Raw genomic sequence first — 55,030 nt, 5'->3', positions numbered from 1 at the left:
TCCAGCTTCAGACTCGGCCTCTGGTGATTGCGCAACCGACGCGTCGATCACGACCGTCTCACCTCCGCTGGCGCTGCGCCAGGGTGGCGCGCTGCGCACCGCCGCCCAGACCGGGCTCTCGATGGTCAGGCACATCTGCCGCGCCAGCTCGAGCATACCGTCGTAGCCGGCGTAGCCGAATTCGCGTTCTTGATTGATATCCAGGAACGGGATGCGCGCCTTCAGAGCCGTGTACTGATTGCGGCCGCCGGCGACCAACAGGTCAGCATCTTGCTGCCGGTAGAGATCGAGCAGGTTGCGTGGATTGCCGTCCTCGATCATCACCGCCTCGTCGCCCATCAGTTCTCGGATGCGGGCCTTGTCGTCCTCGGTCGACTTGCGGGTGCCGGTGGCGACTACGCTCATGCCGAGATCCTGCAGCGCCGAGACCACTGACCAGGATTTGACGCCGCCGGTGTAGAGCAGCACGCGCTTGCCGCGCAGACGCTCACGCCAGGGCTCAAGCTCGGCATCGATGCGCGCCTCCTCGCGGGCGATCAGCGTCTCGGTGCGCGCACTGAGGTCGGGGTCGCCGATCAAGCGCGCAAAGTCACGCAGCGCCTGCGAGACGTCTGCGACCCCATAGAAGCTCCCCTCGAACCAAGGCGTGCCGAAGGCCTGCTCGAGCTTGCGGGCGACGTTGATCATGGCCTTGGAGCAGACCATCATGTTGACCTCGGCGCGTTGCATGGTCTGCACCTCGTGGAAGCGCGCATCGCCGGAGAGGGTGCAGAGCACACGGATGCCAAGCTCATCGAACAGCGGCATCACGCGCCACATCTCACCGGCGATGTTGTACTCGCCGACCAGCGCGACATCGTGCACCTTGAAGCCAGGCCGCTCGATGCCTTCTGGGATCGGGTCTGGCTCGCGGCCACCGCAGACCTGCTTGACCATGGTCTCGCCGGCGATGCGGTTGCCGAGGTTTTTGGTGCCATAGAAGCCGGCTGCGTCGACCGAGATCACCGGCTTGCCGAAGCGCTCGGACGCGGCCTTGCAGACCGCATCGACATCGTCGCCGATCAACGCCGGCACGCAGGTGTTGTAGACAAAGACCGCCGCCGGGTCGTAGCTCTCGATCGCCTGCTTGATCGAATGGAACAGCCGCTTCTCGCCGCGGCCCATGATCACATCCTGCTCGGTCAGATCGGTGGTCATGCCGAGTTTGTACAGGGTTGGGCCGGTCGAGCGGCTGCCACGGTTATCCCAAGCACTGCCGGCGCAGGCGATGGAGCCATGCACGATATGCGCGACGTCGCCGATCGGCAGCAGCGCGATCTGGGCGCCATCGAAGGCACAGCCGCCGGCTGTCGCGCCGGGCTTGGGCTTGGCGCAGCCGGACTTGGCCTTGTTGTTGTGCTCACAGGCGGGCTCGTCCAAGAGCGCGGCGATGTCTTTTTGCTTCATGCCTCAGGGTCTCGGTGGCTGAGCGTTTGCGAGGGCGTGCTGGCGGATGCACACTCATGGACGCACGCTGATGGACGACCTTTAAGCAGAGACCGTGCCAGCGAGCGTAAAGACAGGTGTGAGAGCTACTGATGATCGATTGATCAGTCACTTAGCAAATCGGTTGCCGAGCATGCTCAGGCTGCCGCGATTGTCGCAAAGCGAACAAGGCGATCGCGTTGCAGCCTTTGCAACAGCTTCTAGAACGCGGTTTGGAACCTGGAGCAGGGTTTCAGGCGCCAGGCCCTGAAGGCTGAACTCAACATGGCAGAGTAAATGATCCTTGGGGGCGGCTCAGAGAGCGACCTATTCTGAGTACGCGGCGCCTCATGTCGTATCAGATCAGGCGCGCATCGGGCCATCTCGCTGCGATCGGCCTTGAACAAGCCGGGCAGCATGCGGTCACTTTCGCAAGCGGTGCCTGGTGTGCGCTGCTTGGCGCTTCCGCCTGGTGTCGAGCTGCCTATTCTGGCTCATTGGCATTCGCTTTGCTTGCTCGCTAGGGATTGCTCCCTATCCTCCAAGGAAACTCATGTCCATCGAACTTTCAGATCTTGCCAGTGCCATGCGCCGCGGCGATCTCATCCCTTATCTCGGTCCCGGTGTGTTAGCGCCGGTGGTCGAGCGCGAGACTGGGGCGCCGATGCCAGCCGATAGCGACAGCCTGATCCTGGCGATGAACAAGGGTCGACCGATGTCGAAGCGGCTGATGTGGGAATTCCCGCGCGCGGCCATGGATGTGGAGCTGAAGCGCGGGCGCAGCGCGGTCAACCGGTTCTTGGATCACACCTATGGTAAGCGCCAGTGGACGCGTGCCCCGCTGCACGACTGGCTTGCCGAGCTGGCGCCTCACTATGTGATCGACATCAACCGCGATACCCAGCTGCAGGACTCCTATGCGGATCGGCCGCATACGCTGATTCGCGGGATCTCGCGCATCGCGGGCACCGACTATCGTTTCCGCATCCATGCCTTTGACGGCAGCCGCTATCAGGAGATCGAGCAGGATCAGGTCGACCCGGCAGTGCCGATCCTGTTCAAGCCGCTTGGCAGTCCGCAGCCGGATGCGACCTACATCGCCTCGGATGCCGATTTCGTCGACTATCTGACCGAGCTGATGGGTGGCTTCGGGCTACCGCGTTTCCTCAAGGAATACCGGGTCGGGCGCCAGTACCTATTCCTCGGACTGCGCCTGACACGCGACACCGAGCGCATGGTGCTCTCGGACGTGATCTATGCCGCAGGCGAGCCCGCCGGCTGGGCGCTGATCCCGGAGCCGACCGATAAGGAGCGCCGTTACTGCGAGAGAAAGAACATCCAGCTCGTCGAGGCCGACATCGACGACCTGCTTGCTGCCGACGGTTTCACTGCCAACGACAGCGCGACCGCCGATGCGGTTGCAGATGCGACCGGGGTGGGGTGCTGAGGTGCTGGAAGGTCCCGACCGCTACATCAGCTTCCGCGATATCGACTGCGATGGAAACGCCGAGCGCTTCGTCACCGCCTTACGCACGGCGATGCGCGCCGACGAGCGCGATGATCCGTTCTGGAGCTACTTCGAGGCCAAGCTCGAGGGGCGCAATGGCCCGAAGCACGATGCGCTCTATCACATCCACTGCCATCTGAACCACCTACGCGAACTGCTTGAGCGCTGGGATGAGCCCGAGCTGGAGACGATGCTCGAGGCGCTTGAGGTCGAGTGCTGCTGAGCACAGCTTGCACAACTGTATCCGAGCGGATACAGTTGTCAGCGTGAATACAATTCTGCGTACCGCTGAATTCGATCATTGGCTCGCCAAGCTCAAGGATGCGCGGGCCAAGGCGAGAATCATCGAGCGCGTACGTTCGGCAGAGCGCGGGAACTTTGGAGATTACGAGGCCGTAGGAGCCAGTGTCTCCGAGATGCGGATTCATACCGGCCCAGGATATCGTCTCTACTTCACGCGGACGGGGCGAGTTGTCTACGTCTTGTTGTGTGCTGGAACCAAGCGCACGCAAAGCCGCGACATCGCGAGGGCGCAGGCCATGGCCGCAACCATTGAAGAGGGTAACCGGTGAACACGAGTGACGACTTGCAATTGGCACCGTTCGACGCGTCGGATTATCTCGATGATGAGGAAACCATCGCGGAGTATCTGCGAGTTTCCTTGCAAAATCCTGACCCTGATGCGTTCTTGACTGCAGTTCGTGATGTTGCGAAGGCACGTGGCATCTCCCGAGTCGCGGTCGATGCGGGCCTCGGTCGAGAAAGTTTATATAAGGCACTCAGGCCAGGCGCCCAGCCGCGTTTCGACACGGTGAGGAAAATGCTAGGCGCCTTGGGCGTTGATCTCGATGTTCGCTCCGCTCAGAGCCGTTTGTGAGGCGCAGGCTTACGCACAGCGATGCGCGCCGGCGAGCGCGATGATCCGTTCTGGAGCTATTTCGAGGCCAAGCTCGAGGGCCGCAAAGGCGCGAAGCACGATGCGCTCTATCACATCCATTGCCATCTGAACCATCAACCCCTCCGGAAATACCGATAACGCCGACGGCAACCGGCGCAAGGCAAGGTGATGATGCTCAGCGGCGAGGAGCTGCTGCTGCGTCGGTTCCTGCTGCATGTGTTGCCCAAGGGCTTCATGCGGGTGTGAGCGCGCACCTTGCGCCAGTGCAACCTGATCCGGGGTAATCCGCAGCACGAAGGGCGCTGGGAAATGTCGACGTTGCCGACTTCGACAGGCCACCGCTGGTCTGCGGCTGCGCGCGCGCCGCGCTCGGAAAACCGCCTATACTGCGACGGAAGGCCCCGAAACATCATGCTCATCACACGATGCATGCTCGATTTTCGCCCCACAGACGCTCAGCCCAAACGTCGATTTCCGCCTCCGCATGCCGTCGGCCCCAGCCGCAGGGATACAACCCCGTATTGTCGCCGAGGGCCGTGCAGCACTTAGGCACCGTGAAGGGATCGGATGAGCCCAAAAAAACATGAGTCCTACCGTATTCCGAGACAATGGATATAGATTTTTCTTCTTTTCACGGGAGGAAGAACGGATGCATGTTCATATCGTGTCCGGCGACGGTGAGGCAAAGTTTTGGCTGGAGCCAGAAATCGAATTGGTGAAGAACCATCGTTATTCTAGAAAACAACAAAAACACATCGAGTCACTGATTGAGGTTCGTTACAATGAACTCGTTAGCGCATGGCGCCAGCACTTCGGAAGTTGAAGTAACCAATATTTCTGCACATGGTCTTTGGATACTTGCTCATAACAAAGAGCTATTTATGTCTTACGAAGATTTTCCATGGTTTAAGGACCAGACTGTAAAATCAATCGTAAATGTCTTAGAGCAATCTCCAGGCCATTTCTACTGGCCTGATCTTGATGTTGATTTAACGGATCAAATCATTGAGCACCCTGAACGCTTTCCACTTAAGGCAAAGAGCACATAATTGGGTAAGTGTTTGGTCCCCTCACGCAGGGCTTGGCGGATCGTCGGCAAGTTCGAGCGTGCGAACTCGGGAAAGTCCTCGATGCACATCCCATCGATCCCGTGCGCACCCGTGGACCTAATGCCGTCAACTTTAGCTTTAAGCCTCTGAAAACGCTAAACTAACGGGATCTATTTTGATCTCGGAGAACATGCTCGAGGCGCTTAAGGTCGAGTGCTGCTAGCGCGAGAAGGACCCCTTTCTGCTTCGCAAAGTTTGCGATAACGCAATTGCCTATCCAGCGTAAAGGGATTTGCGCTTCATTTGCCGAGATTGGCTAGACAGCCTCTCAGCCGAGGCTATCGAGCGGGCTCCTCACCCCCTGCCCACCACGATTCAGCACATGGGTATAGATCATCGTCGTCGACACATCCGCATGCCCTAGCAATTCTTGCACGGTGCGGATGTCATAGCCAGATTCCAGCAGATGGGTCGCAAAGGAATGCCGCAGACAGTGGCAATTGACCTTCTTGTTGATCCCTGCACGCTGGGCTGCCGCTTTGATCCCCTTCTGCAAGCCATTTTCATGAACATGATACCGTCGCGTTTTACCACTGCGAGGGTCGACTGACAGCCGGCCACTCGGAAATACATACTGCCAGATCCACTCTTTGGGCGCATTTGGCCACTTGCGTGCCAAGGCATCGGGAAGGAACACCTCACCCTGGCCTTGGCTTAGATCCTGTCGAGAAGCAGGCGAGTCTTGGCCAACTGCTCCTGTAGAGCCCTTAGAGCGCACTGCAAAGGGGCGCCAGCTTGATCAACTGCTGGGCTTGCGACAGGCAGTGCTGACGGGTCTGCGGGTCAAGGGTACGGACCCAGCGCGCAGGTAGGGCGGCGGGGCCGTAGAGGGCGCCGGCGACCATGCCGAGGATGGCACCAGTGGTGTCGGCATCGCCGCCGCGGTTGACCACGTCGATCAGCGCAGTCTCGAGATCGTCAGTGGCAAACAGCGCTTGGAACACGGTGCGCAGGGTGTCGACAATGTAGCCGCTGGGGTTCTCGATGCGCTTGCGGTCGTAGGCGTAGATGGGATCTTCGGCGACCAAGCCGTCCGCCAAGAGCTTGAGGTCTTTGCGTGTGCCGCCGAGCAGTGCGGCCTGCACCATGCGGATCACGCAGAGGGTGCCGGCATCGGAGGTTGGGTTGTTGTGGGTGACATGCGCTTGGCGCCGATTCGCCTCGGCAATGTCGTCGATGTCGGCACCGATGGTGGCCAAGGCCACGGGCAAGCAGCGCATGCAGGCGCCATTGCCGGCATCGAACCCGCTCTCTGGGGATTCCGGCTCGCCGGTGCGCCGGTAATGCGAGATGCCGCGGCGCACGGTGTTGCCGATGTCGATCGGCTTGCGGCGCATCCACTGGCTGAAGGCCTCGGCCGCAGCATGCGCATCGACGCCACCAGTGTCGAGGATGCTCTGGCCGAGCGCGAGCGTCATCTCGGTGTCGTCGGTGACGTGTCCCTTGCGCAGCCGCAGCCAGCCGCCGCCTTTGATGTCGCGATGTTCGCGATACTGATCGCGGATCTCGCGCGGGGTCATGAACTCGACGGTGGCGCCAAGCGCATCGCCGACGGCCAAGCCCAGATAGGCGCCGATGGCGCGACGTTTGATCTGATCGCCGCTGCCGTTCTCGGCGAGCAGGAGGAATTCAGTTCTCAAGCCCGAAACAGGCATGGTAGTCGACGCAGACCTCGCAGGACGGTGAACGGCAGGTGTAGATGCCCTCGGCCTCGCACAGCTGTTTGTACAAGAAGCGCTTCCACTTCATGTCGCGGTCGTTCTTATGGGCGAGGGCCGGGAAGTTCTGTTCCATCAGTTGGCTTAGCTCCGCTCGCTCCCAGAGACCGAGGTCTTGCCAAAGATGATCGCTGCCCATGCAGCCAGCGGCGATGATCTCGGCCATCCAGCGCTGCAGTAGACTCGGCTGTGTGTGGGCGCTTAGGTTGGAGCATTCGGGGGCCTCATCGGATCTGTCATCCGATGGTTTAAGCAAAAGCCGAACCAGTTCGTCCCGCTCGTCGGCCCGCTCTGGATCGAGTTGGCGCTGCGGCTGCGGAAGCGAGGTCTGTTGCAGTGCCGGAAAGTGATAGGCGATTAGCTCCTCGAACGCTTCAGGCGCGAGGCCGAGCCAGTTTGGCATAGCGCCGAGGCCAACGCACTGACTGGCGAGCATCGAAGCCAGAATCTCGTCATTGCGGCGGCCAGCGGCATGGGAAAGGAGCCAGTACCGCCAGCGTTCCGCCGCCTCGGCCAGAGCCGAATTGGTGCAGGCGTTGGCGGCGGGCACCAGGTTGGTGCTCGCGTCGGAGCATGGCGTTGGAGAAGCCGGTGCCGACGCGGGCATGGGTCAGTACTCGACGCGGACGTCTTCGTCGCGCACGATCATCTGGCAGGCCAGACGCCATTCGCTCGGCATATCGTCCACATGCAGCCGGTCGATCTGATCCTGGGTCAGCTTGCCGAGTTCCTTGAGCACCGTCTGCTCTTTATCGGTCAGGAAATAACCCATGCGCTCCTTGTCATCGACGCTGGTCACGCGCACCAGGCAATGGCCGCATTCACCGTCCTGACAGTCGAACTGAACCGGGATCTTGTGCTCTTTGGCGATCTTGAGCACAGTCTCAGTGTGGCTGCCAGCGACCGCGTAGACGGTCTTGTCCTTGTAATCGGGGTTAGAAAAGGTCACGAGTGCCATCGATTTTGGTTCCGCGTTTGATGTTGGATGAGCTGATGAGGGAGGGTGGTCAGGATCGGCGTTCTAGGCCGGCTTGACGGTGCAATCGCCGATGATCTGGGCCTGGCAGGCGAGGCGGTCGTGGCGACTGGCCATGTTCTCGCGCAGAACCTTCTCTTCGAGCACCGAGGGCTCGGTGAGATTGTTCCAGCCATCGACGACGTGCATCATGCAGGTGCCGCAATCGCCTTCTCGACAGCCATAGATGATGCCGGCACCGATCTTCTCGGAGACATCGATGACGCGGATGCCGGCGGGGACATTGACGGTTTGCTCGATGTCCTGAAAGGTCACTTTTGCCTTGGCCATGCGGTTTGTTCCTCTTGGTTTCAGTTGGAATGGGTTGGGGGTGTGGGTGTGGGATCATCAGGGCGCCGTCACGCGGCGCTTCTGTTGCTGATCCGCTCAAGGGCTCAGTTCGGCGAAATCGATGACGCGCTCCGCGCTGACCGGTCCGTTCGACGTGGCGGTCATGGCCTCGGCGATCTGGCGGCCGAAGGCGCGACAGGCATCGAGTTCAGCGTCGGTGGGTGTCAGCTTTAGACGCAGACCAGACACCGGCACACGCATCTTTAAGCCGCGCAGCCGATCCTCGATCATCGGGACTGCCTCGCCGCTCCAGCCGTAGGAGCCGAAGGCGGCGCCGATCTTCCCGCGTAGGCTGATTCCGGTCAGCGACGAGAGGAGATCCCAGATCGGTTTGACCGCATCGCCGTTGACGGTCGGGGAGCCGAACGCGAGTGCGTCGGCCTCCTCGATTAGGTCGATGAAGGGTGCGATCTCTCCGCCTTCGAGGTCGTATAAGGACACGCGCAGGCCTGGGACCGATTCGGCGCCGGCTTGCACGGCCTCCGCCATACGTGTGGTGCTGCCGTAGGCGCTCAGATAGAAGATGATGAGCGAGGCGGGCTGCTCGTTCGCTTCAAAGGGCTGATCAAAGGATTCACCGCTGCTCGAGAGTTCCCGGTAGCGCGTCACATAGCGGCGCGGGCGCTCGCGGAGGACTGGGCCATGTGCCGGCGCGATCAGCGTCAGCGGCAGCGGTTCGATCAGCCTGAGGGCATCGCGCACATGCGACTTAAAGGGGCGCATGATGTGCGCGTAGTAATAGTCGAAGGAAAAACGAAAGTCACCGACGCGGTCGTTGAACAGGCGCGGGTCGCAGTGGTGACAGCCGAAGACATCGCCCGAGAACAGGATCTGCTGCTCCACCAGGTAGGTGCACTGGGTATCGGGCCAATGCAGGTAGGGCGTGTTTAAGAAGCGCAGCCGGCGGTCGCCGAGGCGGACCTCGTCGCCGGTGTCGACGACCTCGTAATCGAGCTGATCTTCGGTCGGCTTCAGCAGCGCCTTGAGCATGGCCGGCGCTCGCTTGGAGATGATCAAGCGCGCCTGTGGGGCGCGTCGCAGCAGCTCCGGAAGTGCCCCGGTGTGGTCGGGCTCGAGGTGGTTGAGGACGATGACGCGGATCTCATCGAGACGGGCCACTTGCTCGAGACGCGCGAAGAAGTCGTCAGCGAACTCGGCCTTGACCGTATCGATGATGGCGACGCCGTCACTACCACGCACCGCGTAGGCGTTGTAGGTGGTGCCGTTGGCGGTGCGCAGGATCATGTCGAAGCTGCGCAGCCCAGGGTCGAGCGCGCCGATCCAGTGCACGCCAGGTGCAATCTCGACCGCGTCGCAGTCGCGCTCGGACATCGTCGCGAGGGCATGCTTGGGGGCGGGACTACTCACGCTCGCGTCGCTCCTAACCCGAACGTCGCCTCGGATGCGGATGTTGACGGCGTTGGTTCACAATCGGGCTGGCCTTCGGCGCGCGAGCAGGACTGCAGATCTTCGTTAGGCCTAAGCTGGATGCCGAGGTCGTCGAGCACTGGCCCCGCCTCGAAGCCAGCACAGCGTCCGATGGGCGTCTCTATCAGCGGGCGTCGGATCAGCAGCGGTTCGGCGATCATCAGCGCCAGCGCCTCGTCCTCGCTGAGGTCCGCAGGCACCACCTGGCCGTTTTTGACGCGCGGGGCGGTCGGGTTGAACCAAGCGCTGACGGGTTTTTCACCGAAGAACGGGCGCAGGCGCTCCGCGCTCCAGCGCTCACTGAGGATGTCACGCACCACCAACAAGTGATTGTGCTGCGCCAGCAGCCGCTTCTGCTTCGCATTGCCAATGCAGCCTGGCTTCTCGTAGAAGATGACGTCGGTCATCGTCGAGCCTCGATCTCCAGATTGGCTTGGAGACAGATCAGCGCCGATTGTCGGCGCCAAGCCCGCGCGGAGATCTGTGTGGAGCCAAGCGTAGGACGCTGGCTGTGGTGCCAGGCAAGTAATTGCCGCGCGGACGATAGGCCACCACCTATAGCCGCACTCACGAAGCGGACTGCGGGGTGGTTCGCGCGTGCGCTGTGAGCAGGGCGGGTACTCGCTCTGTCGTCGGTGAGAACAGGCTCGGCAACAAACATCGATTAGCTACCTCGTACTGCGCTAGCAAGTGCGCATGTTCTGGCGGTGGATCGTCAACGGCTCAACGGGCTCGAATCTCGGCCATGGCCGCATTCCAGCGCTCGGGCGGGATGCCGGTCAGCGAGCCAAGCGGATTTGCTGGAGTGCCGCTGGCATCGAGAATGGCGCACTCAACAGGGCAGATGCTCGCGCATTGCGGCTCGGCGAAATCGCCAACGCACTCACTGCACTGGCTCGGGTCGATGATGAAATGCGGCTTGGCGGCCTGAATCGCTTGGCTCGGGCACAGCGGCTCGCAGGCCCAGCAGTTCACGCAGCCATCGGTAATTTGATAAGCCATGGTGCTGTCTTCAGTGTCGGTGCTGGCGGGGTGTTAGGCGTCGGAGCAAGTACGAGCGCTTTTTGGCTAGTGGCTAGCGGCTAAGCGCGACGCATGACCTCCGCGACGGCTTAAGCGCTCAGCGCAGTTTGGGTTTCGGGGTCGGCAAGGCGGCCTGCGGCGGCCAGTTCGGCATAGACAGCGGCCACGGCATCCTCGATCGGCTCCATCGCATGCTCACCATTCGGCGCAATGCCAGCGGCTTCGAGCGCGTCCCAGGGCTCGATGCCGATCTTGGAGCAGAGCACCGCAGCGCAGCCGTTGAGTGCGCGCAGGGTGCCGGCGAGCGCCGATTCGCCGTCGCCGCAGGTCTCATCGCCGCTGCAATAGGCTGCCACCCGGCGCGTACCGATAAAGCGCACCGCTTGTCCATCGGCCTCATACACCAAGAACTCGCGGGCATGCCCGAAGTGCTGATTGATGACGCCGCTGCCACTGCTCGCGACGGCCATGCGCAGTGGGCGACCTGCACTGCGAGTGCTCGCCGGCTCTGTGGTGGGCGGTGGAGCTTTTGGGCGCCGACGCGTGAGCGAGTCGAGGGCGACGAAGACCTCGCCGCGCTGATGCTGCTGCGTCTGTTGGCGCGACTCGCCCTGAGCTTGGCGTTGGGCTTGGCGTTTGGCCTCGATCTCGGCATGCACCTCGGCGCGGCGTTGCATCGCGGCGGCGTAATCGATCTCCATCCGCTCGATCTTCTCGACCGAGAACTCGGCACCGCGATCCTCGCCGAGCATGCCGACTGCATCGGCGCGGCATTGCCGACAATGGCGCATCATCGCCATGTCGCCGCTGCAGGCGTCTTGCAAGGCTTGTAACTCGTCTTGAGTGGGGCCACGCTGGCCCATCAGGCCGTAGAAGGTGCCGTGCTCAGGCTCGGCGATCAGCGGCATGACGTTGTGCAGGAAGGCGCCCTTGGCCTTGACCACGCGGCTGACCTCCTTCAAGTGCTCATCATTGACACCGGGGATCAGCACCGAGTTGACCTTTACCAGCACGCCGCGCTCGGTGAGCATCTCCAGGCCTTTCTGCTGTTGCTCGATCAAGATTTGAGCGGCCTTAACTCCTTTGACGCGGCGGTTGTTCCAGAAGATCCAGGGATAGATCTTGGCGCCGATCTCGGGGTCGATGCAGTTGATGGTGATGGTGACGTGATCGATGTTGTGCTCACAGATCTCGTCGACTAGCTCCGGCAGCGCGAGGCCGTTGGTCGAGAGACAGAGCTTGATGTCGGGGGCCTTCTCGGACAGCGCGCGGAAGGTGGCGAGGGTGCGCTCCGGGTTGGCAAGCGGATCACCAGGGCCGGCGATGCCGAGCACGCTCATCTGCGGGATCGCGGCGGCGACGGCGAGGGTTTTCTTGATGGCCTGCTCGGGCGTCAGCAGCTCCGAGACCACGCCAGGGCGCGACTCATTGGAACAGTCGTACTTACGGTTACAGTAGTGGCACTGGATGTTGCAGGCCGGCGCCACCGCCACATGCATGCGCGCATAGTGATGGTGGGCGTCTTCGGAGAAGCAGGGGTGGTCATTGACCTTGGCGCGAATCGCCGCCGGCAGATGCGCCAGCTTATCGGTACTGCTACCGCAGCCGCTTGACGCGCAGCCACTGTCCGACGCGCTCTCCGTCGTTCGCCGCTCTGCCTCCAGAGTGGTTACCGCTTGTAGCATGTCTCGATCCCCATAACGTCTGACGGCGCCGCATGGGCGACGCGCTAGGTTCAATGGGTTTATCTAAAGCAAACTGCGTGCCTATTTCTGCCTGGATGCTAAGCGGTTGATTTGTCGCGGATGCGGCGCAGGGGGTGTGGAGACGGCTGTGAGGAGGCTGACACAGCGTAGACCGCCGTTGTCGGGTCTGCGACCTGAAGACGCACCTTAGGCGCGTTCCCTTTATGCTACGGAGGTAGTCATTGCTACCTTGAGCGGACCATCGCCGCTCGCTAGCAGCGGCGCTTGAACCAGCCGGTGAGGCTGAAGCGCTCGCGCGTTGCGGGCTCTACCTCATGCAGAAAACGGGCGCTGAAGAAGGTGACCAGGCGACCGCCTTCGGGGAGGATCAGCTCGCTCGCCTCAGGATGGTTCGGATCGGTGTAGAGACGCAGCGCGCCGCCGTCCCGGGCCTGCCAAGCCTCGTTTAGATAGAGGATGCAGCTCAGCGTGCGCTCGCCGATGCCGCGAAATTGGTCCAGGTGCTTGCGGTAATAGGTGCCAGGCGGATAGACCGCCAGGTGCGCCTCGAGTTCGTAGAGGCCGAGGAGCAGGCTGCGGTTGATCGCCAACCGCAGCTGTTCGAGCTGGCTCCAATAGAGCCGCTGGGCGGCGCTGAGATCGCTGGGCTCAAGCCAGGCGACGCAGTCGGTTCTGACCTCGTCGCGGACTTCCAAATTCTCGCCACGGCCAATACCGGCACGCCGGAAGTGTCCCGCCTGCCATTGCTGTTGCGCCTCATGGCGGAGCTGGCTGATGTGCAATGGCGCGAGGAAGTTGTCGGTCATGCACCAGCCTTGATCGGCGAGAGTGGCGGCGATCTGCTCGGCGAGTGCTGGCGGTCGTTCGGGCGGGCCGGTGCGCAGCATGGTGTGCAGGATTCGCATGGTGATCTTGGGCCTCGGTTGCTAGTAGATCGAGTCGATGGTGGAGGAGGGCTGTGTGGTCGGGGGCTCTTCGGTAGACGAGGCGGCTTCGCCCACCGTCGGGCAATGCCGCTGCCGGAAGGCTAAAGCTGGGGATGATAACGGCGTCTTTGAACTCACAGAGGAGCTCGGATGAGCACTGGAAAATTGTTTGTGACGGTCTTCGTTGCGGTGCTGCTCGCCAATGCACTGACGGTGTTGCTGTTGTTCGGCGCGCGCGGCCTGCTGCCCGATGTCGGATTGCCAGTACTGAGCGAGAGGCAGCAGCGCGGCGCTACCGAGTCGGGCGCTCCGAACGAGGAGATCGCCAGCCAGTGGGTGCCGGCGATCCAAGAGCGCATCCGCCAGTTCTGGGTGCATCCGGCTGGCACCTGGGAAGGCAACGCACCGGTCGTCAATGTGCGGCTCGAGCCCGGCGGCAGCGTCATCAGCAATCAGGTCAAGATCGTCACTAGCAGCGGCAATCCGAGGTTCGATCAGTCGGTTGTGAATGCGATCTATGATGCCTCGCCCCTGCCGGTGCCGAGCGGGCCGGACTTCGAGCCGTTCCGCGATTTCAATCTGGTGCTGCGTCCCTGACGGCTACCGCCGCTCAAGCCCGCTCTGCTCCGGCATATCCCGTCTCGGGTGTCTGCTCGCTCAGAAGCGGTCTGGAAATGCTGCATTGGCTGGCGATCACTTGCAGAGGATCAGCTCACCAAATTGGTGCAGAATGCCGCACCAAATTGCCGGCTAGCGTTCACTTTTGGTGCGCGGCAGCGCGGCGAGTCTGCGCTAGACTCTGAATCTAGCCTCGATATCAGTCGATTAGCTTCCTGGCTCAGGGCTTGCTTCGGATCGCTCGTTGGCGTCTCATGCCAACGGTTCGCGTTTCAAGACTCATCACCACAGGAGACTCCTGGATGATTTCGATCCCGTCTTTCAAACCCCTGCTGCTCAGTGCCGGCATCGCGCTCGGGCTGACCGCGTCGCTATCCGGATTCGCCGAAGACGCCGCGCCCGCAGCGGATCAGGCCAACGATGAGACCATCAAGGTCGGTGTGCTGCACTCGCTCTCCGGCACCATGGCGATCAGCGAGACCACACTCAAAGATACAGTGCTGATGCTGATCGAGGAACAGAACGAGAAGGGCGGGGTGCTTGGCAAGCAACTCGAGGCGGTAGTGGTCGATCCGGCCTCGGACTGGCCGCTGTTCGCCGAGAAGGCGCGCGGTCTGATTGAGCAGGACAAGGTCGCCGCCGTCTTCGGCTGCTGGACCTCGGTCTCGCGCAAATCGGTGTTGCCGGTGTTCGAAGAGCTGAACGGCCTGCTGTTCTATCCGGTGCAGTACGAGGGCGAGGAGTCATCGAAGAACGTCTTCTACACCGGCGCGGCACCGAATCAGCAGGCGGTCCCGGCGGTCGATTATCTGAAGGACGAACTCGGCGTCGAGCGCTGGGTGCTGGCTGGGACCGACTACGTCTATCCGCGCACCACCAACAAGATCCTTGAAGCCTACCTGAAGCAGAACGGCGTGGCGGAAGAGGACATCATGATCAACTACACGCCATTCGGACATTCCGACTGGCAGTCGATCGTCGCCGAGATCAAGAAGTTCGGCTCCGAGGGTAAGAAGACCGCCGTGGTCTCGACCATCAACGGCGACGCCAACGTGCCTTTCTACAAAGAGCTGGGTAATCAGGGCGTCTCGGCCGAAGACATCCCGGTTATCGCCTTTTCGGTCGGCGAGGAAGAACTCTCTGGCATCGACACCGGCCCGCTGGTCGGCCATCTGGCGGCCTGGAACTACTTCATGAGCGTGCCGACCGACGAGAACGACGCCTTCATCGAGACCTGGCACGCGTTCATCGATAACCCGAAACGGGTCACCAACGACCCGATGGAAGCGCACAAGATCGGCTTCGATCTCTGGGTACAGGCGGTCGAGAAGGCCGGTACCACCGACACCGATGCCGTTGAGAAGGCGATCGTCGGCTTGAGCACCAGCAATCTCAGCGGTGGTACCGCTAAAATGCTGCCCAATCACCACATCACCAAGCCGGTGCTGATCGGCGAGATCCAAGACGACGGTCAGTTCGCGATCGTCTATCAGACCGAGGACGAGGTGCCGGGCGACGCTTGGTCCGATTACCTGGAAGGCTCCAAGGATCTGATCGCCGATTGGACGGACCCGATCAACTGCGGCAACTACAATACCGAGACTAAAAAGTGCCTCGGTGCCGAGCAGTCGGCCAAATAGGCCTGTTGGCCCAAGCGCCGTGACGCTGAGAGCGGCTGCGGCCCTAGCCAGGGATGGCGTCGACCAAGGCGATTGCCGGATAATCCGCCTCAAACTCGATCCGAATGGCGCGACAGTGTCCACCTCTAGCCATCCAACTTCAGCGTTGACCCCTTATGTCACCTCGCACGGTCGATGAGCGTTATGTCTAGGTTTGCGTTGGGCGGCAGTGGCCCCGTCCTGGCGAAGATGCTCGGCCTCTTGCTGTTGCTGAGCATGGCCACGAGCAACGCAACCGACAGCCAGGCGACAGATTCCGCCTCAAGCCCGGCGGAACTCGCAACCAGCCCAGCAGACAGCCCGACAATCGAGTCTGCAACTGATCGAGCAAACGATCCGACGACCGAGTCCGCAGTTGACCTAGCCACTGGGCTCGAAGCGCCTGTTTCGCAGTTGACGGAGACCTCGTTCAAGGCCAAGGAGGCCGCCGCGCGCGCCATCGCGGAAACCGGCGATCCGCGTGCGATCCCGCTGCTGAAGGCACTGCTCGCCGGTGATCTCTATTATCGCAAGGACGATGACCGCATCGTCTATGTGCAGCCAGCGGGCAGTGGCTGGGCCTTGACCGATGCGCTCACCGCCGAAGCCCTCGGCGAGGTCGGGCGCCGCGATGTGCGCAAGATCACGATCAACAACCGCATGCGCAGCGGGCTGCGTACCTCGATCGCGGCGCTGACCCTGGCCAGCCCGGACCCCGCCCTGCGCGTGCGGGCGGCGCGCGAGATGGTGGGTAGCGATGATCCGACCGTCATCACCGCCGTGCGTGCGCAGCTGGCGGTTGAAGACGACAAGCAGGTCGCGGACGCGCTGGACTTGGTGGTGGCCATCGCCGATCTACAGCAGCCAGAGGCAGACCGCCGGTTGGCGGCCATCGAGGCGCTGCATGGCAATCTCTATCCACAGGCGCGCAATGCCCTGAATGCGCTGGTCGCATCGGAGCAAGACCCGGCGGTGCTCACTGCGGCCAAAGCCGCGCTGGATGCGATCGATCGCAAACGTCAGTTCAACAGCAGCGTCGAGACCCTATTCTTCGGTCTTAGTCTGGGCTCGGTGCTGGTGCTGGCGGCGATCGGGCTGGCGATCACCTTCGGTGTCATGGGCGTGATCAACATGGCCCACGGCGAGCTGATCATGATCGGCGCCTACACCACCTATCTGGTGCAGCAGGCGATGCCTGGCCTCACCGATTGGTCACTGCTGGTCGCGGTGCCGGCCGCCTTCTTGGTCTCGGGCGCCTTCGGCATCGCCATCGAGCGCACGGTGATCCGCTTCCTCTACGGTCGCCCGCTCGAGACGCTTCTGGCGACCTTCGGCATCAGCCTGATCCTGCAGCAGTTGGTGCGAACGACGATCTCGGCGCAGAACGTCGCGGTACAAAACCCGAGCTGGATGAGCGGCTCGCTGCAGCTCAATCCTGGCCTCGCGCTGACCTATAACCGACTCTATATCCTGCTCTTTGCGCTCATCGTCTTCGCGCTGTTGCTGCTAGTGCTCAAGCGCACTGCGCTTGGCTTGCAGGTGCGGGCGGTGTCGCAGAACCGCGCCATGGCGCGGGCGATGGGCGTGCGCTCGGCGCGTGTCGATGCGCTGACCTTTGGGCTGGGCGCCGGCATTGCCGGGGTCGCGGGCGTGGCGCTGTCGCAGCTCACCAACGTTGGCCCCAATATGGGGCAGGGCTACATCATCGATTCCTTCATGGTCGTGGTCTTCGGTGGCGTCGGCAATCTCTGGGGCACCCTGATCGGTGGTCTGACGCTGGGCGTCGCGAACAAGCTGATGGAGCCCTGGGCTGGCGCCGTGCTGGCCAAGATCCTGGTACTGGTGTTTATCATCCTGTTCATCCAGAAGCGCCCACGCGGGCTGTTTCCGCAGCGTGGCCGTGCAGCGGCTGACTAAGCACTGAGAGCATCGAACATGGGCCTGTTGCAACCACTCAAGGGCGATACCGGCGGCCAGATCATGCTGGTGCTGCTGGCGCTGATCGCGATCCTGGTGCCGATCCTGAATCTGCTGGTGCCGGACGGCAATCCGCTGCATGTCAGCACCTTCACGGTGACCTTGCTCGGCAAGTATCTGACCTATGCGCTGCTGGCCGTCGCGGTCGATCTGGTCTGGGGCTATCTCGGGATTCTCAGTCTCGGCCATGGCGCCTTCTTCGCCCTCGGCGGCTATGCGATGGGCATGTACCTGATGCGCCAGATCGGCGATCGCGGGGTCTATGGCGACCCGGTGCTGCCGGATTTCATGGTCTTCCTCGACTGGCAGCAGTTGCCCTGGTTTTGGCAGGGCTTCGATCAGTTCTGGTACGCGGCGCTGATGATCCTGCTCGTGCCCGGGCTGCTCGCATTCGTGTTCGGCTGGCTGGCGTTTCGCTCGCGGGTCACCGGCGTCTACCTGTCGATCATCACCCAGGCGCTGACCTATGCGCTGATGCTGGCCTTCTTCCGCAACGAGATGGGTTTCGGCGGCAACAATGGACTGACCGACTTCAAGGATTTACTCGGCTTCGATCTACAGGCGGATGGCACACGGATCGGGCTGTTCCTGGCCTCGGCGCTGGCGCTGGCGCTCGGCTACTGGGCCTGCCGCTGGATCGTGACCTCGAAGTTGGGGCGAGTCGCGGTGGCGGTGCGCGATGCCGAGTCGCGGGTGCGTTTCATCGGTTATCGGGTGGATCGGGTCAAGCTCGCGATCTGGACCTTTTCGGCGGCGCTGGCCGGGGTGGCGGGCGCGCTCTATGTGCCTCAGGTTGGCATCATCAATCCCGGCGAGTTCTCGCCGCTGAATTCGATCGAACTGGTGGTCTGGGTCGCCATCGGTGGCCGAGCGACCCTCTATGGCGCGGTCATTGGTGCGATCTTGGTGAACTATGGCAAGACGGTCTTCACCGGCGCCTTCCCCGAAGCCTGGCTGTTCGTGCTCGGCGGGCTGTTCGTGCTAGTCACCGTCTTTCTGCCCGCTGGCATCGCCGGATTGCTCAAGCGCTTGCGTTGGCGCCGCGCGAAGCCCGATAAGGTTCAGGAGGTGAGTGCATGAGCCCGAGCATCAGCAACAGCCGCGAAACGCAGTCGACGGCTAAGGTAACGCTGGCCGATGAGACAGCGTTAATCAGCAAGCGAACGCTGGACGGTGAAAGGAGCGCTGCTGGCGAAGCGGCTACGACGGGCAAACCAGACATGACTGGCGAAGCGCCTGCGGATAGCAAAGCCAACTTGGACAGCGAAACGAGCCACCAATCGGATCGCGGAGCTGCTTCGAGCGACACATCCGCGCGCCAACCGAACAGCCCCTCCGGTCGCGGGTCGGAGCGCGATCTGCTGCGCAGCGACCGCACCTTCGATTTCAGCGGTCCCAAGCAGGTCTGGCAAGGCTTCGGGCAGGAATTCAAGGAGCTGACCTGCCGCGATCGACAGTTCGATTTCATGATCCGGGCCAAGGATCTGGAGCTAGATGTCAGTCACGGCCCGATCCTTTATCTCGAAGGGCTGAACGTCAGCTTCGACGGCTTCAAGGCGATCGATGAGCTAAACCTTTATGTCAATGCCGGCGAGCTGCGCTGCGTGATCGGCCCGAATGGGGCCGGCAAGACGACGATGATGGACATCATCACCGGCAAGACGCGGCCGGACTCGGGCAGCGCCTTCTTCGGCCAGAAGATCGACCTGCTCAAGCTGACCGAGCCTGAGATCGCCGAGGTTGGCATCGGGCGCAAGTTCCAGAAGCCGACGGTGTTCGAGCATCACAGCGTGTTCGAGAACCTGGAGCTGGCGATGGCCGCCGACAAGCGTGTCTTCCCGACGCTGCTCGCTCGGCTGACCGGCAAAGAGCGCGATCGCATCCATGAAGTGCTCGGCATCATCGGCCTACAGGAGCAGGCGCAGCGTGAGGCCGGCAATCTCTCGCACGGTCAGAAACAATGGCTCGAGATCGGCATGCTGCTGATGCAAGACCCGCATCTGCTGCTGGTCGACGAGCCGGTCGCTGGCATGACCCATCAGGAGATGGAGCGCACCGCCGAGCTACTGACCTCACTCGCCGGCAAGCACACCGTCATCGTCGTCGAGCACGACATGGACTTCGTGCGCTCGATCGCCCAACGCGTCACCGTGCTACACCAAGGTTCGGTGCTCGCCGAGGGCAGCATGGATGAGGTGCAGAACGATCCCCGGGTGATCGAGGTCTATCTTGGTCAGTGAACGCGTTTTGGCCCAAGGTTGGCTCCCAACACGCGAGAGCGCCAAGCTGAGCCCCTGAGCCGACCATTGAGGAGTCCTGGCAGCGTTGACGACCGACTATGAGACCGACTTCTACGCCTGGTCTGATGAACAGGCCAGATCATTGCGCGTTGGCTGTCCGACAGCTGACTGACGCGCCTCGACCTCAGCACCCGGGTAGCGGGACCGCTTACCCGCCCGTCACGGGCGGGAAAAAGGCGACTTCATCACCATCGGCGACGGGCGTCTCGGGACGTGCCATTTCCTGATTGACGGCAGCCAGGAGGCGCTGCTCTGGCGCGAGCGCTTGCGTCCAAGGCTCACCACGCTCGCGCAAGCGCGCCCTCAGTTCGGCCACAGTGGTGCCAGCGCTTGACTCGATGGCTTCGGCATCGAGCCCGAGCTGCTCGCGCAGGCTGGCGAAGTAGCGCAATTCGATCATGTCGGCGTATCCCTCAGAGGCTCCGATGGCCAGGCACCAGCTCGGCGAACGGCAGGAAGGCCACCGGATCGCCGATCGCGATGGTCTCGCCCGGCGGGATGATGACCAGCCCATTGGCCCAGGTCAGTGAACTTAGGGCGGCCGATGAGCTGCTGTGGAAGCGCTGAATGGATGCCTTTCCGGCGCTATCGAACTCCAGCCGCGCGCGTTGATAGTCGCGACGTTTGGCCGGTTTGGCCAGCTCAAAGCCAGCGGGTAGCATGAGCGGGGTGGGGAGTTTGGCATCCTGTACGCCTTGCATGCGCTCGATGAACGGCCGTGCGAACAGGCAGAAGGTCACGAACAGCGAGACCGGATTGCCGGGGCTGCCAATGAACGGTGTCTCGCCGATGCGCCCGAACGCGAGCGGTTTGCCGGGCTTCATCGCCACGCGCCAGAGGTCGAGGCGGCCAAGTTGCTCGACCGCCGGGCGCACATGGTCTTCGTCACCGACCGACACGCCACCACTGGCCATGACCAGATCGGCCTGCTCGGCGGCGCTGCCGAGCGCAGCCAGTGTCGCCTCGCGGTCGTCCTTGACGATGCCAAGGTCGATGACCTCGCAGCCGAGCCCTTGCAGCAAGGCGCGAAACAGAAACCGGTTCGAGTTGTAGATCTGGCCTGGACCCAGTGGCTCCCCAGGCATGACCAACTCGTCGCCGCTGGCCAGCACGGCGACGCGCAGCCGACGAGACACCTGCAGCTGCGCGGCGCCGACACCTGCGGCAAGACCCAGATGCTGGGGGCCGAGCCGCGTTCCAGTGGCGAGCACTTGCGAGCCGGCTTGCAGTTCTTCGCCACGCCGGCGGATGTTGTCACCGGTTCTGATCTCAGCGCTGGTCTTGGCCTCGATGCGCAGACCGTCGCGCTCGGGCGTGCAGACCTCCTGCACGACGACGCTGTCGGCGCCTTCGGGCAGCGGGGCGCCGGTGAAGATGCGTGCGGCGGTGCCGGGCGTGAGCGGCGTGCCGCACTGGCCGGCGGCGATGCGCTGACTGATCGGGAGCCAGCCGCCACCGGCTTGCAGATCGGAAGCGCGCAGTGCGTAGCCGTCCATCGCGCTGTTGTCCCAGCCCGGCAGATCGGTGCCGCTGATGACGGGCTCGGCGAGCACGCGGCCGAGACAATCCATGGTGGGCAACTGTTCGCTGCCTTCGATGACCCGGGCGGCGGCGAGCAGCTGTGCCGAAGCGGCTTCGACGCTGAGCGGTTTGGCGGCTGGCGATCCCGTCGAGGCCTGGCTCGGCTCGCAGTCGTTCACACGCTCGGTGGATACTGGGCTGCCCGATGCGGCCGTTACCGAGGTGGCGTTGGCCGTGTCGGTCGCGGTGGCGCTCAAGGTGTCACTGGCCGCAGTCGCCTGGTTGTGAGTCGAATCCTTGGTCATCGGGATCAGCGCTCGCTGAAGCGCGCGATCAGCTGGGCGAAGTTGCAGGGCCGCGTGCGGCTGTCCAACTGCGGCTGCAGGATCTGCTCCCAGGCGGTGCGGCAGGCGCCGGTGGAGCCGGGCAGGCAGAACAGCAGGGTGCCGTTGGCGATACCGGCGACGGCGCGCGATTGCACAGTCGAGGCCCCGATCTCCTGAAACGAGATCTGCCGGAACAGCTCGCCGAAGCCATCGATGGTCTTGTCGAACAAGGGCGCGATGGCCTCCGGGGTGCTATCGCGGCCGGTGATACCGGTGCCGCCGGTGCTGATCGCCACCTGCACCTCGGGATCGGCGATCCAGCGCGAGAACAGTGCGCGCAGCTGGTAGACGTCGTCCTTGCAGATGACCTGGTCGGCGAGCCGATGGCCAGCGGCGGTCAGTTGCTCGCGCAGATAGCGGCCCGAGGTATCGTTCTCGGCAGTGCGACTATCGGAGACCGTAGCCACGGCGATCGGCAGTGGCAGGAAGGGCGCGTCGTCAGGCGTTCGGCTCATACTGTCGGTTCCAGGTCAAAGAGATTCTCGGCAGGGAAATGGTTCGTCTCGGGGTCAGCTTTGGGTCAGCCTGTATCACCGCTTGCGCCAGCGTCACAACCAACGGGGGATCAAGACTAGGCCCCAGATCGTTGCGGCAAAGCTGATGCTCATGAACACCGCCGCAGACGCGATATCCTTCGCGCGTGCGGAAAGCTCGTTACGCTCCAGGCCAACGCGGTCGACATTGGCCTCGATCGCCGAGTTGAGCAGCTCGACCACCGGCACCAGCAACAGGCTGCCGACCAGCATAGCGCGCTCGACGGGCGACTCGCCGAGCCAGAGCGCCAGTGGGATCATGAAGATGAGGACGAGGACCTCTTGGCGAAAGGCCTCCTCGAGTTCATAGCAGGCCTTGAAGCCCTTCATCGAATAGCCGAAGGCGTAGATGATCCGGCGCCAGCCGCTGACGTTGTGGTTGGCCATGGGTATCGCGTTCCTGGTGATGCCGGTTTCAGGCATGACCGCCGACGGCTTGACTCGCAGGCTCCCCGGTCGCGGCCCCGGTTGGTTTGCGGGCAGCGGACTCGCCAACAGACGCCTCGGCAGGTTTCCAGGCAACATCGAGCTGGCGCGCGGCGCGCACATCGTCGAGCCGCCGCATCGGCAGGCTGTGCGGCGCCTGCTTGACCGTCTCCGGCTCGTGCTCGGCCTCGGTGCGAATCTGGGTCATGGCCTCGACGAAGCCGTCGAGCGCTTCCTTGGACTCGGTCTCGGTCGGCTCGATCAGCAGGCATTCGGGCACCAACAGCGGGAAGTAGGTGGTCGGCGCGTGGTAGCCATAGTCGAGCAGGCGCTTGGCGACATCCATGGTGTTGACGCCGAAGTCTTTCGCCTCTTTCTTCAAGGTGATGATGAACTCGTGGCTGGCGCGCCGCTCCGGGTAGGCGAGCTGGAAACCGGCCTCGCGCAGGCGAGCCTGCAGATAGTTGGCGTTGAGGGTGGCGAACTCGGAGACTCGACGCATGCCCTCGGCGCCGAGCAGGCGGGCGTAGATGTAGGCACGCAACAGGATGCCCATGTTGCCGCCGAAGGCGGTCAGGCGGCCGATGCTCTCGGGACGGTCATCCTCATCGAGCCAGTGATAGCGCTCGTCGTCGCCCTGATCGACCAGCGGAATCGGCAGATAAGGCTCCAGCCGCTTCGAGACCCCAACCGGACCGGCGCCGGGCCCGCCGCCGCCATGCGGGGTCGAGAAGGTCTTGTGCAGGTTCATGTGGATGACATCGAAGCCCATGTCGCCGGGCCGCACCTTGCCGAGGATCGCATTGAGGTTGGCGCCGTCGTAATAGAGCAGGCCGCCGGCCTCGTGGACGGTCTTGGCGATGGCTTGGATGTTGCGGTCGAAGACGCCCACGGTGCTCGGATTGGTGAGCATGATGCCGGCGGTCTGCGGGCCGACCGCTTCACGCAGCGCATCGATCTCGACGTCGCCGTTGCTGCCGGTTGGCACCTCGCGCACCTTGAAGCCGGCCATGATCGCCGAGGCCGGGTTGGTGCCATGGGCGGCATCCGGAACCAGCATTTCGCGTCGGTCGTGATCGCCACGGGCGTCGTGATAGGCGCGGATCATCATCACCCCCGCTAGCTCGCCCTGAGCGCCGGCGGCCGGCGCCAGCGAGACCGCGTGCATGCCGGTGACGCTCTTCAGCATGTCTTGTAGCTCGTGCAGGCAGGCCATGATGCCCTGGCTATGGGTCTCTGGCGCGGCGGGATGGCGCGCGAGGAAGCCGGGCAGCGAGGCCAGGCTATTACAGGCGCGCGGGTTGTATTTCATCGTGCACGAACCGAGCGGATAGAAGTGCGTGTCGATGGAAAAGTTCTGCTGCGAGAGCTGGGTGTAGTGACGCACGGCCTGCAACTCGGAGACCTCGGGCAGCGCGGCGCGCTGCTTGCGGCGCAGCGCGGGTGGCAGCGCGCCGTGGTCGGCGGTCGTGAGCGGCGCCTGCGCGGTGGCGCGGCGGCCGGGGCGAGAATGTTCTTGGATGAGCATGGCGATTAGTGACGGGTGATGGGTGAAGGGTGAAGGGCGGCTGCCTCACCCGGGTGTGTCGAGCGTCGGCTTGGCATCACCGGCTCACACTAAGCGGCCTTGGCGACGACCACAGCGCTGGCGAGGGCCTGGCGGTAGGCGGCGATCTCGGCATCGGTGCGCTTCTCGGTGGCACAGACCAGGAGCACTGAGCCCAGTTCTGGATATTCGCGTCCGAGGTCGAAGCCGCCGAGGATGTCGTCCTCGGCGAGCGCGGCCAGCACCGTCTCGGTGGGTGCCGGCAAGCGCAGCGCGCGCTCGTGGAACACGGGGCCGTCGAAGAGCGGCTCGACGCCCGGCACCTCGCCCAACTGTTGCACCAGCCGCGCGGTGTTGGCATGACAAGCAGCCGCAACGCGCTCGAGACCGTCGGCACCGAGGATCGCCATGTGGATGGTCGCGGCGGTGACCAGCAGCCCCTGATTGGTGCAGATGTTCGAGGTCGCCTTGGAGCGGCGGATGTGTTGCTCGCGCGCCTGCAGGGTCAGGGTGTAGCCGACCTTGCCGTCGAGGTCTTCGGTCCTGCCGGCAATGCGGCCCGGCAGTTGGCGGATGAAGGCCTGCTTGCAGCACAGGAAACCGAGATAGGGGCCGCCGGAGGCGAGCGGCATCCCCAATGGCTGGCCCTCGCCGCAGGCAATATCGGCACCGGCCTGGCCCCAGTCGCCCGGCGGCGAGAGCAGGGCGAGGGCGACCGGGTTGACCACGCCGATCACCAGCGCATCGCGCGCTTGCGCCCAGTCGGTCAGCGCATCGACGTCTTCGAGGACACCGAAGACGTTCGGTTGTGGCACCACCAGCGCGGCGAAGGGCTGATCGCCAACGGCCTCACAGTGCTCGATCTTGGTCTGCCCGCTGCGCGGGTCGAAGTCGACCTCGACCAATTCGATGCCCTGATGCTGGACGATGCTGGCCACCGTGCGGCGGTAGAACGGATGCACCGCGCGCGGCATCAACACACGCGGATTCTTGACCTTGCGGTTCGAGCGCACCGCCATCAGCACCGCCTCGGCCAGCGCCGAAGCGCCGTCGTAGAGCGAGGCGTTGGAGACATCCAGCCCAGTCAGCGCGGTCATCATCGACTGGAACTCGTAGAGCACCTGGAGCGTGCCCTGGCTGGCCTCGGCCTGATAGGGCGTGTAGGCGCTGTAGAACTCGCCGCGGGTGGCGATCTGCCATACGGCGGCGGGGATGTGATGGTCATAGGCGCCGGCGCCGATGAAGCAGGTCGGCTCGCCATCGGTGCGCGCGCGCGCTTGCAGCAGCTGGGTGACTTCCATTTCGCTCAGGCCAGCGGGGACGCCGTCCAGTCCCTGGGCGCGCAGCTCGGTGGGGATCTCGTCGAACAACGCATCGATGCTGTCGACGCCGATGGCGTCGAGCATGCCGGCGATGTCCTCGTCGGTGTGCGGGATAAAGGGCATGGTGGTTCAGCCCTCGTCGGCGAGGAGCTGCTCGTAGCCGCCGGCGTCCATCAGGTCGTCGAGCTGGCTTGGGTCTGCGAGCTTGAGCTGGAAGATCCAGCCGTCGCCATAGGCATCCTCGTTGATCGTCTCGGGGGCGCCGTCGAGGGTCTCGTTGGCGGCGGTGACTTCGCCCGCTAGCGGGCTGTAGATGTCCGAGGCGGCCTTGACCGATTCGACCACCGCGCAGGCGTCCTTGACCGCGAGCTGCTTGCCGATCTCGGGCAGCTCGGCGAAGACCAGATCGCCCAGCGCTTCCTGCGCGTGATCGGTGATGCCGACGGTGACGGTGCCGTCGCCGTTGTCTTTGACCCACTCGTGGGACTCGGTGTACTTCAGCTCGGTTGGGATCGTGCTCATTGGAGAGACTCCTGAGAAAGCGCGTCGCTGTCAAAGCGGCGGCGGTTGGCGATATGGCCCGCAGAGCAGCTGCCCTTGAGCCTGGTGTGTACGAGAAAAGAGCAGTATCACGGCGACAGGCCGATGCCGCTCCGCTGAATCCGTCTGGGGCGCTGTGCAGCGCTGTCGATCAAGATTGCGCCCGTCGTCGGCACTGAACTTGACGAAGATAACGCGCGCTGCATCATTCGGGGGTGCGCCTGATGCTTGTTAGTCGAGTGCGATACGGGCCTTGCCGTGGCGCACGAACGGCGGTTTCACCACCCGCGCGGGCACAGCCTTGCCGCGGATCTCGACCGCGCATGAGTCGCCCATGCCGGGCTGGACCCGCGCCAGCGCGATGCTGCGTTGCAGGGTGGGCGAGAAGCCGCCGGAGGTGACCTCGCCGACCGGCTGGCCGTCCACCAGCACCGGCTGATGGCTCCTGAGCACGCCGCGCCCGGTCAGCAGCAGGCCAACGAAGTCGCGCAGCCCGCCCCGCGAGCGCTGCGCTTCGAGCGCCGCGCGGCCGATGAAATCGCGCTCTCCTGGCTCGAAGGCAAGGGTCCAGCCGAGGCCCGATTCGAGCGGCCCGACTTCTTCGGTCATGTCTTGGCCGTAGAGGTTCATCCCGGCCTCTAGGCGCAGGGTGTCGCGCGCGCCGAGCCCGCAGGGCGTCACGCCGGCAGCGATGAGTGCGCGCCACAGCTCGACGACCTCGGCGGCGGGCAGCATGATCTCGAAGCCATCCTCGCCGGTGTAGCCGGTGCGGCCGACCAGCCAGTCGCCCTGCTCGGTGGCGAAGAAGGGCTTGAGCGCCAGTGCCGGCGCGCGCAGCGCCTCCGGCAGCAGCGACGCGGCCTTAGCGCGTGCCTCCGGGCCTTGTACCGCGAGCATGGCGAGATCATCACGGCTGTTGATGCCGATCGAGGCGTCTTGAATGCAGGCCTGCATCCAGGCCAGATCCTTGTCTGCGGTCGCGGCATTGACCACGGCCCGATAGCGGTTCGGACCCAAGTAGTAGCAGATCAGGTCGTCGATGACGCCGCCGTCGGCATTGAGCATGCAGCTGTAGAGCGCCTTGCCGGGCTGCTTGAGCTTAGCGACATCGTTGGCCAGGAGCCGTTGCAGGAACGTCAGCGCATCGGCACCCTGGATGTCGACCGGGCGCATGTGCGAGACATCGAAGACACCGGCGTGCTGGCGCACCGCATGATGCTCGTCGAGCTGAGAGCCGTAATGCAACGGCATGTCCCAGCCGCCGAACGGCACGAGGCGAGCGCCGAGGCGTTCATGCTCGGAAAAGAGGGGGGTTCTGGATCCCATGCGGCAACTCCGGTTGGCGGCCGCTGTTGCTGGCAACGAGGGCGCGCGGTTTTAAGACAAACGAGCCAGCGCCACAGCCGTGACTGCGCGCGCCGCCCCTCTGTCCTGAACCTGAGAGTTTGCGTCGAGCGCCAAGCGGGCTCGCTTGCCGCGAGCCGTGGGTGGCGCTGATCGCTGCCCCGTCGGTGGGCTACTGCCGTAGCCGCTCTCCAGAGTTGGTATGGATCCCGCAGTCCTTTTGCCTGAGCGATTCCGGGCGGATGTTGCGCCTTCGGCGCCGGTCGAGGACCGGTCTCTCCTGCGGGAATATGACCAATAAGGTTTAAATGACGCCCCATAGGGGGCTAAGTTATCCTCTATGGGGTCTAGAATATACTGCCTTTGGACGCCTGTTCCAAGCTCGACGTCCACATTCGACAGCGGCGTCGATCCCCGCAAGGCGGTTGTTGCCGGCGTCGCAAGCGGCGCTCGATCGCGCGTCCGATGCGGGTTGGGGCTGCTCTAGAACCTATCTCAGGAACCTGTCTTCGGTTGAGAGGCCGATGGCACGCGCTGGAAGGTCAACCCACCGCATTCCGCGCAGGCGGGGATGCGCCCAGCGCGGGTGAACTGAACCTTGGCGCCACACTTGTCGCAGACCAGGGTGCCGGGACCGGTGATCTGCCCGGCCTGATAGAGCGAGGCCTGGCGCGCGCGCTCGGACCATTGTTCGAGTTGCAAGCGGGTCTGATCGGCGACGCTGGTGAAGGCCTCGAACATGCGCTGCTCGATGAGTTCGAGATCGAAGCGCCACCAGGCGCGTAGATCCTCCCCGGTCTCGGCGATATAGTGGGCGGCATCCTCGACATCGCGCTCGATGTACTCGGCGATCTTGTGCGCCTCCTCGCGGCTCAGCTCGCCGAGTTCGACCATGTGATCGCGCGCGTTGTCGAGCATCGCACGCAGCTTGGGGGTTGCCTCCTCGGCCTCGTCGACGGCCTCGCGCGCGTGTTCGAGCATCTGCTCGTAAGCCTTGACTAGCCGATCGTCGGATTTGGGGTGTTCTTCATTGCTCATTTGTGCTCTGCTCCCGGTGAATCAGTATCGACAGATTGAGTGTCGCGATCAGCGCGATGGCGCGATCGCTGCTTGATCGCCGCGTGATCGCTACGCGCGCCGCTGCTCGTTCACCAGAGTCTGGCCGATCGGCGCGAAAGCGCAAGCCCCATGCGCTGAAAGATTCCCAATGCGCGACGAAACAGCTACAACGCCAGATGCAAGCGGATCGCAGCATCGATCTCCAGCAGCTTGTCGGTGGCCAGCCGGCCTGCAGGCCGGCCCTGAATGCGTTGCTTGGAGAGGGTGCGAATCTGTTGGGCCTGGGCCTTCGAGTCCTTGGCGAGACCGGAATCGGCGCGGGATAAGGCGACCTCGAAGGGATAGATGCGCGCGATGTTCGAGGTGATCGGCAGCACTGTGACGGTGCTCGCCGCGCGATTGTTGGCATTGTTGCTGACGATCAGGACCGGTCGACGTTTGTTGATTTCAGAGCCGACAGTGGGACTCAGATCCGCGTAGAAGATGTCACCACGCTTCATGGCTCAAACCGTCGCCGATGGTGGCATCGAACTCCGCAGCATCGACATCGCCGTCTCGGTTCTCCGCCATCGACGCCTCTCGATAAGCATTCTCAAGCTCCTCTTGACGCAGACGCAGCAGCGCCTCCTCGATCACTTTCGAGCGGCTGCCGAGCGCATGATGAACGCGATAGCGATCGATGAGCGCAACGAGGTCGGGCTTGAGCGAGATCGAGAGCTTTTCAGTGCGCATGCAACTCTTCCTACAGACAGTCATACCAAGGATGCTACCATGACGGATCAGCGGCTGCGTCACTTTGCGTGGCGCCACGGCTTGCCAAAGCGCGCGAGCTGCGGCTCGATTGCTCGACCAGTCGGTCGCCACCCAAGGGGGCCTTCGCGTATCCTGATGCCATGGGCAAGCGCACTCGAGCGTGCGGCATTGCCGATCCCCGACCATCAACCCGATCAGCCCAACCATGATCCAGACCGAGTACGAGCCGCGCGCCATCGAACAGGAGGCGCAGCGCCATTGGGAGACCACGCAGGCCTTCAAGGCCGTCGAGGACCCCTCCCGTGAGAAGTTCTACTGCCTGTCGATGTTCCCGTACCCCTCGGGGCGGTTGCACATGGGACATGTGCGCAACTACACCATCGGCGATGTGATCGCGCGTCATCAGCGCATGCTCGGCAAGAATGTGTTGCAGCCGATGGGCTGGGATGCCTTCGGGCTGCCGGCCGAGAACGCCGCCATCAAGCATGGCATCCCGCCGTCGACATGGACGCGCGAGAACATCGCGGCGATGAAGGAGCAGCTCAAGCGCCTTGGCTTCGGTTACGACTGGGCGCGCGAACTGGCCACCTGCGATGTCGATTACTACCGCTGGGAGCAGTGGTTGTTCACCCGCCTGATGGAGAAGGGCCTGGCCTACCGCGCCACCGCGACGGTGAACTGGGATCCGGTCGATCAGACCGTGCTCGCCAACGAGCAGGTGATCGACGGTCGCGGCTGGCGCTCCGGCGCGTTGGTCGAGAAGCGCGAGATCGAGCAGTGGTTCATCCGCATCACCGCTTATGCGCAGGAGCTGCTGGATTCGCTCGACGGCCTCGACGGCTGGCCGGAGCGGGTGCGGGCGATGCAGCGCAACTGGATCGGTCGTTCCGAGGGCGTGCACATGCGCTTCGGCATCGCCGGCAGTGACAGCAACGCCGGTCGTGACAGCGCCGATCATCGACACGAGACGCTCGACATCTTCACCACCCGGCCGGATACGGTGATGGGCGTGACCTATGTCGCCGTCGCCGCCGAGCATCCGCTCGCCCAGCGCGCGGCTCAGGACAATCCCGAGCTGGCCGCCTTCATCGACGAGTGCCGCCAAGGCGGGATCTCCGAGGCCGAACTCGAGACCATGGAGAAGAAGGGCCACCGCCTCGGTATCGATGCCCTGCATCCGATTACCGGCCAACGGGTGCCGATCTTCGCCGCCAACTTCGTCCTCATGAGCTATGGCACCGGCGCGGTGATGGCGGTGCCGGCGCACGATCAGCGCGACTGGGAGTTCGCCGAGCGTTACGGGATACCGAAGCGCCAGGTGGTGTTCGCCGCCGAGGGCGAGGAGTTCGGCATCGACACGCACGCCTTCACCGAGAAAGGCATCTTGCACGACTCCGACCCCTTCGATGAGTTGACCTCGGAGGAGGCCTTCGACGCCGTCGCCGACTGGCTCGAGACCCATGGCAAGGGCGGTCGTCAGGTCAACTTCCGGCTGCGCGATTGGGGCGTCTCGCGCCAGCGCTACTGGGGCTGCCCGATACCGGTGGTGCGCACCGCCGAGGGCGAGGTGCGCCCCGAGACCGAGCTGCCGGTGCGCCTGCCCGACGATCTGTTCGTCGACGGCTCCGGCTCGCCGCTGAAGAAACTGCCGGCCTTCTCCGAGCTGCCCAACGGCGAAACCCGCGAAACCGACACCTTCGATACCTTCGTCGAATCGAGCTGGTACTACGCGCGCTACTGCTCGCCCGGCTGCGATTCAGCGATGCTCGACGAACGCGCCAAGTACTGGCTGCCGGTGGATCAGTACATCGGCGGCATCGAGCATGCGGTCTTGCATCTGCTCTACGCGCGCTTCTTCCACAAGCTGCTGCGCGACGAGGGCCTGGTCGACGGCGACGAGCCCTTCGCCCGACTGCTGACCCAGGGCATGGTGGTCGCCGAGACCTGGTATCGCGAAGATGCGGAGGGCCGGCGCGAGTGGTTCAATCCGGCCGATGTCGAGGTCGAGCGCGACGACAAGGGCCGAGTGGTCGGCGCGCTGCTCAAGGCCGACGGGCAGCCGGTGCACTTCGGCGGCATCGAGAAGATGTCGAAATCGAAGAACAACGGCGTCGACCCGGAGGCGATGATCGAGCGCTACGGGGTCGACACGGTGCGCCTCTATGTGATGTTCACCTCGCCGCCGGATCAGTCGCTGGAATGGAACGACGAGGGCGTCGAGGGTGCCTATCGCTTCCTCAAGCGGCTCTGGACCCTGGCTGCGACCCATGCTGATGGGATGCGGGCCGTTACTGCGGCCACTGATGGTCAAGTCGCAGGGGCCATGGCTGGGGGCACGGCGCAAGCGCTCGATGACGCGCTGAGCGACGCTCGCCGCGAGGTGCATACGGCACTGAAGAAGGCGCTGTTCGACTACGAGCGCCAGCAGTTCAATACCGTCGTCTCGGCTTGCATGACCATCGTCAACACCCTGTCGAAACTCGATGAGAGCGCCCCAGCGCAGGCGCTGCGCCGCGAAGGGCTGAGCATCGCGCTGCGTCTGCTGGCGCCGATCGCGCCGCACATCACCCATCATCTGTGGCGCGAACTCGACCTCGGCGAGGACATCCTGCACTCGCCCTGGCCGGTGGTCGATGAAGACGCGCTGGCGCAGGATCGGATCACCTATGTGGTGCAAGTGAACGGCAAGGTGCGCGGCAAGATCGAGGTGCCGGCCACAGCTGAGCGCCCCGAAGTGGAAGCGATCGCGCTGGCCAATGAGAATGCGCAGCGCTTCATCGGCGAGGCGACGGTGCGCAAGGTCATCGTGGTGCCGAACAAGCTCGTGAATCTGGTCGCCAAATGAGCAGGCGATGTTCGCTTCGCTGGTGGCAATCTCGGCCGCAATGGGCAATGCTGCTGCTCAGCCTGGTCTGCATGTCGCTGATGGCTGGCTGCGGTTATCGCCTGCGCGGCATCGTCGATATCCCGTCGGGGCTGGAGCCGGTCTATCTCCAGACGGGCGGTTTGGTCGGGCAGGCCGTCGACGATCGTTTGCGGGGCAGTGGAGTGCCCGTTACCCCGGTCGCAAACGACGCCGGGTTGATCCTGCGCATCCTCGATCAGTCCCGCAGCTCGCGGGTCGTGGCGGTGGATCGCGGTGGCAAGGCGCTGGCCTTTGCGCTCGAACTCCAGGTTCGGTTCGACGCCGTGGATGCGGCGGGCGAGCCGCTGATCCCACCGCAGCACCTGACGCTGGAGCGCACCTTTGACGACAACCCCGATGTGGCCGTGTTGGGCAAGCAACTGGAATCGGACATCATCTATCAGGATTTGGCCAGCGATGCCGCCGATCAGATACTGCTGCGGTTGCGCGCCGCGCTGGCCGCCCGCAGCGTTCGATAGTCGGTATGCCGATCGCTCCCGCTCAGCTCGACCAACGCCTCGCCCAAGGGCTAGCGCCGGTCTATCTGCTCGTCGGCAATGAGCCGCTACAGCTCGGCGAGACCGCCGCTGCCGTGCGCGCCGCCGCGCGTCAGCGCGGTTTCAGCGAGCGCGAAGTGCTGGAGACTGGGCCGGAGTTCGCCTGGTCGTCTCTCGCCGGTGCATTCGGCTCGCTCTCGCTGTTCGCCGAGCGGCGCATGATCGAACTCCGTGTCGCCGCGCCCAAGGCCGGCAGCAAGGCCGATGCGGTCGGGCGCGAGGGCTCGGAGGCCATCCGCCACTGCGTGGAGCCGTCGAGCGCGGATGTGCTGCTCTTGATCCTCGCCCCGGGGCTCGACTGGAAGAGCCTGAAGGCGAAATGGGTACAGGCCATCGAGCGGGTCGGCGTGGTCGTGCAGGTGCGCGAACCCCAGGGGCGCCAGCTCAGCCAATGGCTCGAGGGGCGCCTGCGTCGCGCCGGCTTCGTCCCCAGTGCCGAGGCGCTAGCCCTGCTGGCCGAGCGGGTCGAGGGCAACCTGCTGGCTGCCGATCAGGAAATCACTAAACTGGCGTTGGCGCTGGAGCCAGGTCCGCTCGACGCCGAGGGCCTGCTGGCGGCGGTGGCGGACAGCGCCCGCTATGGGGTGTTCGATCTCGCCGATGCCGCGCTCGACGGTGATCGCGCCCGGGTTGCACGGGTGCTCGAGGTGCTGCGGGCCGAGGGCACCGCCGAGCCGCTGGTTCTCTGGGCGCTGGCGCGCGAGGTGCGCAAGCTGGCCGCGCTCGCCTTCGCGCGTGCCAAACGCCAGCCACTGGGTCCGTTGCTCAAGGCGCATCAGGTCTGGGAGTCGCGCCGCTCAGTGGTGATGGCGGCCCTGGAACGGTTACCGCTCGCGCACCTCTGGGCGCTGGTGACCTGCTGCGCCGAGGCCGATCTGGCCATCAAGGGACGCGCGACCGGCGAGCCCTGGAAACTGCTCGGCGCCATCGCCGAGGGGCTCGCCGCCGCGCCCTCGGAAGCGCGGATTGTAGCTGGCGAGCGCGTGAAACATTGTTAGACTATCGGGTTTTGCGCACTGCCGCGCATTCAACTCGCCTCCGCACTCCCATGAAGACCGAGACCAAGATCACAGAGGTGGCCGCCTATGTCGCGGATGTCGGGCGTCGTGCCCGCGCCGCAGCGCGGGCCATGGCGCGCGCCGAGACCGGCGCCAAGAATGCCGCGCTGATGGCGATCGCGGCTGATCTCGACGGCCACCGCGAGAGCTTGGCTGCGGCTAATGCCGCCGACCTCGAGGCCGGCGCGGCGAAGGGGCTAGACGCGGCCTTGCTTGATCGCTTGGAACTAACGCCAGCGCGCATCGACGCCATGATCGCCGGGCTCGAACAGGTTGCCGCGCTGCCCGATCCGATTGGCGCCATCACGGATTTGGACTATCGCCCTTCCGGTATCCAGGTCGGGCGCATGCGGGTACCGCTCGGCGTCATCGGCATCATCTACGAGTCGCGCCCAAACGTCACCGCCGATGCCGCCGCGCTCTGCCTCAAGGCCGGCAACGCAACGGTGCTGCGCGGTGGCTCCGAGGCCTTTCAATCCAATCAGACTATCGCCGCGAGCATCCAGCGCGGGTTGCGGATTGCTGGCCTGCCGACCGACGGCGTGCAGGTGATCGCCACCACCGACCGGGCTGCGGTCGGCGCCATGATCAGCCATCCCGAACACATTGATGTCATCATCCCGCGCGGCGGCAAGGGGCTGATCGAGCGCATCAGTCGCGAGGCGCGGGTGCCGGTGATCAAGCATCTCGATGGTGTCTGCCATGTCTATATCGACGACAAGGCCGATCCCGACAAGGCAGTGGCAATCGCGGTGAACGCGAAGACGCAGCGCTATGGCACCTGCAACACCATGGAGACCCTGCTAGTGGCCGAGGCGGTCGCGCGGCCGCTGCTCTCGCGCATCGGCACGGCGCTCGGTGCCAAAGGGGTCGAGATTCGCGGCTGTGAGCGCACCCGCGAGATCCTCGCCGACGCGCGCCCGGCGACCGATGCCGACTGGGGCGCCGAGTACCTGGCACCGATTCTCTCGGTGCGGGTGGTCTCCGGCATGGACACGGCGATTGAGCACATCGAGGCCCACGGCTCGCACCACACCGATACCATCGTCACCGAGGACTACAGCCGCGCCCGGCGCTTCCTGCGCGAGGTCGATTCCAGCTCGGTGATGGTCAATGCCTCGACCCGCTTTGCAGATGGCTTCGAGTACGGGCTCGGCGCCGAGATCGGCATCAGCACCGACAAGTTCCACGCGCGGGGGCCGGTCGGGCTCGAGGGGCTGACTTCACAGAAGTTCGTGGTGCTTGGCGATGGTCAAATCCGTGAGTAGCGCCAGAGTGACAAATAGCGACGGCGTGATCGGTCGCTCTCTCGTCAATGCCAATCATCTCGGCATTGAGGCCGCTGACGGTCGATGATCGGCCTGTTCGGTGGCACCTTCGATCCCGTGCACCACGGCCATCTGCGCGTGGCGCTGGATGTGATCCAGCATCTGAACCTCTCGCAACTGCGCCTGCTGCCGCTGGCCGCCGCCGTGCATCGGCGACAACCGATCGCCTCGCCGGCGCAGCGCATGGCGATGCTGCGGACGGCAATCCGCGATGAGCCGCTCTTGATGGCCGACGATAGGGAGCTGACCCGCAGCGGCCCTTCGTACACGATCGACACGCTGCGCTCGTTCCGCGAGGAGTTCGGTGCGACGGCGCCGCTCTGTCTGTTGGTCGGCGCCGATGCCTTCGAGGGACTGTCGGATTGGCACCGACCACTGGATATCCTCGAACGCGCGCATCTGATCGTGATGCAGCGCCCGGGCGCCCCGGCCGCGCGGGATGGCTGGTTGCGCGATCAGGTCGAGCAACGCCGCACCGATGATCCTGCAGCCTTGCGTAGCCAAGCTGCGGGGCATATCTATTTCCAAACGGTGACGCAACTCGACATCTCGGCGACCCGCATCCGCCGGCTGCTCGCGCAGGGGATGAGCCCGCGCTATCTGCTGCCAGATGCCGTCTTGACGATGGCCCGCGAACACAGTTGCTATGCTGTTCAACAGGCCTCGGTCTGACTAACACGCTTGCCTTGGGATCGCATCGCCGTCGTCATGAGGCCGTGGCGGTCATCGCGCCCATTCCCGAGCCTATCCCCCAAAGAGAACGCGCCCTAAGAGGATCGTTAATGCAGCTAGAGCACTTGAAAGACCTCGTGGTTGAGGTCCTGAACGACATGAAGGCCCGTGACATCAGCGTGATGGATGTGCGCGGCAAGACCTCGGTGACCGATTACATGATCGTCGCCTCTGGCACTTCGGATCGGCACGTCAAGGCCATCGCCGAGACGGTCGCTTACAAGGCCAAGGAGGCCGGCGAGGCCCCGCTCGGCACCGAAGGGGTGCAGGAGGGCGAATGGGCGCTGGTCGATCTGAATGGAGTGGTGGTGCATCTGATGCTGCCCAAGGTGCGCGACTTCTACAGCCTGGAGCGGCTCTGGAGCGCGCCCTCGCTGGTGACACGCTCGAGCGCGGCTGCGAGTGTGTCTGTCTAATCTCCGTCCTGAGATCACCCTCATCGCGGCGATGGCGCGTGGGCGCGTCATCGGCCGGGACAATGCCATGCCCTGGCATCTGCCCGCCGATCTCACGCACTTCAAGCGCCAGACGCTGGACAAGCCCATCATCATGGGCCGGCGGACTTGGGAATCTCTACCAGGCCTGCTGCCGCGACGGCGTCACATCGTCATCTCGGCCGATCCTGGATTTCGACGGGTGCTCACGCAAGCCGAGACCGCGAGTTCTCCCGAGAGGGCGTTGGAGCAAGCCGCTGCGGCGCCCGAGGTGATGATCGTCGGCGGTGCCAGCATCTATCGGGCCTTCCTGCCGCTCGCCAATCGCATGCTGTTGACCCTGATCGATGCTGAGATCGACGGCGACACCCGCTTCCCGGTGTGGTCGACGTCAGAGTGGCGAGAGACCGCGTGCCGACACCGCCCGCGCGATGCCGCGAATCCTTATGACCTCGATTTCGTGACGCTAGAGCGTGCTGCGGGCCTTGGCGCTTGAAGCGGGTCGCTCGCCCTCAGACCTCAACCCGGCGCCTGATAGCCGGCGCAGTCGAGTTCGATCAGCTTCAAGGGCTTCTTGCGCCGCACCCGGACCGCGCTGAGCCGGCCACCCCAAAGGCAGCCGCTATCGAGCGCCCAGCAGTTGTTCTCGGCGAGGAAGCCGATGGTCGACCAATGACCAAACAGGAGTCGGTCGTCGCGCGTGCGCCGGCCTGGCGCGCTAAACCAGGGTAGGGCATGAGGTGGGGCCTGCTCGAGACCGCCTTTCTCCTTGAGCAGCAGCTCGCCGTCGGCCGTGCACCAGCGCAGGCGGGTGAAGCAGTTGGTAATGAAGCGCAGCCGATCCATGCCAGCGAGTTCATCGCTCCAACGGCTCGGTTCGTTGCCGTACATCTGTTGCAGGAAGGCGAGATGGTTTGGCCCTTGCAGCACCGCTTCGAGTTCGCGCGCGCGGGCCCGCGCTTGGGCTAGATCCCACTGCGGCGGCAGTCCCGCATGGATCATGGTGTATCCCTTCTTCTCGCTGTGATGCAGGAGCGGTCGATGGCGCAGCCAATGCAGCAGCTCATCGCGGTCCGGCGCGGCGAGGATTGCATCCAGCGTATCCTTCTTGCTCAAACTGGCGTCGGCGAGCGCGACCGCGAGCAGATGCAGATCGTGATTCCCGAGTACGACCACCGCCCGCTCGCCAAGGGCCTTGATCCAGCGCACCACCGCGAGCGAGTCCGGGCCGCGATTGACCAGATCGCCGACACACCAGAGTCTGTCCTCGGTCGGATCGAAGCCCGCCTTATCGAGTAGGCGCCGCAGCTCGTCGTAACAGCCCTGGATGTCGCCGATAGCGTAAGTGGACATGAGTTCGAGTGGGCGTGGATGCGCGATCGTTAGTGCAAGGCGCTGCGATCACCGAGCGAGAACGGACGGATGACGGCATCGAAGCGGGTGCCGTCATCGGCGATCATGTCGTAGCTCCCATGCATGCTGCCGAGTGGCGTCGCGATCTGGGTACCGCTGGTGTACTCGAAGCGCTCCCCCGGCTGCAGATAGGGTTGCTCGCCAACCACGCCGGCACCCCGCACCTCCTGGGTCTTGCCGTTGGCATCGGTGACGATCCAATGGCGGTTCAACAGCTTTGCTGGAACCGCGCCGGTGTTGCTGATGGTGATGGTGTAGGCAAAGGTGAAACGGCCGCCGTCCGGATCGGATTGCTCCGGGAGATAGCGCGTCAGTGCTTGGACCTCGATCTGGTAGCGTGCGTCGTTTTGGTAATGATCCATGGTGCTGGTCTTCGGGTGTGAGAGCAGGGGAGAAGCCGCAAGTCGGTCAACCGAAACCGGTGACGCCGCGCTCGGAGGCGCGGATGAACGCGATGATCTCATCGGTGTCGTCGCTCGGATAGCGCTGCTGGGCCTCGGCGAGCCCGTCCGCCAACCGGCGTCCGGAGCGGAAGATGACTCGATACACGGCCTTGATGCGGGCACGCTGCTCGGATGAAAAGCCATGGCGCTTCAGTCCCACCAGATTCAGGCCGACGATGACCGCACGCTGGCCGTTGGCGAGTACGAAGGGCGGGAGATCCTTGGTGACGCCAGTGAGACCGCCGATCATGGTGTAGGCGCCGATACGGGCGAATTGATGCACGGCGACCTGTCCCGAGACGAAGCAGTGGTGTGCCAATTCCACATGCCCGGCCAGTGTCGCGGTATTCGCGAAGATATTATCGTCGCCGACGAGGCAGTCATGGCCGGCATGGCTGTAGGCCATGAAATAGTTGCGGCTGCCGATGCGCGTGCCCCGGTCGCTTTTGATCCCACAGCTGATGTTGACGCATTCGCGAAAGCAGTTGTCGCTGCCGATGACCAACGGCCGCGCACGCTCCGGCGTGAAGCTCAGATCCTGCGGTTCGCTGCCGAGCGTGGCGCCATGACAGACGCGATTGCGCGGGCCGAGCCGGGTGCCGCTGTAGATGCGTACGCAGCTCTCGATGCGGCACTCGGCGCCGATCACGGCGCCCGCCTCGATCAGCGACCAGGGACCGATCTCGGCGCTCGGATGGATCTCGGCGCCGTCCTCGATGATCGCGCTGGGGTGTGCCGCCATCGGTTGAGTCCGGACTCCGTGCTCGTTGGTCGGGATTAGTGCCGGAAATGGCGCATGCCGGTGAACAGCATGGCGATCTCGTGCTCGTCGGCGGCGGCGATGACCTCGTCGTCGCGCATTGACCCGCCGGGCTGGATGACGGCGCGGATACCGGCCGCTGCGGCTTGATCGAGCCCATCGCGGAACGGGAAGAAAGCATCGGATGCCAGCACCGCGCCGTTCACCTCCAATCCAGCCTGTTCGGCCTTGATGCTGGCGATGCGGGCCGAGTTGATGCGGCTCATCTGGCCAGCACCGACGCCAATGGTCATGCCGTCGCGGGCATAGACGATGGCGTTGGATTTGACGAACTTGGCCACCCGCCAACCGAACAGCAGGTCTTGGCGCTCCGCCTCGGTTGGCTCACGCTTGGTCACGGTCTTGATCGCGCTGTTCAGCTCCAGGTCGGCCTCTTGCACCAAGAGTCCGCCGCGCACGCGCTTGAAGTCGCGATAGCGCTGACGCCCGGCCGGCCAGGGACCACAGCTCAGCAGGCGCACATTCTTCTTCGTCGCGACTGCGGTAATGGCGTCGTCGCTGATCTCCGGGGCGATGATCACCTCGACGAACTGGCGCGCGACGATGGCCGCCGCAGTCTCGCCATCAAGTCGCCGGTTGAAGGCGATGATGCCGCCGAAGGCCGATTCCGGATCGGTGCGAAAGGCGCGCTCATAGGCGTCGAGCAGGTGCTCGCCGAGCGCAACGCCACAGGGGTTGGCGTGTTTGACGATCACGCAGGCCGGCGCCTCGTCGAACTGCTTCACGCATTCGAGCGCGGCGTCGGTATCGGCGATGTTGTTGTAGCTCAGCTCCTTGCCCTGAAGCTGCTCAGCCGCAGCAACGCTCGCCTCGCAGCCGCCACGCCCAACATAGAAGGCGGCGGTCTGATGCGGGTTTTCGCCGTAGCGCAGGGCTTGGCGCTTGCGGAACTGCATGTTGAAGGTGCGCGGTAGATGCTCGGTCTGGCCCTCGGCCTGACCCTCCGGATGCTCGATGATCGCGCCCAAATAGTTGGCGATGGCGCCGTCGTAATGGGCTGTGTGTTCGAACGCGCGCACCGCCAGATCGAAGCGGGTCTGGTCATCGACCGCACCGCCGTTCGCGGCCATGGCGTCGAGTACGCGCTGATAATCAGCCGGATCGCAGACCACGCTGACATCGCGGTAGTTCTTGGCCGCAGCGCGGATCAGCGTCGGCCCGCCGATATCGATGTGCTCAATCGCAGTTGGCAGGTCGCAACCGGGGCGGGCGACGGTGTCCTCGAACGGATAGAGATTCACCACCACCAGATCGATCGGCCGAATCTCGTTCTCGCGCATGACCTGATCATCCTCGCCACGGCGCCCGAGGATGCCGCCATGGATGCGCGGATGCAGGGTCTTCACGCGCCCGTCCATCATCTCCGGGAAGCCGGTGTATTCGGCGACCTCGATCACCGGCACATCCTGCTCGATGAGCAGCCGGGCCGTGCCGCCGGTGGAGAGGATCTCCACACCCTGCTTGTTCAATGCGGCGGCGAAGGTGGCGATGCCGGTCTTGTCGGAGACGCTGATCAGCGCCCGTTTGATTGGTTTCATTCATCGTTCTCCAAGTGCGGCTCGCACTCGCCGCCACAGGCGCGCGGCTAAGGTGAGTCGGCGCTATGGTTGAGTTTCTTGCGCAGGGTGCCACGGCTGATGCCCAGGATCGCCGCAGCTGCGGATTGGTTGCCCTTGGTGTGCTCGAGCACGGCCTCGATCAGCGGCTGCTCGACCTCGTTCATGACCAAGCGATAAAGTCCATGGATCTCATGATTGCCCATGCTGTCGAGGTAACTGCGTATGGCGCCGAGCACGCATTCGCGCAGCAGCTCAGTGCGGTGCGACTCCGCTTCCGGCACCGCAAAGCCTTTTCCATCATTCATTCAATGGCTCCCGCCAGTTCGGGATGATGCCGCGCAGGCGCGCTCTGTGGCCGCGTCGGCGTCCTGTTGAAAGTATTCGCGCAGCAGCGCCTGTTGCTCCGCCGCCGCCGTAGCCGCCATCAAACGCGACCGCCAATGCTTGACCCCTGTGTCATTTTGGGAACCATTCCCGGAGCCGAGCGCGCGCAGGTACCAGCCGATGTGCTTGCGTGCGATCAATACGCCACGCGGCTCGCCGTAAAAACGGTAGAGCCGATCCAGATGCTCCATCAAGATCGCCCCGATCCAAGCGGGCGAAGGTGCGCTTGGCACCTCGCGGGTCGGGGCCGAGGGCGTATCGCTGGGTCTGCTGCTGGGCCAGTGCTCAGGGCCGGCGATGGCGCGTAGCGCCGTCGCCATGGCACCGAAGATCCACGGCCGGCCGAGCGCGGCACGTCCGATCATAATAGCATCGGCGCCGGTCGCGTTCAGCACCTGCAGCGCCTTGGCCGGACCGTCGATGTCGCCATTGGCCACCAACGGCAGCGCGCACTGATCGCGGATGCCGGCCAGGCTCTCGAATTCGGCCTCGCCGCGATAGCCGCAAGCGCGGGTGCGCCCGTGCACGCTGATGAGGCTGATCCCGCTGGCCTCGGCGATGGCGGCGATGCGTGGCAGATTGCGCGTGTGCGCTGACCAGCCGGTGCGCGTCTTCAGCGTCACCGGTACATCGACGGCGCGCACCACCGCCTCGAGGATGCGCCCGACCAGCACCTCATCGCGCAACAGCGCCGAGCCGGCGGCAATCTTGCACACCTTCCTCGCCGGGCAGCCGAGATTGATATCGATCAGCTCGGCGCCGCAGTCGACGTTAACGCGCGCGGCTTCGGCCATCTGTTGCGGATCGGCGCCGGCGATCTGCACCGCGATGGGACTGGGCTCGCCTTGGTGATCGCGACGCTCGCGGCTCTTGCGGGTGCCGCGCAATGCGGGATTGGCGGAGACCATCTCGGACACCGCGAGGCCGGCGCCGAGGGCTCGACAGAGGGTGCGAAAGGGTTGATCGGTGACGCCGGCCATCGGCGCTAGGAGCAGCCGATTGGGGATGCTGACCGAACCGATCTGCAACGGCGCTAGGAGCTTGGCGGCCTGAGCGGCGGTCTTGTCCAGCGCGGGCTTAGCCGACACTCCGTCGCCGACCACTGATCAGGAGCCAGCCCTCGCGCTCGAGCGGCGGCTCGAGCGCGAAATCGGCGCTATAGGCGTTGCTGATGGCCTCGGCCTGATGCGCGAGGATGCCGGAGAGGGCGAGCCGCCCCGCCGGCTTGGTCAGTCGCGCCAGGGTCGGCGCGAGTTCGACCAGGGGGCCGGCGAGGATATTCGCGACCAGCAGATCGGCCGCTTCCAGCGGCATCTGCTCGGGCGGGTGGACGCTCAGGCGATCAGCGACGGCATTGGCCGCAGCGTTTTCGAGCGTCGCCTCCAAGGCTTGCGGATCATGATCGATGGCGATGGCCCTAGCCGCGCCGAGCTTGAGCGCGGCGATGGCGAGGATGCCGGAGCCGCAGCCAACATCGATCAGGGTGTGGCCAGCGAGCGGCGCGCGATCGAGCCATTCGAGGCAGAGCGCGGTGGTCGCGTGATGACCGGTGCCAAAGGCGAGCCCGGGGTCGAGATCGATGATGACGGCGTCGGGCGCGTCGACGCGCTGGCCGCGCGGACAGACCCAGAGCCGCTCCCCGAACCGTTGCGGATGCAGATCCTCGAGCCAGACGCGTTCCCAAGGGCGGTCATCGAGCCGATGCAGCGTCGGTGGCACGAGGCATTGGGTGGCCAGCGCCTCGGCTGATGCCTCGGCCCGCATACTGCCGGTTGGATCATCCTCGAACAGGGCCGTGATGCGCAGTTGCCGCCAGAGTGGTGTCGCGCCCGGTGCCGGCTCTAGGACATCATCGAGGCCATCGCCGCCGCCCTCGTCCAGGGTCACCGCGAGCGCGCCGGCGTTCTCCAGCGCGGCCTCAAGCAACGGTGCGTTGTCACGGTCCGCCAGCAGTTCGAGTTCGATCCAGGCCATGGGCGATGTCAGCAACGCAGCGGTCAGAGACCGAGCTTCTTTTCGAGATAGTGGATATTGATACCGCCCTGTTGGAAGGCCGCGTCCTTCAACAACTGCCGATGCAGCGGGATATTGGTATTGATGCCCTCGATGATGGTCTCGCGCAGGGCGTTGGTCATCCGCGCCAGCGCCGCCTCTCGGTCTTCGCCGTGCGCAATGAGTTTGCCGATCATCGAATCGTAGTAGGGCGGGACCACATAGCCGGCATAGATATGGGTATCGATGCGCACGCCGGGGCCGCCCGGGGCGTGGAACTCCTCGATCCGCCCCGGGCTCGGCATGAAGGTCTCTGGATGTTCGGCATTGAGCCGGCATTCGATCGCATGGCCGCGCGCTACGATATCGTCCTGGCGATAGCGCAGGCGCTCACCGCCGGCGACGAGGATCTGCTCCTTGATCAAGTCGACACCGGTGATCATCTCGGTCACCGGGTGCTCGACCTGCACCCGCGTGTTCATCTCGATGAAGTAGAACTCCTCGTCTTGATAGAGGAACTCGAAGGTGCCGAGTCCGCGGTAGCCGAGGGTGCTGCAGGCCTCGGCGCAGCGCCGACCGATGCGCTCGCGCTGCTCGGGCGTGATACCTGGGGCTGGCGCTTCTTCGATTACCTTCTGATGGCGGCGCTGCATCGAGCAGTCACGCTCGCACAGATGGATGGCGTTGCCGTAGCTGTCGGCCAGCACCTGGAACTCCACATGACGCGGATTTTCCAGGTACTTTTCCATGTAGACGACATCGTTGCCGAAGGCCGCGCCAGCCTCGGCCTTGGTCAGCGAGATCGCGTTCAGCAGGGTCGCATCCGAATGCACCACGCGCATGCCGCGCCCGCCGCCGCCACCGGCGGCCTTGATGATGACGGGATAACCGATCTCGCGCGCGAGCTGCAACGTATGCTTGGCGTCATCGTCGAGCGGACCATCGGAGCCAGGCACGCAAGGCACGCCGGCCTGCTTCATGGCGCGGATCGCCGAGACCTTGTCCCCCATGAGTCGAATGGTATCCGGCTTCGGGCCGATGAACACAAAGCCAGAGCGCTCGACGCGCTCGGCGAAATCGGCATTCTCCGAGAGAAAACCGTAGCCTGGATGAATGGCGACGGTGTCGGTGACCTCGGCCGCGCTGATGATCGCCGGGATGTGCAGATAGCTGTCGCGCGATTGCGCCGGGCCGATACAGACCGATTCATCGGCCAGCAGCACATGCTTGAGATCACGATCGGCGACGGAATGCACGGCGACGGTCTTGATGCCGAGCTCACGGCAGGCGCGCTGGATGCGCAGCGCGATCTCGCCGCGATTGGCAATGAGGATCTTCTCGATCATTCGACCACGAACAGCGGTTGGTTATATTCGACGGGCTGACCGTTCTCCACCATGATCTTCTTGACCACGCCGGCCCGCTCGGACTCGATCTGGTTGAGGATCTTCATCGCCTCGATGATGCAGAGGATATCGCCGACCTTGACTTCCTGGCCCTCCTCGACGAATGCCTTGGCGCCGGGCGAAGGGGACCGATAGAAGGTGCCGACCATCGGCGAGCGCGCGATGCAGGCGTCGTCGATCTCGGGGCTGCTCGGTGGCACCGGCACGGGTGCCGCAGCGCCCATGCCGGTGCCAGGGGCTGGTGCCGCCGCCGGCATCATGAACTGGGGTGCTCCACTGCCATGGCGGCTGATGCGCACGGATTCTTCGCCCTCGTGAATCTCGATCTCGGCGACGTTCGACTCATCGAGCAATTCGATCAGCTTTTTGACCTTGCGGATGTCCATGACAGGTATTCTTCTCGCCGTGGATGGATGCTTATGTGCCTGAATGCCGCTCTCAGCGGGCCGTGCCGAGCCGAGCCAGGGCCGCCGTCAGCGCCAGGCTGTAGCTCTGTGTCCCCAGCCCGCTGATGACGCCCTCGGCGATATCCGAGAAGTATGAATGGGCTCGGAACGGCTCGCGCGCATGCACGTTGGACAGGTGCAGTTCGATGAACGGGATGCGCACCGCCAGCAGCGCGTCTCGCAGCGCGATGCTGGTATGGGTGAAGGCCGCTGGATTGAACAGGATGAAGGCGACGCCTTCGCTGCCCGCGCAGTGGATCGCATCGATCAGCGCATGCTCGGCATTGCTCTGAACCATCCGCAGCTCATGGCCTGCGGCGTCAGCGCTCGCAACGAGTGCCTCACCGATGTGCTCTAACCCGTGGTGCCCGTAGATGTCGGGCTCGCGTGTGCCGAGCAGGTTCAGGTTCGGTCCATTCAAGCAAAGGATCTTGGCCATAACAGCGGGCGAAAACGCGTCTATCGGCAGCGAACCGTCGAAAACAGGGTCGTTCAGGCATTCTTGGATTGTCAGCCGACAGGGTACGGCATCAGGCGCCAATTTACAAAGGCGTTATCGCCTTCTCGTCGGCGAAGACCACGGGATCGACGCTGTTGGATGCCTGTTACAGGCTGTTCTGGCTGGCGCCCGGCCGGTACTCGGCTGCTACTCGACTGGCGCGTGCCCCGGCTGGTGCTCAACTTGCACCTGGCGCTTGGCACCTGGCGATCAGCCGTTGCCGGGCAGTAGCGGTTCGACCTCGCTCTCGAGCAGGGCGGCATCGAGTTCGCCGAGGTAGCTGAAAACGCGCCGCCCGAGGGCATCGAAGACCACCGTGAAGGGCAGCCCACCGGTGCGATTTCCGAGCCCCCGCGCGAGGGCGACGCTATCCAAGCCGCCGAGCAAGATCGGATAGCGTACTGGGTGGTCATCAAGAAAAGTGGATACTTCGTCCGCGCGGTCGATGGCGATCCCCACCACCTGAAGCCCCTGGTTGCCATGGACCTGCTGCCACTCATCGAGCAACGGCATCTCACGCACGCAGGGTGGGCACCAGGTAGCCCAGAAATTCAGTACCACCACCTTGCCCGCCCAGCGACTGCTGTTGATCTCATGGCCCTGGAGGTCCGAGAGCTGCAGGTCGGGGAGGGTGTCGAGCACGCCCTGAAGGGCGCCGCTGCGGCGCTGCTCGGCCGAGTATTCATCGCGATCGAACCAGCGCTCGCCAAACAGCGCCAGCCCGATGCTGACCGATCCGGCCAACACCGTGACAGCGAGAACCTTGGCGGCCTTCACTGGTCGAACCCGTTCAGGTGCGCGGCGAACTCCTCGGCCGGCACGAAACCGACCAAGCGCCAACCGCGCTGCTCCTGCCCCTCGGCGTCGAAGAACAACATCGCCGGTGGCCCAGGGATGCCGAAGCGCTCCTGCATCAGCGCTTTATCGGCGGCATCGTTGGCGGTGACATCGGCCTGGAGCAGCACATAGCGCTCCATCGCCTGTTGCACGGCCGGGTCCGGGAAGGTGTAGCGCTCCATCTCCTTACAGGACACGCACCAATCGGCGTAGAAGTCGAGCATCACCGGCTTGCCCTGGGCCTGAGCCTCGGCCACCGCCTGATCCAGGTCGGTCACGGTCTTGATGGGCTCGAACGGCGGATGCGCGGCCACCGCCCCTTGTCCGCCCACCGCTGGCGCCAGGCCGCGCAGCGGTTGGATGGTGTCCTTGCCACCGGCGGCAGCGCCGATCAGCATCAGCACGCCATAGAGTAGCAGGGCGACGCCGAGCGACTTCCACAGTTTGGACCAGCCGCTGGCCTCCGGCCCATGTTGGGTGAGGGCGCCGAGGTAGACACCGGAGCTGATCAACAACAGACCCCAGAGCACCATCGCGAAGGCGGCCGGGATGACCCGCTCGACCAGTAGCACGGCCACCGCCAGCAGCAGCACCCCGAACACCGCCTTGACCGCATCCATCCAAGCGCCGGCGCGTGGCAGCAGCTTGCCGGCCGAGGTGCCGATGGCGAGCAAGGGCGCGCCCATGCCGAGACCGAGGCCGAGCAGGGCGAAGAAGCCGAGCACCGCATCGCCAGTCTTGCCGATGAAGATCAGCGCGCCCATCAGCGGCGGCGCCACGCAGGGGCCGACGATCAGCGCCGAGAGCGCGCCCATGATCGCCGCGCCGGTGAGGGTGCCGCCCTGCTGCTTATTGCTGAGCTGGGTGAGCTTGGTCTGGACGCTGCTCGGCAATTGCAAGTCGTAGAAGCCGAACATCGACAGCGAGAGCGCGACGAAGATGGCGGCGAAGGCGCCGAGCACCCAAGCATTCTGGAAGGTGGCCTGCAGATTGGCGCCGAACAGCCCGGCAATGACGCCAACGATGGCATAGGTGAGCGCCATCGCCAGCACATAGGCGAGCGAGAGGAAGAAGGCCTTGCGCGTGGTGAGGCTGTCGCCCTGGCCGGCGATGATGCCGGAGAGGATCGGGATCATCGGGAACACGCAGGGCGTGAACGAAAGCAGCAGGCCGAGCACGAAGAAGATGGTCATGGCGCCAAAGATGCCAGTATCGGCGAGGCGCGCGGCGATCTGATCCTGCTCCGAGACGCGCTCCGGCGCCGCCGATGCGCTCGCATCCGTGCTCTGGCTGGCCGGTTTTGGATCGTTTGGGTCGGTCTCTGTGAGGGCGACCGTGGTCACCGCTGGCGGTAGCGCGAGCCGCCGCCGATCGGTGACGGGCGGGTAGCAGATGCCGCGATCGGCGCAGCCCTGGTAGGTGGCGACCAAGGTGATCTCGGTTGCCTCCTCACTGCCGCGCAGCAGCGGCACGCTGAGTTCGACATCGCCATGATAGATGGCCACATCGCCAATCGTGCCGTCGGGGCGCACGGTCTCGGACTTGATCTCGGCCGGTGGCAGTTCATAGCGGCCGAGCCGCACGCCCTCGGCATCCTCGAGCCTGAGTTCGATCTTCTCTTCGTAGAGATAGGTCTCGGGCGCGATGCGCCAGCGTAATGCGAGGGTTTGAGGATCTTCGACGCGGGCATCGAGCTGGAACGCCTCTTCGGCCGGGAGGATGTCGTCCTCGAAGCCGAAACCGAGCGACTGGGGCGCGGCCTCTTCAACGGCGGCGAGGCGCGGCAGCGCCAGCGCTAGGCGCTGGCGCTGTGGCGGGTAGCAGAACCCGGCGTCGGCGCAGCCTTGTGACTGGACTTCGAGACGTACCTCTTCGCCGGCCTCTGCGTCGCGCTGGAGCGCCAGCTTGGCCTCGACGCGGTCGCGGTAGATCGTCACCTCGCCGAAGAACGGATCATCCTTGGTCTCTGCGGGCGGCAGTTCGGCCGGGCCGAGTTCGACCCCCGGCGTCTTGCTCTCGAAGCGGAACTTGGCGCCATACAGGTAATAACCGGGCTCGATCTCCCAGCTCACGCTGATCTGTTCCGGGCTTTCAGCCGCGCCGCTGATGCGGAACGCCTGATCCGGTTGCAGGAAGTCATCCTCGGCCGTGCTGGCCATGGGCAGGGCGAGCCCGAGCCCGAGGAGGAGCAGCAGAAAACCGAGGCCACGCCGGAGGTGGTTCAGGCGAGCGTGGCGCCGATGGCGCCCTAGACCTGTCAGTGGTGGTTGTTCGCGGTACATTGGCGGACCCAATCCAGATAGTGCGTGTTGCCGGTAGTGATCGGGTGGCTGATCACCTCGGGGACGTCATAGGGATGAAGCGTCTCGATCCGTGCCGCAAGGGCGGCGACGCGGGCCTGGGTGGTTTTGATGAGCAGCAGCACCTCGGTATCGGTTTCGATCCGTGCCTGCCAGCGATAGACCGAGACCAGTCCTGGCAGCACATTGACGCAGGCGGCGAGATGTTCGGCGACGAGCGTTCGCGCCAGCGACTGAGCCGTGTCGGTATCGGGGCAGGTGCAGTAGCTGAGATAGACCTGTTCAGGGTCGGGGTGAGTTCCCATGGCGCTGAATCCGAGAAGCTGAACTATGAGTGAGAAAAAAGGGGAAAATGATCTGTTCACCGATGCGCGCTTGCCGCGCACGGGTGCATAGCCTAACGGAAACCGAGCGACGCGGCCGCAGTGGTTTGAATCGGAGAAATCCGCACAAAACTGCGGGAAATAGCGTCGGCTCGACGACAAACCAACGCCCAACCAGCGAGACCTGACTTATGTGGCTTTTCCTTCTTCTCTTCGTCATGGCGCCGCTGATCGAGTTGTACTTCCTGATCCAGGTCGGCTCGATCATCGGTGCGCTCCCCACGATCCTGCTGTCGATCCTGACTGCGGTGATCGGCGGTTATCTAGTGCGTATGCAGGGCCTGACAGTGCTGATGCGCGTACGCTCGACCATGGATCGCGGCGAGACGCCGGCACTTGAACTCTTGGACGGGGCCGTGCTTTTGCTCTGCGGTTTCGCGTTGATGCTGCCGGGATTCATCACCGATGTGGTCGGCTTCGCGTTGCTGGTGCCTGTCTTGCGGCAGGCACTGATTCGCCGGTACATCCGCGTCGTGCCCGTCGAGAGCGAGGCAATCCTGCGCCAGGAGGAGACGCAGCGCCGAACCATCGAAGGCGACTGGCGACGCGACGACTAAGGTCGCCTCCGCCCCGATTGGCCGTTGCGGCATGCACGAAAGTGCAACTGCCCCTTGACACAGCGCGGGCGCCGCCTATTATTAGCACTCGCTCGATATGAGTGCTAACACCCAACCGCCATGGTTGGTTGTAAACGGCACCAATAGCTTCGACACCGGCGTCGGGCACCGTCCCGTCTCGGTCTTTTACCGCAACTATTCAGCAACCCTGAGGACTACCACACATGAAAATTCGTCCCTTGCATGACCGCATCGTGGTTCGTCGCATGGAAGAGGAGCGCACCTCCGCCGGCGGCATCGTGATCCCGGATTCGGCCGCCGAGAAGCCGATCCAGGGCGAGGTCATCGCCGTTGGTAACGGCAAGATCATGGACAACGGCGACACCCGCAACCTCGACGTGAAGGTCGGCGACAAGGTGCTCTTCGGCAAGTATTCCGGCACCGAGGTCAAGCTCGATGGTGATGACTTCCTCGTCATGCGCGAGGAAGACATCATGGGCGTCATCGAAGGCTAAGCCACGCCCGCCGTCTCATAAGATTTATTCGCATTTAACAGATTTGCTCGAGGAAACAACGCGATGAGCGCAAAAGAAGTCAAGTTCGGCCTAGATGCCCGTAACCGTATGGTCGAGGGTGTCAACATCCTGGCCAACGCCGTGAAGGTCACCCTGGGCCCCAAGGGCCGTAACGTAGTGCTGGAGAAGTCCTTCGGCGCCCCGACCGTCACCAAGGACGGCGTCAGCGTCGCCAAGGAGATCGAGCTTTCCGATAAGTTCGAGAACATGGGCGCGCAGATGCTCAAGGAAGTTGCCTCCCAGACCAGCGATATCGCGGGCGACGGCACCACCACCGCGACCGTGCTGGCTCAGGCGATGGTCCGCGAGGGCATGAAGGCGGTTGCTGCCGGCATGAACCCGATGGACCTCAAGCGCGGTATCGATAAGGCGGTCACGGCTGCGGTCAGCGAGCTGAAGAACCTGTCCAAGCCGTGCTCCAACAACAAGGAGATCGCCCAGGTTGGCACCATCTCCGCCAACTCCGACGACTCGATTGGCGAGATCATCGCCGAGGCGATGGAGAAGGTCGGCAAGGAAGGTGTCATCACCGTTGAAGAAGGCAAGTCGCTGCACAACGAACTCGATGTCGTCGAGGGCATGCAATTCGACCGCGGCTACCTGTCGCCGTACTTCATCAACAACCAGCAGAGCCAGACCGCTGAGCTGGAAGACCCCTTCATCCTGCTGCACGATAAGAAGATCTCGAACATCCGCGATCTGCTGCCCGTGCTCGAGGCGGTTGCCAAGGCCGGTCGTCCGCTGATGATCGTCGCCGAGGACATCGAGGGCGAGGCGCTGGCCACCCTAGTCGTGAACTCGATCCGCGGCATCATCAAGGTCTGCGCGGTCAAGGCACCGGGCTTCGGCGATCGTCGCAAGGCCATGCTGCAGGATATCGCCATCCTCACCGGCGGTACCGTGATCTCGGAAGAGGTCGGTCTGTCGCTCGAGAAGGCCACGTTGAACGAGCTGGGCTCGGCCAAGCGCGTGCAGATCAGCAAGGACGAGACCACGGTCATCGACGGCGCCGGCTCCGATTCCGAGATCAAGGGTCGTTGCGATCAGATCCGCGCTCAGGTCGAGGAGACCACTTCCGACTACGACCGTGAAAAGCTCCAAGAGCGTCTGGCCAAGCTGGCTGGTGGTGTCGCCGTGATCAAGGTCGGTGCCGCGACCGAGGTCGAGATGAAGGAGAAGAAGGCGCGCGTCGAGGACGCCCTGCACGCCACCCGTGCGGCCGTCGAGGAAGGCATCGTTGCCGGCGGTGGGGTTGCCCTAGTGCGTACGCTGACCAAGATCCGAGGCACCCTAACCGGTGTCAACCACGACCAAGATGCCGGCATCAAGATCGCGCTGCGTGCGATGGAAGAGCCGCTGCGTCAGATCGTCATGAATGCGGGTGACGAAGCATCGGTGGTGCTGAACAAGGTGGCCGAGGGCGAAGGCAACTACGGCTACAATGCGGCCACCGGCGAGTACGGCGACCTGGTCGACATGGGTATCCTAGACCCGACCAAGGTCACCCGCACCGCGCTGCAGAATGCCGCGTCGATCGCTGCCCTGATGATCACCACCGAAGCCATGGTGGCCGAGGAGCCGAAGGACGAGCCATCCATGCCGGGCGGCGGCGGCATGGGCGACATGGGTGGCATGGGCATGATGTAAGCGCTAAGCCCTGAACCCAGCGCGGCTGCCGCTGGCCTTGCGGCTAATGCAGCCGCTGTTGTGATGATAGAAGGGCCCCGCTTCGGCGGGGCCTTTTTGCATCTGTGGAATCTGCGCCATACTCTTAAGCGATCCGCGCTTGCCTCTAATCGATTCCCCTAGGGTTGTCTATAGATGCCTTCTCGTTGTCCATCCAGGTTCGTTGTGTTCGTTGTGCTGCTGCTCTGCGCGCTCGGGGGGCAGGCGGCGGGGCCAGAGATCCACTCGGGCGTGGCCTTGATCATTGATCATGAGGGCAATCGGTTGTTCGAGCGCAATGCCACCGAGGTCCGACCAATTGCCTCGATCACCAAGCTGATGACGGCCATGGTGGTAATTGACGCCGAGGTTCCGCTCGAGGACCGCATCACCATCACCGAGGCCGATCGCGACCGGCTGCGTTGGAGCCGCTCGCGGCTGCTCATTGACGAGGCCACGCTGTCACGCCTAGAACTTTTGCACACCGCGTTGATGTCGTCCGACAATCGTGCGGCGGCGGCCTTAGGACGCACGACCTTCGCCGGCGGCACGCCGGCCTTCGTCGCCGCCATGAACGAGAAGGCGAGGGCGCTCGGGATGCAGCAGACCACCTTTGCCGACGCCAGCGGGCTTGACGGCGGCAACCAGTCCACCGCCGAGGATCTGGTGCGCTTGCTCAACGCTGCGGCGCGTTACCCGCTGATTCGCGAGATCACCGCCACCGGCGAGACCAGCCTCCGCCCGCATGCCACCCGTCCCCCCCTGCAGTACCGCAACACCAATCCACTCACCCGCGATGAGCGCTGGACGGTCGAACTCTCGAAGACCGGTTATCTCAACGAGGCCGGGCGCTGTCTGGTGATGCAGGCCGTGATCGAGAATCGGCGTGTCTACGCCATCTTTCTCAACGCCCAAGGCAAACTGACGCCGATGGGCGATGCCAATCGGCTGCGGCTTTGGCTGCAGGAAGCCGGCGAGCTGAAGACGAAAAGCCTGAGTGCGCATAAGAGCGCGCAGACGGGCGCACACCGGGATTGAGCAGGATGGCGACCGTGACACTCCTCATCGAGATCGGCAACACCAGCCTCAAGTGGGCGTTGCTCGAGGGCACCGCGCTTGGGCCGATGGCCGCCGCGCGTCACTTCAGCGGGCTGCCCATTGATGTGCTTGCCAACTGGGAAGCGCTTGGGCGGGTTGAGCGCGTACTGGCTGCCAGCGTGGGCCCCGAGCCAGTGCTGGAAGCCGTGCGTGCCACCGTGGCAGCTTATTGGCAATGCCCGCTGCAGCGGATCGAGCCGGTAGCACAGGCACATGCCGTGCGGATCGCTTACGCCGATCCCCAGCGCTTGGGCGTAGACCGTTTTCTCGCCTTGATTGGTGCCTATTGGCTCGAGCGCCGCGAACCCGAATGTGCTCCTGAGCATGTGACCGGGCGTGAGCGGGGGACGCTGATTATCGATGCCGGCACCGCGATCACCTTCGACGGGCTGCTTGCCGACGGCACCCATCTCGGCGGTCAGATCCTGCCTGGCATCAACCTACTGCGCACGAGCCTGCTCCAAGGCACCCGCTTGCCACCGCATCAAACCCAAGACCAAACGGCGCAGTGGGGACAGGATACTGGCCCGGCCATCACCGCCGCTAGCCTGCATGCACCGGCCGCCCTTGGCGAGCGATTGCGCGAGACGCTTGGGCACGAAACGGGCCGTGCTCCCAGGGTGATCCTCACCGGTGGCGATGCCGAGCGCCTCGCCCCGCTGTTTAAGGCTCCGGTTCAGCTGCAACCCGACCTGGTTCTGCGTGGCCTCGCGCGCTTTGGCTGACTGGCGGGCAGTTTGTCAGTCTCAACGCATTGAGTCGCGCCCCGACCTGGCTTACACTTTCGGATTCTGGATATCCTCACGCGCATCGCTGGCGTAGCTCAGTCGGCAGAGCAGCTGATTTGTAATCAGCAGGTCGTCGGTTCGAATCCGTCCGCCAGCTCCATTTTTCAAGCACTTACGGCGATTCTGGGGGTTGCCCAGAATCGACCGTGACTAAAACGTGACGTTAGCGGTCGAGGATATCCACCGCTCGCCTCACGTTATCCGGGGCAAGGTGAGCATACTTCTCAGTCATCGTGATCGAGCTATGCCCCAGCAAATCCCGGATTTCCTCTAGCGGTCTACCTGCTGAGGTCAACCAAGCGGCACACGTGTGACGTAGATCATGAATCCGAAAATTCGTGATCTTGGCTGCATGAAGAGCCGTTGCAAAGCTCTTCTTCACGCTTGCAATCCGCTCTCCAGCCTTGTTACAGAACACCCAAGGGCTGCTAGGGCAGTGTTCGTCACGGAATGCCTGCCGAGCAACCAACGCCTGATAAGCGGCCTTGTTCAACGGCACAGAACGTCGTTTCGCCGTTTTCGTATGCTGGCCTTCAAGAAAGATCAGCCGATGCTCCAGGTCCACCCGTGACCACTCCAGTCCTAACATTTCCTGTAACCGGCAACCCGTGTTCAGCGCTAGCCGGATGAAGTCTGCAAGATAATGTGCCTTGACAGACTTCTTTGCTTCAGCGATCAGCGTTTCCGCTTCTTGCTTTGTAATCCAGCGAATCCGAGCCTCCGGTTCCTTTAACTTTCGGCCTTTCGTCGGATTCGGCAACGCTTCTGAAAAATCCCTGTTATACAGATTAATCGCTGCTGACAGTAACGCCAGCTCCCGGTTGATCGTTGCGCTTTTAACCGCTTCACGCTGCCTGCGAGCAATATGTTCACGAACAGCGGTTGACGTTAACAAGCGCATATCTTCGCCTGCTAAACTTGCCCGAAGACGTTTCGTATGCAGAAGATCGTCACGGTGACTGCGTTTGCTTTCCTTTTCGCTGAGAAAGTGCTCCAACACCATCTCAAAGGTCACTAGAGCTGGAGCATCCCACTGACGTTCCTGATGAGCCTGTAACTTCCATTTCGCTAAGAGCGCTTCCGCTTCTTTGCGGGTTTCTGTGCCAGTCGAGCATCTAATCCTTTTGCCGCTTGCGTCGGTGTAGCTTGCCCACCATTTCTGCGAGTCCGTCCGCTTGTAGAGTCCGTCCTTGTCGTTTCGCCTTGCCATTGCTTCACTCCAGGGTTGGAGTTACGCATAGCCGATCCCTTATTGACATCATACACCGGATCGCGCAAGCTATCAACATAGCGCTCAATCGACTGAACAACGATTCGCGGAGTCTTTAGAGTGGGATAGACACGCTCGATCACGCCTTGATCAACAAGACGACGCACCTGCCTCTTACTCACGCTAAGCATTTCCGCTGCAACGGCGTAATTGACAAGATAAGGTTGAATCATGGGATCGGTCACACGTAAAGATTTCAGATAAAAACCCGGCGGACCTGTTGCCGCCTCATCTGACCTTTACGGATTTTGACGAATCGATTTTTTGATCAAAAAGCCAGTAAGATTGCACTGGAATTTTTTCATCAAAAAGTTTTTGATCCCTTCAGCCTGAAGGTTCTTCAGATTGATTTCACGGGTTCAGCATCTGATGTTGATCTTGATGTTTGAGCTGTTGAACAGCCCTTTTAAGGTGACCGTCGAGAACGGGCTGCCGCTTGCGCCAAGAGTTTAG

59 protein-coding genes, 1 tRNA gene, 2 pseudogenes and 1 riboswitch (1 of these 63 cut by a window edge) are annotated in these 55,030 nt (G+C 63.7%); of the genes and pseudogenes, 26 read left to right on the top strand and 36 right to left on the bottom strand.

Annotated elements, in window-relative coordinates; translation table 11 throughout:
- Positions 1–1,446: the 5' portion of a nitrogenase iron-molybdenum cofactor biosynthesis protein NifE gene (gene nifE / locus AC54T3_RS08815; RefSeq protein ID WP_496624061.1), read on the bottom strand. The gene continues 132 nt to the left of window position 1, outside the view; 1,446 of the gene's 1,578 nt are visible here — the first part of the coding sequence; its start codon is at positions 1,444–1,446; its stop codon lies beyond the left edge, outside the window.
- A gap of 571 nt (positions 1,447–2,017) precedes the next feature.
- Between nifE and AC54T3_RS08810 the strand changes: the two genes are divergently transcribed.
- From AC54T3_RS08810 to AC54T3_RS08775, 8 genes and pseudogenes are all read left to right on the top strand, one after another.
- The gene (locus AC54T3_RS08810; protein ID WP_496624060.1) at positions 2,018–2,911 is read left to right on the top strand and encodes an SIR2 family protein; all 894 of its coding nucleotides are present in this window, start codon (positions 2,018–2,020) and stop codon (positions 2,909–2,911) included.
- A 1-nt stretch (position 2,912) separates the two neighbouring features.
- Positions 2,913–3,194, top strand: a complete 282-nt coding sequence (gene cowN, locus AC54T3_RS08805) for a N(2)-fixation sustaining protein CowN (RefSeq protein WP_496624059.1) — start codon at positions 2,913–2,915, stop codon at positions 3,192–3,194.
- Positions 3,195–3,237: 43 nt separating this feature from the next.
- On the top strand, positions 3,238–3,543 hold the full coding sequence (locus AC54T3_RS08800) for a type II toxin-antitoxin system RelE/ParE family toxin (protein ID WP_496624058.1): 306 nt from the start codon (positions 3,238–3,240) through the stop codon (positions 3,541–3,543).
- Positions 3,540–3,848: an addiction module antidote protein gene (locus AC54T3_RS08795; RefSeq protein WP_496624056.1), complete on the top strand. Its 309-nt coding sequence runs from the start codon at positions 3,540–3,542 to the stop codon at positions 3,846–3,848. Before AC54T3_RS08800 ends, AC54T3_RS08795 begins: the two co-directional genes overlap by 4 nt.
- Positions 3,849–3,869: 21 nt before the next feature.
- A complete protein-coding gene (gene cowN, locus AC54T3_RS08790) occupies positions 3,870–4,007 on the top strand; it encodes a N(2)-fixation sustaining protein CowN (protein ID WP_496624055.1) in 138 nt (45 codons plus the stop codon).
- A 6-nt stretch (positions 4,008–4,013) separates the two neighbouring features.
- Positions 4,014–4,112: pseudogene (locus tag AC54T3_RS08785) on the top strand (transposase); the annotation flags it as partial.
- 340 nt (positions 4,113–4,452) lie between these two features.
- Entirely contained in the window at positions 4,453–4,692 is a 240-nt protein-coding gene (locus tag AC54T3_RS08780; protein WP_496624053.1) for a DUF4160 domain-containing protein, read from the top strand.
- Positions 4,652–4,918 (top strand): DUF2442 domain-containing protein, encoded by a 267-nt coding sequence (locus AC54T3_RS08775; RefSeq protein ID WP_496624051.1) that lies wholly within the window; start codon positions 4,652–4,654, stop codon positions 4,916–4,918. The genes AC54T3_RS08780 and AC54T3_RS08775 overlap by 41 nt, the downstream gene beginning before the upstream one ends.
- 328 nt (positions 4,919–5,246) lie before the next feature.
- On the opposite strand, the pseudogene AC54T3_RS08770 reads toward AC54T3_RS08775, so the two are convergent.
- From AC54T3_RS08770 to AC54T3_RS08725, 10 genes and pseudogenes are all read right to left on the bottom strand, one after another.
- Positions 5,247–5,645 (bottom strand): annotated as a pseudogene (locus AC54T3_RS08770) (tyrosine-type recombinase/integrase); the annotation flags it as partial.
- Positions 5,646–5,685: 40 nt separating this feature from the next.
- The gene (gene draG, locus AC54T3_RS08765; RefSeq protein WP_496624050.1) at positions 5,686–6,633 is read right to left on the bottom strand and encodes an ADP-ribosyl-[dinitrogen reductase] hydrolase; all 948 of its coding nucleotides are present in this window, start codon (positions 6,631–6,633) and stop codon (positions 5,686–5,688) included.
- Positions 6,608–7,303, bottom strand: a complete 696-nt coding sequence (locus AC54T3_RS08760) for a nitrogen fixation protein NifQ (RefSeq protein WP_496624049.1) — start codon at positions 7,301–7,303, stop codon at positions 6,608–6,610. Before AC54T3_RS08760 ends, draG begins: the two co-directional genes overlap by 26 nt.
- Positions 7,304–7,306: 3 nt before the next feature.
- Entirely contained in the window at positions 7,307–7,654 is a 348-nt protein-coding gene (locus AC54T3_RS08755) for a 2Fe-2S iron-sulfur cluster-binding protein (RefSeq protein WP_496624047.1), read from the bottom strand.
- A gap of 63 nt (positions 7,655–7,717) precedes the next feature.
- Entirely contained in the window at positions 7,718–8,002 is a 285-nt protein-coding gene (locus tag AC54T3_RS08750; protein WP_496624046.1) for a 2Fe-2S iron-sulfur cluster-binding protein, read from the bottom strand.
- A gap of 96 nt (positions 8,003–8,098) precedes the next feature.
- On the bottom strand, positions 8,099–9,430 hold the full coding sequence (locus AC54T3_RS08745) for an FprA family A-type flavoprotein (RefSeq protein WP_496624045.1): 1,332 nt from the start codon (positions 9,428–9,430) through the stop codon (positions 8,099–8,101).
- Entirely contained in the window at positions 9,427–9,897 is a 471-nt protein-coding gene (locus tag AC54T3_RS08740) for an ArsC/Spx/MgsR family protein (protein ID WP_496624044.1), read from the bottom strand. The genes AC54T3_RS08745 and AC54T3_RS08740 overlap by 4 nt, the downstream gene beginning before the upstream one ends.
- A 316-nt stretch (positions 9,898–10,213) precedes the next feature.
- Entirely contained in the window at positions 10,214–10,492 is a 279-nt protein-coding gene (locus tag AC54T3_RS08735; RefSeq protein WP_496624042.1) for a 4Fe-4S binding protein, read from the bottom strand.
- A gap of 110 nt (positions 10,493–10,602) precedes the next feature.
- Positions 10,603–12,198 (bottom strand): nitrogenase cofactor biosynthesis protein NifB, encoded by a 1,596-nt coding sequence (gene nifB, locus AC54T3_RS08730; RefSeq protein ID WP_496624040.1) that lies wholly within the window; start codon positions 12,196–12,198, stop codon positions 10,603–10,605.
- Positions 12,199–12,470: 272 nt separating this feature from the next.
- Entirely contained in the window at positions 12,471–13,124 is a 654-nt protein-coding gene (locus tag AC54T3_RS08725; protein ID WP_496624038.1) for a 2OG-Fe(II) oxygenase, read from the bottom strand.
- A gap of 171 nt (positions 13,125–13,295) precedes the next feature.
- Between AC54T3_RS08725 and AC54T3_RS08720 the strand changes: the two genes are divergently transcribed.
- The 5 genes from AC54T3_RS08720 (at position 13,296) to urtD (ending at position 19,638) form a co-directional block, all read left to right on the top strand.
- Complete coding sequence (locus AC54T3_RS08720; RefSeq protein ID WP_496624036.1) at positions 13,296–13,742, top strand: cell envelope integrity TolA family protein; 447 nt, start codon at positions 13,296–13,298, stop codon at positions 13,740–13,742.
- A 323-nt stretch (positions 13,743–14,065) separates the two neighbouring features.
- Positions 14,066–15,403, top strand: a complete 1,338-nt coding sequence (urtA, locus tag AC54T3_RS08715; RefSeq protein ID WP_496624035.1) for an urea ABC transporter substrate-binding protein — start codon at positions 14,066–14,068, stop codon at positions 15,401–15,403.
- A 183-nt stretch (positions 15,404–15,586) separates the two neighbouring features.
- Positions 15,587–17,338 carry an urea ABC transporter permease subunit UrtB gene (gene urtB, locus AC54T3_RS08710; RefSeq protein ID WP_496624034.1) on the top strand — a complete coding sequence of 584 codons (1,752 nt, stop codon included), beginning with the start codon at positions 15,587–15,589 and terminating at the stop codon, positions 17,336–17,338.
- Positions 17,339–17,356: 18 nt separating this feature from the next.
- Positions 17,357–18,478, top strand: a complete 1,122-nt coding sequence (gene urtC, locus AC54T3_RS08705) for an urea ABC transporter permease subunit UrtC (RefSeq protein WP_496624032.1) — start codon at positions 17,357–17,359, stop codon at positions 18,476–18,478.
- Positions 18,479–18,864: 386 nt separating this feature from the next.
- Positions 18,865–19,638 carry an urea ABC transporter ATP-binding protein UrtD gene (gene urtD, locus AC54T3_RS08700; protein ID WP_496624102.1) on the top strand — a complete coding sequence of 258 codons (774 nt, stop codon included), beginning with the start codon at positions 18,865–18,867 and terminating at the stop codon, positions 19,636–19,638.
- A 208-nt stretch (positions 19,639–19,846) separates the two neighbouring features.
- On the opposite strand, the gene moaD is transcribed toward urtD, so the two are convergent.
- The 11 genes from moaD to AC54T3_RS08645 form a co-directional block, all read right to left on the bottom strand.
- A complete protein-coding gene (gene moaD / locus AC54T3_RS08695; protein ID WP_496624030.1) occupies positions 19,847–20,098 on the bottom strand; it encodes a molybdopterin converting factor subunit 1 in 252 nt (83 codons plus the stop codon).
- 13 nt (positions 20,099–20,111) lie between these two features.
- Entirely contained in the window at positions 20,112–21,524 is a 1,413-nt protein-coding gene (locus tag AC54T3_RS08690) for a molybdopterin molybdotransferase MoeA (RefSeq protein ID WP_496624029.1), read from the bottom strand.
- Positions 21,525–21,529: 5 nt separating this feature from the next.
- Positions 21,530–22,060, bottom strand: a complete 531-nt coding sequence (gene moaB / locus AC54T3_RS08685) for a molybdenum cofactor biosynthesis protein B (RefSeq protein WP_496624027.1) — start codon at positions 22,058–22,060, stop codon at positions 21,530–21,532.
- Between the two features lie 93 nt (positions 22,061–22,153).
- The gene (locus AC54T3_RS08680; RefSeq protein ID WP_496624025.1) at positions 22,154–22,525 is read right to left on the bottom strand and encodes a diacylglycerol kinase; all 372 of its coding nucleotides are present in this window, start codon (positions 22,523–22,525) and stop codon (positions 22,154–22,156) included.
- A 28-nt stretch (positions 22,526–22,553) separates the two neighbouring features.
- A complete protein-coding gene (gene gcvPB / locus AC54T3_RS08675) occupies positions 22,554–24,092 on the bottom strand; it encodes an aminomethyl-transferring glycine dehydrogenase subunit GcvPB (RefSeq protein WP_496624023.1) in 1,539 nt (512 codons plus the stop codon).
- Positions 24,093–24,181: 89 nt separating this feature from the next.
- Positions 24,182–25,555: an aminomethyl-transferring glycine dehydrogenase subunit GcvPA gene (gene gcvPA, locus AC54T3_RS08670; RefSeq protein ID WP_496624021.1), complete on the bottom strand. Its 1,374-nt coding sequence runs from the start codon at positions 25,553–25,555 to the stop codon at positions 24,182–24,184.
- A gap of 6 nt (positions 25,556–25,561) precedes the next feature.
- Positions 25,562–25,954, bottom strand: a complete 393-nt coding sequence (gene gcvH, locus AC54T3_RS08665; RefSeq protein WP_496624019.1) for a glycine cleavage system protein GcvH — start codon at positions 25,952–25,954, stop codon at positions 25,562–25,564.
- 249 nt (positions 25,955–26,203) lie between these two features.
- Positions 26,204–27,298, bottom strand: coding sequence for a glycine cleavage system aminomethyltransferase GcvT (gcvT, locus tag AC54T3_RS08660; protein WP_496624018.1), 1,095 nt, complete (start codon positions 27,296–27,298; stop codon positions 26,204–26,206).
- Between the two features lie 220 nt (positions 27,299–27,518).
- Positions 27,519–27,609: riboswitch (glycine riboswitch) on the bottom strand.
- A 202-nt stretch (positions 27,610–27,811) separates the two neighbouring features.
- Positions 27,812–28,354: a zinc ribbon-containing protein gene (locus tag AC54T3_RS08655; RefSeq protein WP_496624017.1), complete on the bottom strand. Its 543-nt coding sequence runs from the start codon at positions 28,352–28,354 to the stop codon at positions 27,812–27,814.
- A gap of 185 nt (positions 28,355–28,539) precedes the next feature.
- On the bottom strand, positions 28,540–28,875 hold the full coding sequence (locus tag AC54T3_RS08650; protein WP_496624015.1) for a type II toxin-antitoxin system PemK/MazF family toxin: 336 nt from the start codon (positions 28,873–28,875) through the stop codon (positions 28,540–28,542).
- Complete coding sequence (locus AC54T3_RS08645; RefSeq protein WP_496624013.1) at positions 28,862–29,239, bottom strand: DUF8778 family protein; 378 nt, start codon at positions 29,237–29,239, stop codon at positions 28,862–28,864. Before AC54T3_RS08645 ends, AC54T3_RS08650 begins: the two co-directional genes overlap by 14 nt.
- 97 nt (positions 29,240–29,336) lie before the next feature.
- On the opposite strand from AC54T3_RS08645, the gene leuS reads away from it, so the two are divergent.
- The 7 genes from leuS (at position 29,337) to AC54T3_RS08610 (ending at position 36,638) form a co-directional block, all read left to right on the top strand.
- Positions 29,337–31,973: a leucine--tRNA ligase gene (leuS, locus tag AC54T3_RS08640; RefSeq protein ID WP_496624101.1), complete on the top strand. Its 2,637-nt coding sequence runs from the start codon at positions 29,337–29,339 to the stop codon at positions 31,971–31,973.
- 47 nt (positions 31,974–32,020) lie between these two features.
- Positions 32,021–32,512 (top strand): LPS-assembly lipoprotein LptE, encoded by a 492-nt coding sequence (locus AC54T3_RS08635; RefSeq protein WP_496624012.1) that lies wholly within the window; start codon positions 32,021–32,023, stop codon positions 32,510–32,512.
- 5 nt (positions 32,513–32,517) lie between these two features.
- The gene (gene holA, locus AC54T3_RS08630) at positions 32,518–33,588 is read left to right on the top strand and encodes a DNA polymerase III subunit delta (RefSeq protein WP_496624010.1); all 1,071 of its coding nucleotides are present in this window, start codon (positions 32,518–32,520) and stop codon (positions 33,586–33,588) included.
- 50 nt (positions 33,589–33,638) lie between these two features.
- Positions 33,639–34,916: a glutamate-5-semialdehyde dehydrogenase gene (locus AC54T3_RS08625; RefSeq protein ID WP_496624009.1), complete on the top strand. Its 1,278-nt coding sequence runs from the start codon at positions 33,639–33,641 to the stop codon at positions 34,914–34,916.
- An 84-nt stretch (positions 34,917–35,000) separates the two neighbouring features.
- Positions 35,001–35,648 (top strand): nicotinate-nucleotide adenylyltransferase, encoded by a 648-nt coding sequence (gene nadD / locus AC54T3_RS08620; protein WP_496624008.1) that lies wholly within the window; start codon positions 35,001–35,003, stop codon positions 35,646–35,648.
- 110 nt (positions 35,649–35,758) lie between these two features.
- Complete coding sequence (gene rsfS / locus AC54T3_RS08615; RefSeq protein ID WP_496624007.1) at positions 35,759–36,124, top strand: ribosome silencing factor; 366 nt, start codon at positions 35,759–35,761, stop codon at positions 36,122–36,124.
- Positions 36,111–36,638, top strand: coding sequence for a dihydrofolate reductase (locus AC54T3_RS08610; RefSeq protein ID WP_496624005.1), 528 nt, complete (start codon positions 36,111–36,113; stop codon positions 36,636–36,638). The genes rsfS and AC54T3_RS08610 overlap by 14 nt, the downstream gene beginning before the upstream one ends.
- Positions 36,639–36,661: 23 nt before the next feature.
- Here AC54T3_RS08610 and AC54T3_RS08605 read toward each other — a convergent pair whose 3' ends face one another.
- The 13 genes from AC54T3_RS08605 to cutA all read right to left on the bottom strand — a co-directional run bounded on the left by AC54T3_RS08605 (position 36,662) and on the right by cutA (position 48,546).
- Positions 36,662–37,495, bottom strand: coding sequence for a symmetrical bis(5'-nucleosyl)-tetraphosphatase (locus AC54T3_RS08605; RefSeq protein ID WP_496624004.1), 834 nt, complete (start codon positions 37,493–37,495; stop codon positions 36,662–36,664).
- A 29-nt stretch (positions 37,496–37,524) separates the two neighbouring features.
- A complete protein-coding gene (apaG, locus tag AC54T3_RS08600) occupies positions 37,525–37,917 on the bottom strand; it encodes a Co2+/Mg2+ efflux facilitator ApaG/CorD (protein ID WP_496624002.1) in 393 nt (130 codons plus the stop codon).
- Between the two features lie 46 nt (positions 37,918–37,963).
- The gene (lpxA, locus tag AC54T3_RS08595; protein WP_496624000.1) at positions 37,964–38,740 is read right to left on the bottom strand and encodes an acyl-ACP--UDP-N-acetylglucosamine O-acyltransferase; all 777 of its coding nucleotides are present in this window, start codon (positions 38,738–38,740) and stop codon (positions 37,964–37,966) included.
- A gap of 35 nt (positions 38,741–38,775) precedes the next feature.
- Positions 38,776–40,356: a bifunctional phosphoribosylaminoimidazolecarboxamide formyltransferase/IMP cyclohydrolase gene (gene purH / locus AC54T3_RS08590; RefSeq protein WP_496623998.1), complete on the bottom strand. Its 1,581-nt coding sequence runs from the start codon at positions 40,354–40,356 to the stop codon at positions 38,776–38,778.
- Positions 40,357–40,403: 47 nt separating this feature from the next.
- Positions 40,404–40,682 carry a helix-turn-helix domain-containing protein gene (locus tag AC54T3_RS08585; protein WP_496623996.1) on the bottom strand — a complete coding sequence of 93 codons (279 nt, stop codon included), beginning with the start codon at positions 40,680–40,682 and terminating at the stop codon, positions 40,404–40,406.
- Positions 40,683–41,741 (bottom strand): tRNA dihydrouridine synthase, encoded by a 1,059-nt coding sequence (locus AC54T3_RS08580; RefSeq protein WP_496624100.1) that lies wholly within the window; start codon positions 41,739–41,741, stop codon positions 40,683–40,685.
- Positions 41,742–41,838: 97 nt separating this feature from the next.
- A complete protein-coding gene (gene prmA / locus AC54T3_RS08575) occupies positions 41,839–42,735 on the bottom strand; it encodes a 50S ribosomal protein L11 methyltransferase (RefSeq protein ID WP_496623994.1) in 897 nt (298 codons plus the stop codon).
- Positions 42,736–42,758: 23 nt separating this feature from the next.
- Entirely contained in the window at positions 42,759–44,099 is a 1,341-nt protein-coding gene (accC, locus tag AC54T3_RS08570; RefSeq protein WP_496623992.1) for an acetyl-CoA carboxylase biotin carboxylase subunit, read from the bottom strand.
- Complete coding sequence (gene accB, locus AC54T3_RS08565) at positions 44,096–44,545, bottom strand: acetyl-CoA carboxylase biotin carboxyl carrier protein (protein WP_496623990.1); 450 nt, start codon at positions 44,543–44,545, stop codon at positions 44,096–44,098. Before accB ends, accC begins: the two co-directional genes overlap by 4 nt.
- A 52-nt stretch (positions 44,546–44,597) precedes the next feature.
- Entirely contained in the window at positions 44,598–45,044 is a 447-nt protein-coding gene (aroQ, locus tag AC54T3_RS08560; RefSeq protein ID WP_496623989.1) for a type II 3-dehydroquinate dehydratase, read from the bottom strand.
- 270 nt (positions 45,045–45,314) lie between these two features.
- Positions 45,315–45,881 (bottom strand): TlpA family protein disulfide reductase, encoded by a 567-nt coding sequence (locus AC54T3_RS08555; protein WP_496623988.1) that lies wholly within the window; start codon positions 45,879–45,881, stop codon positions 45,315–45,317.
- Positions 45,878–48,223: a protein-disulfide reductase DsbD gene (locus tag AC54T3_RS08550; protein ID WP_496623987.1), complete on the bottom strand. Its 2,346-nt coding sequence runs from the start codon at positions 48,221–48,223 to the stop codon at positions 45,878–45,880. Before AC54T3_RS08550 ends, AC54T3_RS08555 begins: the two co-directional genes overlap by 4 nt.
- A complete protein-coding gene (cutA, locus tag AC54T3_RS08545; protein WP_496623986.1) occupies positions 48,199–48,546 on the bottom strand; it encodes a divalent-cation tolerance protein CutA in 348 nt (115 codons plus the stop codon). The genes AC54T3_RS08550 and cutA overlap by 25 nt, the downstream gene beginning before the upstream one ends.
- Positions 48,547–48,755: 209 nt before the next feature.
- Between cutA and AC54T3_RS08540 the strand changes: the two genes are divergently transcribed.
- The 6 genes from AC54T3_RS08540 (at position 48,756) to AC54T3_RS08515 (ending at position 53,407) form a co-directional block, all read left to right on the top strand.
- Positions 48,756–49,181 (top strand): FxsA family protein, encoded by a 426-nt coding sequence (locus tag AC54T3_RS08540; RefSeq protein ID WP_496623985.1) that lies wholly within the window; start codon positions 48,756–48,758, stop codon positions 49,179–49,181.
- 224 nt (positions 49,182–49,405) lie between these two features.
- On the top strand, positions 49,406–49,696 hold the full coding sequence (gene groES / locus AC54T3_RS08535; RefSeq protein ID WP_496623984.1) for a co-chaperone GroES: 291 nt from the start codon (positions 49,406–49,408) through the stop codon (positions 49,694–49,696).
- A 63-nt stretch (positions 49,697–49,759) separates the two neighbouring features.
- Positions 49,760–51,403, top strand: coding sequence for a chaperonin GroEL (gene groL / locus AC54T3_RS08530; RefSeq protein WP_496623982.1), 1,644 nt, complete (start codon positions 49,760–49,762; stop codon positions 51,401–51,403).
- A gap of 204 nt (positions 51,404–51,607) precedes the next feature.
- Positions 51,608–52,459, top strand: coding sequence for a serine hydrolase (locus tag AC54T3_RS08525; protein WP_496623981.1), 852 nt, complete (start codon positions 51,608–51,610; stop codon positions 52,457–52,459).
- A 14-nt stretch (positions 52,460–52,473) separates the two neighbouring features.
- On the top strand, positions 52,474–53,244 hold the full coding sequence (locus tag AC54T3_RS08520) for a type III pantothenate kinase (RefSeq protein WP_496623980.1): 771 nt from the start codon (positions 52,474–52,476) through the stop codon (positions 53,242–53,244).
- An 87-nt stretch (positions 53,245–53,331) separates the two neighbouring features.
- Positions 53,332–53,407: transfer RNA gene (locus AC54T3_RS08515), tRNA-Thr, on the top strand.
- A gap of 63 nt (positions 53,408–53,470) precedes the next feature.
- Here the strand turns inward: AC54T3_RS08515 and AC54T3_RS08510 are convergent.
- Positions 53,471–54,517: a tyrosine-type recombinase/integrase gene (locus AC54T3_RS08510; protein ID WP_496623979.1), complete on the bottom strand. Its 1,047-nt coding sequence runs from the start codon at positions 54,515–54,517 to the stop codon at positions 53,471–53,473.
- Positions 54,518–55,030 lie beyond the last annotated feature (513 nt).

Source organism: Halochromatium sp. NSM3, from assembly GCF_059621085.1.
Note: the sequence above shows the minus strand (reverse complement) of the source record. Positions and strands in the feature narration are given on the sequence as shown.

Excerpts from the sequence above, each read along its gene's own strand:
- AC54T3_RS08810 (WP_496624060.1), top strand. The coding sequence starts at position 2,018 with ATGTCCATCGAACTTTCAGATCTTGCCAGTGCCATGCGCCGCGGCGAT.
- cowN (WP_496624055.1), top strand. The coding sequence starts at position 3,870 with ATGCGCGCCGGCGAGCGCGATGATCCGTTCTGGAGCTATTTCGAGGCC.
- AC54T3_RS08780 (WP_496624053.1), top strand. The coding sequence starts at position 4,453 with ATGAGTCCTACCGTATTCCGAGACAATGGATATAGATTTTTCTTCTTT.
- AC54T3_RS08775 (WP_496624051.1), top strand. The coding sequence starts at position 4,652 with ATGAACTCGTTAGCGCATGGCGCCAGCACTTCGGAAGTTGAAGTAACC.
- draG (WP_496624050.1), bottom strand. The coding sequence starts at position 6,633 with ATGCCTGTTTCGGGCTTGAGAACTGAATTCCTCCTGCTCGCCGAGAAC.
- AC54T3_RS08760 (WP_496624049.1), bottom strand. The coding sequence starts at position 7,303 with ATGCCCGCGTCGGCACCGGCTTCTCCAACGCCATGCTCCGACGCGAGC.
- AC54T3_RS08755 (WP_496624047.1), bottom strand. The coding sequence starts at position 7,654 with ATGGCACTCGTGACCTTTTCTAACCCCGATTACAAGGACAAGACCGTC.
- AC54T3_RS08750 (WP_496624046.1), bottom strand. The coding sequence starts at position 8,002 with ATGGCCAAGGCAAAAGTGACCTTTCAGGACATCGAGCAAACCGTCAAT.
- AC54T3_RS08740 (WP_496624044.1), bottom strand. The coding sequence starts at position 9,897 with ATGACCGACGTCATCTTCTACGAGAAGCCAGGCTGCATTGGCAATGCG.
- AC54T3_RS08735 (WP_496624042.1), bottom strand. The coding sequence starts at position 10,492 with ATGGCTTATCAAATTACCGATGGCTGCGTGAACTGCTGGGCCTGCGAG.
- nifB (WP_496624040.1), bottom strand. The coding sequence starts at position 12,198 with ATGCTACAAGCGGTAACCACTCTGGAGGCAGAGCGGCGAACGACGGAG.
- AC54T3_RS08725 (WP_496624038.1), bottom strand. The coding sequence starts at position 13,124 with ATGCGAATCCTGCACACCATGCTGCGCACCGGCCCGCCCGAACGACCG.
- AC54T3_RS08720 (WP_496624036.1), top strand. The coding sequence starts at position 13,296 with ATGAGCACTGGAAAATTGTTTGTGACGGTCTTCGTTGCGGTGCTGCTC.
- urtA (WP_496624035.1), top strand. The coding sequence starts at position 14,066 with ATGATTTCGATCCCGTCTTTCAAACCCCTGCTGCTCAGTGCCGGCATC.
- urtB (WP_496624034.1), top strand. The coding sequence starts at position 15,587 with ATGTCTAGGTTTGCGTTGGGCGGCAGTGGCCCCGTCCTGGCGAAGATG.
- urtC (WP_496624032.1), top strand. The coding sequence starts at position 17,357 with ATGGGCCTGTTGCAACCACTCAAGGGCGATACCGGCGGCCAGATCATG.
- urtD (WP_496624102.1), top strand. The coding sequence starts at position 18,865 with ATGATCCGGGCCAAGGATCTGGAGCTAGATGTCAGTCACGGCCCGATC.
- moaD (WP_496624030.1), bottom strand. The coding sequence starts at position 20,098 with ATGATCGAATTGCGCTACTTCGCCAGCCTGCGCGAGCAGCTCGGGCTC.
- AC54T3_RS08690 (WP_496624029.1), bottom strand. The coding sequence starts at position 21,524 with ATGACCAAGGATTCGACTCACAACCAGGCGACTGCGGCCAGTGACACC.
- moaB (WP_496624027.1), bottom strand. The coding sequence starts at position 22,060 with ATGAGCCGAACGCCTGACGACGCGCCCTTCCTGCCACTGCCGATCGCC.
- AC54T3_RS08680 (WP_496624025.1), bottom strand. The coding sequence starts at position 22,525 with ATGGCCAACCACAACGTCAGCGGCTGGCGCCGGATCATCTACGCCTTC.
- gcvPB (WP_496624023.1), bottom strand. The coding sequence starts at position 24,092 with ATGCTCATCCAAGAACATTCTCGCCCCGGCCGCCGCGCCACCGCGCAG.
- gcvPA (WP_496624021.1), bottom strand. The coding sequence starts at position 25,555 with ATGCCCTTTATCCCGCACACCGACGAGGACATCGCCGGCATGCTCGAC.
- gcvH (WP_496624019.1), bottom strand. The coding sequence starts at position 25,954 with ATGAGCACGATCCCAACCGAGCTGAAGTACACCGAGTCCCACGAGTGG.
- gcvT (WP_496624018.1), bottom strand. The coding sequence starts at position 27,298 with ATGGGATCCAGAACCCCCCTCTTTTCCGAGCATGAACGCCTCGGCGCT.
- AC54T3_RS08655 (WP_496624017.1), bottom strand. The coding sequence starts at position 28,354 with ATGAGCAATGAAGAACACCCCAAATCCGACGATCGGCTAGTCAAGGCT.
- AC54T3_RS08650 (WP_496624015.1), bottom strand. The coding sequence starts at position 28,875 with ATGAAGCGTGGTGACATCTTCTACGCGGATCTGAGTCCCACTGTCGGC.
- AC54T3_RS08635 (WP_496624012.1), top strand. The coding sequence starts at position 32,021 with ATGCTGCTGCTCAGCCTGGTCTGCATGTCGCTGATGGCTGGCTGCGGT.
- holA (WP_496624010.1), top strand. The coding sequence starts at position 32,518 with ATGCCGATCGCTCCCGCTCAGCTCGACCAACGCCTCGCCCAAGGGCTA.
- AC54T3_RS08625 (WP_496624009.1), top strand. The coding sequence starts at position 33,639 with ATGAAGACCGAGACCAAGATCACAGAGGTGGCCGCCTATGTCGCGGAT.
- nadD (WP_496624008.1), top strand. The coding sequence starts at position 35,001 with ATGATCGGCCTGTTCGGTGGCACCTTCGATCCCGTGCACCACGGCCAT.
- rsfS (WP_496624007.1), top strand. The coding sequence starts at position 35,759 with ATGCAGCTAGAGCACTTGAAAGACCTCGTGGTTGAGGTCCTGAACGAC.
- AC54T3_RS08605 (WP_496624004.1), bottom strand. The coding sequence starts at position 37,495 with ATGTCCACTTACGCTATCGGCGACATCCAGGGCTGTTACGACGAGCTG.
- apaG (WP_496624002.1), bottom strand. The coding sequence starts at position 37,917 with ATGGATCATTACCAAAACGACGCACGCTACCAGATCGAGGTCCAAGCA.
- lpxA (WP_496624000.1), bottom strand. The coding sequence starts at position 38,740 with ATGGCGGCACACCCCAGCGCGATCATCGAGGACGGCGCCGAGATCCAT.
- purH (WP_496623998.1), bottom strand. The coding sequence starts at position 40,356 with ATGAAACCAATCAAACGGGCGCTGATCAGCGTCTCCGACAAGACCGGC.
- AC54T3_RS08585 (WP_496623996.1), bottom strand. The coding sequence starts at position 40,682 with ATGAATGATGGAAAAGGCTTTGCGGTGCCGGAAGCGGAGTCGCACCGC.
- AC54T3_RS08580 (WP_496624100.1), bottom strand. The coding sequence starts at position 41,741 with ATGGCCGGCGTCACCGATCAACCCTTTCGCACCCTCTGTCGAGCCCTC.
- prmA (WP_496623994.1), bottom strand. The coding sequence starts at position 42,735 with ATGGCCTGGATCGAACTCGAACTGCTGGCGGACCGTGACAACGCACCG.
- accC (WP_496623992.1), bottom strand. The coding sequence starts at position 44,099 with ATGATCGAGAAGATCCTCATTGCCAATCGCGGCGAGATCGCGCTGCGC.
- accB (WP_496623990.1), bottom strand. The coding sequence starts at position 44,545 with ATGGACATCCGCAAGGTCAAAAAGCTGATCGAATTGCTCGATGAGTCG.
- aroQ (WP_496623989.1), bottom strand. The coding sequence starts at position 45,044 with ATGGCCAAGATCCTTTGCTTGAATGGACCGAACCTGAACCTGCTCGGC.
- AC54T3_RS08550 (WP_496623987.1), bottom strand. The coding sequence starts at position 48,223 with ATGTACCGCGAACAACCACCACTGACAGGTCTAGGGCGCCATCGGCGC.
- cutA (WP_496623986.1), bottom strand. The coding sequence starts at position 48,546 with ATGGGAACTCACCCCGACCCTGAACAGGTCTATCTCAGCTACTGCACC.
- AC54T3_RS08540 (WP_496623985.1), top strand. The coding sequence starts at position 48,756 with ATGTGGCTTTTCCTTCTTCTCTTCGTCATGGCGCCGCTGATCGAGTTG.
- groES (WP_496623984.1), top strand. The coding sequence starts at position 49,406 with ATGAAAATTCGTCCCTTGCATGACCGCATCGTGGTTCGTCGCATGGAA.
- groL (WP_496623982.1), top strand. The coding sequence starts at position 49,760 with ATGAGCGCAAAAGAAGTCAAGTTCGGCCTAGATGCCCGTAACCGTATG.
- AC54T3_RS08510 (WP_496623979.1), bottom strand. The coding sequence starts at position 54,517 with ATGGCAAGGCGAAACGACAAGGACGGACTCTACAAGCGGACGGACTCG.